This window comes from Lysinibacillus sp. ZYM-1 (assembly GCF_001308875.1).
GTDB lineage: Bacteria > Bacillota > Bacilli > Bacillales_A > Planococcaceae > Lysinibacillus.
The window spans coordinates 57,672-115,342 of sequence record NZ_KQ465112.1 but is presented as its reverse complement, the minus strand read 5'-3'; the positions used below and the strand labels follow the sequence as shown (position 1 = coordinate 115,342).

The window sequence follows — 57,671 nt, the reverse complement described above, 5'->3', positions numbered from 1 at the left end:
CTTTTTTAATAGTAATTTTTTATAGGCTATCTCCTCTAACACTTCTTGTTCTTTCTCTTCTAATAGAAGTTGGATTCCTTCAATACTTTTGCCTTTTCGTAATTCTTGAATCTTTTTAATTTCCAAATCCAATTCTCGATAAAAGTTGACAGTTGTTAGATCATATATATCAAATCGATTATAGGTTCTATAGCCATTCTCACTATTTTGCTGTGGCTTGACCAATGCCTTTTCCTCATAATATTTTATGGTATCTCTAGAAATGCCTAAAAATTTAGCCACTTGTCCAATTGTATACATTGTATCCCCCTTCTCTTTGCGATTATGAAAAAACTGTAGACATGCATAGAGCATGTTTACAGTTGGATGTTCGTTATTTCTTATGGAAGAATGATTTGCCTAAAAATTCAATGGTTGCAGGTGCCAATGCATACAGTTTGCTTGATAATCCCATGATTTTCGGTAAGTTGACCTCGCGAACTGGTCGTTCAATTGTTTTTACCGTTGCTTGCGCCACTTCTTCAGCTGATAATAAAAATCTACCTAAAGATGCGCGATAGCCACTTTCATCATTGGCCTTGTCTAAAAATGGGGTATCAATTGGACCTGGATGAATGGCAGTCACTTTCACATGATATGGTGCAAGCTCCATGCGTAGTCCATTTGTAAAGCCCACAATCGCATGTTTCGTAGCTGCATAAACACTCGCTTTTGGAGTGGCTACCTTTCCTGCCTGTGAACCAATAAAAATCAAATGCCCTTGATTTCGCTCAATCATCGTGGAAGCTAATCGTTTGGCAAGGTAAATAGGTACACTAATGTTTAATTCAATCATTTGTGCAATATCCTCATCCATTAACTTAGGCGCCACAGCAAACTTTCCTACACCAGCTGAAAGGATAGCGACATCAATGGGTGGAAGCTGTGTACAAACAGCGTCGAGTGTATGTAAATTAGTTAAATCAGCTTGGATGACATTGGCTCCCAAACGTTCTAATACTTTTAAAGCTACGGCATTGCGGCCTGTGGCATAAACTGTATGACCTTGTGCTACTAGTAATTCTGTTATTTTTAAGCCTACACCACTTGTTGCACCTGTCACGAAGATCGTCTTGCTTTTCATATATAGTCCTACTTTCTTTTAAATAAATAGATACCTTCTTCCGTCTTCGTTGATATAATATACTCATTTGCCTCTAAATAATCTAAATGCCCCAACGTTTTGGACAAGGTTAAACCAAGCATATGCTGGAAAATAGCTGGATACAAGCGTTTCGTCATTTGCACAGCCGTTAATTGGTCGTCCCCCAATAATTCATAAACTTTCATGGATTGCTGATGCTGTCTTTCTAGTCGTTTATCGATTAAAAATGGGATGTCTTCTAGTTCAGCCCCATGTCCTGTATACATCATTTTGACAGGCAATTGGCGTAAAATTTCTAGGGATTCATTATATTGTAGTAACGATTTCGTACGTTCCAATGAACGATCTAATGGTGGTTCTATTAAAGGGTTTGGCGTTATTTTTTCAAGTAATAAATCTCCACCAATAACATGATGTGTTTTTTCATCCCAAAAAATAAAATGGCTTTGTGCGTGACCTAATGTTTCAATTGTCTTTAATCCTGGATGTCCAGGTACTTCATCTCCATCCGCCAAAATTTGTGTCAATGGACGTTCACCTACAAGTTCTAATTCACGACGCACGTGCACACTTTTTGGAATATATTCTTGTGGCACTCCATGTTCAAATAAACGTTCACTGTAGAATTGCTCGTGATAACGTAAAAACTCTTCGTCGTGACGTAACCATTTATCATTATAGGCGTGGCCTAAAATTTCAGCATGTGGAAAAGCATCGACCCACCCTGCATGATCAGGGTGATGATGAGTTAGCACAACCTGTTCAATATCTCGCATGTCGTAGCCTGCAGCGCGAATCCCCCATTTCAGAGCATCATAGGCTTCTACTGTTTTTGGTCCAACATCAAAAATGCTAAGTGCTTCACCTTTGACAATAAATGCATTGACATCTCCTACTTCATAGGGTGTTGGTATTTCTATTTTGTATATAGACAAAGTTGTCTCCCCCTTTTTTCTCGCTAGTGAATAATGATTCATTCTATTTTACAAGTTTTTTCTGTTTTCGTCATCTTCCTGTTGACAGGTTGCCAATCCATCACTATAATTTTGAATAATCTAATTATTTTTGTGCGTTGAAGAAGCCGAGTAAGTAGTTGGTGAAGGTGTTAGAGAGTGTTACATTTGCTGAGAGTAACATCACCCACTCCCACTACCGAACCTATTTCTGAGCAGTTATGAAAACATAACCGTCTCCCTTGCGATAAAAGGGCTAAAAGTTGTGCCAACATTGGCAAACAAAGGTGGTACCGCGGAAACGAGAGCGTTTTCGTCCTTCTAGATAAGGACGAGAGCGCTTTTTTATTTTGAACTGGAGGTTTTGTTCATGAAAAAAATATTATTTATCGGTGCAGGCTCAATGGCAGAGGCATTGATTCAAGGGTGGATTAAGCAAAAGGTTTTTTCACCACAGGAAATTTACGTCACCAATCGCTCTGACAAAGAACGTTTACAATTCTTACATGAAACATATGGTATCCACTACATTTTTGATCACGCAATTTATCAGCAGGCAGATTTGATCATTTTGGCGATGAAGCCAAAAGATGCTGTTGCGGCAATGCGCGATTTAAAACCAAAAATCACAGCACAATCTGCCATCCTATCGATTCTAGCGGGTATTGCCATTGACACCATTACAGAGTTTTTAGGAGATCGCCCAGTAGCTCGCGTGATGCCTAATACTTCTGCCACAATTGGCATGTCAGCTAGTGGTATTGCATTCAATAATGAGGTGTCTGCTGCACAGCGTATCACTTTCCTCCAGTTATTAGAGGCTGTCGGCTCGGTTATTGAGGTCGAAGAGGATCAATTACACGCTGTAACAGCCCTTTCTGGTAGTGGTCCAGCTTACATTTATTATTTAATGGAAGCCTTCGAACGTGTAGGGACAAAGATAGGTCTATCGAAAGATACAGTACGATTATTGATGACGCAAACACTTGCAGGTACTGCCGAAATGCTCAAGCAATCGGTAGATGAACCTGATGTCTTACGTAAAAAGGTAACAAGTCCGGGCGGCACGACAGAGGCTGGCATTCAGGCTCTGGAGCAATATCAATTTTATGAAGCAATTGAGGCTTGTATTAAAGAAGCAGAAGCACGATCTCGTTCTCTTGCAAATGGTTAATATTAAGTGCAAAATAGAGTTTATCACTAGGAATTAGGGGGCTTTATTTTGAGTAAATTATTTGAACCTTATCAATTACAATCAATTTCCTTAAAAAATCGTGTTGTTATGGCACCAATGTGTATGTACTCTGCTGAAGATGATGGTATGGTCACACCTTTTCATAAAGTCCATTATGCAACACGGGCAGCCGGGCAAGTAGGATTAATCATTTTAGAAGCTACAGGCGTTGTACCGGAAGGACGGATTTCCAACAAAGACCTTGGTATTTGGGATGATGCGCATATCAAAGGCTTGCGGGAATTAGTGGAAGGTGTAAAAGCATATGGGGCGAAAGCGGGCATACAGCTTGGACATGCTGGACGTAAAGCAGCAGTAGATGGTGAAATTTTTGCTCCATCGGCCATTGCCTTTAATCAAGACTATCAAACACCAACAGAAATGACAGAAGATGACATTCATCATGTGATTGAAGCATTTAAACAAGCGGCAATTCGTGCTGCAAAAGCAGGCTTTGATGTACTAGAAATCCATGGGGCACATGGCTATTTGATCAGTGAGTTTTTATCACCTGCTACGAACAAGCGAGAAGATCAATACGGAGGCTCACAGGAAAATCGCTATCGTATACTTCGTCAAGTCATTGATGCGATTCGCAGTGTCTGGGATGGACCATTATTGGTACGTGTCTCTGCCGAAGATTACGCAGAAGATGGCACGACAATGGAAGACTTCATCGTCTTTAGTCGATGGATGAAATCACAAGGTGTAGATTTAGTAGATGTATCGACAGGTGGCGTTGTCACTGCTGCCATTAATGTTTTTCCAGGCTACCAGGTTTCTCACGCTGAAGCCATTAAACATGGAGCTGACATCCCTACTGGCGCAGTGGGCCTTATTACAACAGCAATTCAAGCCGAAGAAATCCTCCAAAATAACCGGGCAGATTTAATTTTCTTAGCTCGTGTCTTATTACGTGAGCCATACTGGCCACTACACGCGGCCAAAGAATTAGGGGAAGAAGTACAACCACCCGTACAATACGTTCGTGGTTGGTAATCTAATTTCTATCAAAAAACAGCTTGTTTGTTCACAAGCTGTTTTTTGCTTAGAAAAGTGGATTTTGTTTTAATTCTTCATCAATAGCCTGTACCAACGCCTCTGCAACGTCCGCAGTGACAATTTCCCCGTTAACAATTGCAAAAATACCTTGCTCACAGATTTCACAATGCGAGGTACAACCAGATTCCTCTATGTCAATATCATCACGTTCTAGTAGGATATCATATGCATCTGCTGCACCTAGTGATAAATTAGTGATGCAAAACTCGACTCTATTTTTTAATGGCTGTGGCTCTTTCTTTTTTTTAAAAAGAGAAAATACCATGTTTATTCCCCCTTACATACTGTTGTGGCGTAAATTGAATCATTTCCACAAATTAAACAGGATAGCTTCTATCTCTAATTATAAAGGCTTTTTTAGATTTCTTTCTATAAATATCCCCATCATAATTTTTTCATAACTGAATGAACATTTTAACTGGAGGAAATTTAATTTTACTATTGTATGTACCCTTTTTCGAAAAAAATATAGCATCATCAATCGCATACATGGGACAGCTTTCAGATAATTTACATTCATGAAATTTTATCATCTCAGCAGGAACCCTAAATGGCAAGCATAATGATGAATCATACATATAAAAGATTATATTCGACAAAAACATAAAAAGGAAGCCATAGTGAGCTTCCTTTTTATTATTTAGCCATGACATTCAAGACATCACCTATTTTTTTTGCTTTTTGACATCTTAAACACAGTTGGCTAGGTTTTTCCACATCGACCTATAATGCAATTCAAGCCTATAAATCCTCATTAGAGAAAAGCACTTTCTTATTTTAAAAAAGGGCGACACTCGCTATTGTTTCTTTTTATCAAAAAGTAGCCCTAATAGAATAACAACCGCTGCAAACATCAACATTAAGAATCCATATTTAGGCGTATGTGCTAACGATTGTTAGTGAATAGTAAAGCTTCCAGTATAGGATCCTATCTCCTTTGATTTTTTTCATTGTGTGTAGTAATATACATACATACCTAAAAGGTACGTAGGGTACTTTTAGTTACTTTTGAATGTTATAGGAGGTTTACAATGCAAAAAATTTATAATATTGGTGTAGAAGCTACACTTGAAGTCATTGGTGGTAAATGGAAACCAGTCATTCTTTGTCATTTAAACCACCATGGTATAATTCGTACAAATGAGTTTCGACGATTGATTCCAGGGATTTCACAAAAAATGCTCACAAGCCAATTACGCGAACTAGTACAGTCTGGATTAATTCATCGAAAGGTCTTCAATCAAGTACCGCCAAAAGTTGAATATTCCTTAACGGGCTATGGACAAGGGATGGAACCTATTCTGAACATGCTTTGCACTTGGGGCGAAAAACATGTTGAAGTATTACAAGATAAAGGCGAAGATGTATTGTTAAAACAACGTGATGATGATATAGCTATGCAGCAAACATCGTAATGAGGGAAGAAAGAGACTGTGAAACATAGGACAGTCTCTTTTCCTTTTTAATGCTTATAGAGCAAAGTCGTATTCATCTGGATTCGCCTTGCATTAAAGGTGCCCATGTTTCAAGTAAGAAGCTCCATTCAGAATGTCAACGGTGAAAAGAAGCTCTAAATTAAGAACTTATTATTTGTAAACGATGAACCTCTTGTTTTTCAAGTAGCGGCTCTGTTTGTTGGCCACAGTATTTATAATGTTCCGTATTAACATGAAATGTAAGCTCTTCTTCATCTTTCCATCTTTCGTAAAAAACAAATGTATCTCTATTTTCAACTGATTCATGAAGCGTATATTGTATACACCCCTCTTCCACTCGAGATGCTTCAACTTAATTTAATAACTCTTTTCTAAGCAGTTCACCTTTCCCCGCTTTAGCTTTTAAAACTACATTGAGTATAATTTCGTTCATTATTTTCCCTCTCCTTGTTAAGAACAAACTATCCTAATTATTCTTTTATTCATACATATAAGAACGCGTCATAGGAATTGTATCGTTGGTGCCTTTTGTAAATACAAATTGATGTAGATCAATATTCCCAGTAAAGAATGAAGCTGCACAGGCATTTAAATATAAGCGCCACATACGAATAAATCGTTCATCTTTTGTCTGGCGAATTTCCTCTAATGCCATTTCAAAGTTTTGAGCCCAATGTTGTAGGGTTTTACCGTAGTGTCTACGTAAGCTTTCAACATCAACAATAAAAAATTGTTGGTTTGTCATATTAGTGATTAATTCATTGATAGCTGGAACATATCCACCAGGGAATATATACTTTTCAATCCAACAATTGGTAGCACCGTTAGTTGGAGAAGTAATACAATGAAGCAGTGAAATCCCACCGTCATTTAGTAGTTGATTAACTGTCTCGAAATATTTCGTAATGTTGTCTTTTCCAACATGCTCAATCATACCTACACTAACAATTTTATCAAACTTACGATCTTGAATATCACGATAATCGAGTAATGATACTTCAACTAAATCTGTAAGTCCCTCTTGCTTAATGCGCTCAACAGTCTTTGCATATTGCTCCTCACTTAATGTTACGCCCATTGCTTTAACGCCATATTGCTTCGCGGCAGTGGTAATCAGTTCACCCCAACCAATGTCTAATAAAGTATCCCCTTTTTGAAGATTTAACTTTTTTAAAATATGATTGATTTTATTATGTTGGCTGTTGTTAGGGAATCATAATTGTTTTGAAAATACGCACAAGAATATGTCATTGTGTCATCGAGCCACAGTTTATAGAAATCGTTCCCGATATCATAATGGTGAGCTATATCTTCTTTATTTTTTTGTTTTGAGAAATTCCATTTACTTTTGAAATATTGCAATGTACGATCACCTAAAAAGCTTTCCTGCTTTTTATAAATAGATTGCATTGCTTTTTCAAGGTCTCCTTGTATTTCTAGATCTCCATTCATATAGGCTTCCCCGAATGCGATGGAAGGGTCCTTAGCAATCTCTTTTTTTGATAGAGGCTTATGGAATGTTACATGAAACAGAGGTTGTCCTTCACCATATTTTATGGTCTCACCATTCCAAAGCGTAAATTGAACAGGGTCTGAAAAGAGATTTTTGAGTATTTTTTTATAAAGAAGTTCTTCAACCATATAAACATCTCCTACTATTAGAAAACTACCTTGATATTCATTCATTAAAAATTTAACGAATCTGTTTGAAAACGTTTTAAACGATACTATTCTTACAGCCGAATTTAAACCATATTATCCCGCTAAAAAATCACATCTAAAAAACCCTCTTTAGATTTCTTTTAAATTTTAAAGAACGATTAGTCAGTATGACCATATCATTTTCTTCATCTGACAAAATTGATTATGCAGTACTCAAAAACAAAAAAAAAGTACGCACTTTAAAGTAATACGGCCACTAAATAGTAACCTACTAAAAAGTATGCACAAAAAGAGTGTGCACATATTTCAACTTTTATACGATTATTGTTTTTTGGTGCTACCAATTTAAATCTCCAACAAAGAAATCATCTTATCCCTTAAAATGCTCATTCTCTTTATAAACAACCTAAAAAATAAAGCATAAACTTTCCAAACGGAAAATTAATGCTTTACGTCACAGCTATTCTTTCATTTTTGAATCATGTGAATTATAAATAATTTCTAGTTAGCAATAACGCTAATAAGCCATTTGGAACTTTTGTCGAATCTTTATAATATAAATAGACGGGTACATTTGGCAAAGTAAAGCCTTCAAAAGGAACAATATTAAAACGCCCCTCCATACGTTCTTTTCTGACAATCATACGAGGTAAAAAAGACATCCCTAACCCATCTTTTATTAATCTTTTTACCACATATGATTGAGAAATAGATACGTGCTTTGTCAATACATAGTTTTCTCTTAATTTATGTAAAAGCTCATCCCAAATAGTTGGATGATGATGCGTAAACAATGTATATGTTTGAAATAGCTCCTCATTATCGATGTAAGTCCCTGTTTCATCGTCATAAGCATCTAGTGGAATCACTAATTCTAGTGGACTTTCAATAAGCAACTCTTGATGCCAATGTCGAAAGCGTGTTGGTAATAAGGAAATACCTATATGTGCTTGATGCTGATTAACTAAATCTTCAATTTTAGCAGAATCCTCAACTAAAATCGATATCTCCAAGGCAGGGTTGTCATTCATAAATTGATACATAACATGTGGTAAAATGGTTTCCACCATTAATGGTGTCATTGCAATAATAACCTTTTCTTGCACGCCTTTACTTGCTAAACGAATACGTTCAATACTTTGCTCCCACTGGTGGATCATTTGCTGTGCCTCTAGTTGAAAAAGCTTCCCAGCATCTGTTAATTGCACGCGATTTCTTTCACGCTTAAATAATTGTACGTGTAAAAATTCTTCTAACTGTTGAATATGAACCGTAATACTAGGCTGTGATAAATGAAGTTGTTGCGCTGCTGTTCGAAAATTACAAGTTTGAGCTGCTACTATAAAGGATTGTATCCATTTATACTCCATGTTTTCTCCTCCTTGATTAATATTCTTGATCAAGTTCATTAAATATATTTAATTTACTAAATTATACAATAATAATAGACTGAAAATTAAATAGATGATGGTAAAAAAGGAGTGACATACATGTCTTATACTACATTAAGTCGTCAGTTTCGAATGTTTGCCAAACAGGAGTGCGAAGGCTCTAGCCCACTATATGAACATTTAGCCAATAAAATTGCTGCTGATGAGGAGCTATTAGAGATTGCCTCTTTGATTCCACAAAATCAACCTGCACCAAATTTATTGTTAGCAGCGGTTCACTATTTACTAGCATCATTGAAAGATCCTTTAGCTAATTATTATGCGTCTTTTACTACAACTCCACACCCCATTCAGGAGGTTTACCCTGTTTTTAAAACATTTGTAATGGAGCATGCAGCAGAATTAAAGACATTGTTACAAGAAAAACTTGTCCAAACGAATGAGATTCGGCGTTGTACCTATCTTTATCCTATGATGACTGAAATTTATCACAAGCATCAACAACCATTGGCTTTCATAGAGATAGGGGCAAGTGCTGGACTTCAGCTTGGTATGGATCACTACAATTATTGCTACAATCATCAATTATCCATAATCAATACTGACTATGACTGCATATTATTCTCAGAAAACCGAGGGGAAACACTTCCTGATTCTGTGTCAAAGCCACTTGTTGTTAGTCAAAGGATCGGCATTGATTTAAATCCTATTGATCTCAGGCGAATTGAAGAAAGTCAATGGCTACAAGCTTTAATTTGGCCAGAACACCACGAGCGAAGAATGTTGTTAAATGAAGTACTTCCAATTTTCCATAGGTTGGATATTCAGCTAATAAAAGGTGATGCCATTCAACTAGTCAAAGAACTTAGTCAAACAATTGAACAAGAGGCCATGTTAGTGGTCTATCATACACATGTCGCCAATCAAATGCCATTAGAATTACGTCATGTGCTAATGGAGCAATTAAAAGAAATAAGCATGGTGCGACCTCTTTATCATTGCTATAATAATCTATTTGACTTACAACTACATCAAGACTTTATAAATCATGGCACCATTTCGTCTATTCGTACAATGGAACGGGCAGATGGACATGCTCGATGGTTTAAATGGTCAAACAGCTAGCTTTTTAGCAAAAAGAAACGCTGTGTCCTAATACTACACAGCGTTTCTACTAATCTTTAAAAATCGTACTCAGCATCTTTTTTCGCACGAATTTCTGCAAAGGCATCTGTTACCATTACTGTATCCTCTGCTAACCGTTCAAGACGGAAAAGGACATCGTCATTAACAATTTCTTTGCGTAAAAAATCTTTTTCTTCTATAAATACATAGGTTGGAACGATATGCGCCTTCATGTACGCAAGAATTGGCTTTAATTGCTGTTCCACCATTAAGTAGTGCTTTGATGTACCTGCTGTGACAATGACACTGACCACTTTATCGCGAAAGGCATTGACTGGTAAGAGGTCAAAAATATTTTTTAATGTTGCTGGAATAGATGCCTGAAATGTTGGCGTACCAATAACAATGGCATCTGCAGCCATGATAGTTTCTGTCACATATTTTGTATCACCTTCATAGTCAAAGTAATTACGTCCATCACTAAATACTAGCTGATAGTCAGCGAGGTCCAGGAGCGTCACTTCATGCTCTGGATATTTTTTTTGTAATAGCTCGACAAATTTATGCATAGCTGTTCTTGTTTTGGAGCCGACAATAGAACCAGCAAGTGCCAAAATTTTCATGACTGTTCACTCCTTATTTTGCTGTATATTTTTTCATTGCAGGAATAATATCATTACCGATGATTTCGATGTTTTTCATGATTTTATCAAATGGCACGCCACCGAAATCAATTTGAGCCATAAATCGTTGCATACCATAAAGCTCATATTGATAAAGTAATTTCTCAATAATTTGCTCCTTGCTTCCGACCATTAAAGCATCACGTGTATCGGTTGCTTGTGCAAATTGTTGCTTTGGATAACCTCCGCCACGAATCGCTTGGAAACCACCGTTTAGATGTGGATACATACCTTGCAACGCCTCTTTTGTTGTGTCTGCCACATAAAACAAGCTTGTTGTGGCAACTGGCAATTCATTCGGATCAAAGCCTTGTCGCTCTGCCGCTTCTCGATAAGCATCTACGGATGGCTTAAAGTTTACAGCAGGCCCTCCTAATGTCGTTAACATCATCGGAATTCCCATATATCCTGCTTTGATGGCACTTGCAGGTGGACCTCCGACAGCCCGCCAAATTGGTAAAGAACCATTTTTCGGCTGTGGTAAAATTTGAGCGTGATGGAGTGGGGCACGGAATTGACCTTCCCACGTCACAAGCTCCTCTGCATTAATTTTCATGAGTAACTCTAATTTCTCCTCAAAAAGTTCTTCATAGTCATGTAAATCAACACCAAGTAAATGATAGGCCCCTACTCGGGAACCACGTCCTGCAACAATTTCTGCTCGCCCATCTGATAATAAATCAATTGTGGCAAAATCCTCATATACACGCACAGGATCGGAGACACTCAGCACAGTAGCAGAGCTTGACAGCTTAATGTTCGATGTTGCTTGTGCGATGGCACCTAACACTACTGTATGTGCCTGTGTTGTGAAGTACGATTGGTGACTTTCTCCCACACCAAATACATCAATACCTGCTTGTTCTGCTAATTGACTTGCTTCTACTAGTTCTTTTAGTCGTTGCTGAGCAGAAATACGCTCTCCTGTTAATGGGTTTGGAATATGATCCCCTAAAGAATACAGTCCAAATTCAAGTCCTTGTGATTGATCAATACGGTATTTTTCCATTATGGGTTATCTCTCCTTATTCGAGTGGCTCTAAAATCGCTTCAATATCTGCACGTTTTTCTTCTAAAAATGGCGGAAGATCTAGTTCTTTCCCAAGTTCTTCAACGGTAGCATCAACCGTAAACCCAGGACCATCTGTCGCCATTTCAAATAAAATACCGTTACGATCTCTAAAATATAGACTTTGGAAATAATAACGATCGACGATACCTGAACTATTCAAACCTTGCTCTTTAATTTTTAGATCCCATGCCTGCAGCTCCTCGACTGTTGCGACACGTAAAGCAAGATGGTGAATACTTCCTTTTCCTGGTTTCTCACTCGGTCCTTCCAATTCTTTGACGACGATCTCTCCAAATACTTCTCCTGTTTTCGATTGAAGAACTGTTTCATTATCATTTTCTTCCATCTTTGTATAGTGTAATAAATCTTGCAGTAAATTCACTGTTCGCTGTAAATAACGTACAGTAAGTTCAATAGTACCCATTCCTAAAATGCGATGTTCTTCTGGTATGTCTGTGCCATCCCATGTTTGCCATTGAGGGGGCGTATCCTGACCATGATGATTGATTAAAACCATACGCAAACCTTCATGATCTTCAAAAAATAAGGCATCTTTCCTCGCATATGTTGTTATGTCACTATGTTCAACCGATAGCTGTTGAAAGCGTTCTTGCCAATAAAGTAAACTTTCATAGCTTGGTACGAGTAAGCCAATGCGTGTAATAGCATTTGTCCCTCGCACTGTACGTCCCGCAACAGGCATCTCAAAAAATGTTAATTCTGTACCTGCTGCTCCTGTTAGGTCCCCATAAAATAAATGATACATGGATGGTGAGTCTTGGTTCACTGTTTTCTTTACACGTCGTAACCCTAGAATTTTAGTGTAAAAATGATTATTTTGTTTACCATTTTTCGTTAGCATGGAAATATGATGGTGTCCACTTAAATTGTTCATCCTGTATGATCCTCCTTGTCACATTCACTTGACTAAGCAAGTGATAGCGCAAAAAAAATTACGCAAGTGGCAATTTTTTTTCTCGACTATGCTTTTCAAGCTTTGTCATGACTGTATATAAAGTTTTCATTTCTTCATCTGTTAATACTTCTTCAAAAAACGAGGACTGGAAGTGAAGTTGACTTGGTGTCGCTGCATCAATCATTTGCTCCCCTTTTGCCGTCAACGAGATGGTTTTCGTTTTCCACTTTTGTTTACGCTCAATCAATCCCTCTTTTTCAAGTCTTGCCAGCATGCGTGACATTCCACCTTGCGTGACCGTTACTTTCTCTGCTAATTGAGATTGTGTTATAGGTGCATAGGTTCTAATTTGAATAAGAACATCAAATTGTGCTGTCGTGAGATCAAAGCGTTTTAAAAATTCATTCGATAATTGATTACTTTGTGTGGTAAAGCGCATCATGCGAATCCAGGTTAAAGTACCTAATGTATGATTTTTCACGACTTCATCCTCCCTTCTATTATCACTTTACCACGCAAGTGATAAAGAAGCAAGCATAATATCTCGAATTTGAGATATTTATTACATAGGGAATATCCCTATATAATGCCATGTGTGGTAATGGGGTATAAGTTGCCTTTAAAAGCAAACGATATCCTACCTGTTTCTTCTGATACGACCATAACGAGCGCATCACTTACCTCACTTAATCCCAACGCTGCACGATGCCTTGTTCCTAATTTCCTTTCACCTGTATAACGCTCAGACAGTGGTAGTACATTTGCCGCCGATTCAATCTGATTATGATTGACTAATACAGCGCCATCATGTAACGGATTGCCCGGGAAAAAAATTGATTCTAATAACGAATGTGTTAAGTCAGCACCGATATGAATGCCAGGCTGGACGAGCTTCTCTATAGCATCTTCTCGCTGGATAACAATTAAACCACCGTGTCTTCTCAGTGACATATTTTGTACACTATGCGACAATTCGGGATACTTTTCTGTAAATGGGGAAAGATAACAATTTAAATAAAACGTTGCCGCTTTCATTTCAATCGTCACAAATTTCTCTTTAATTTTTTCGAAATTGCCAAGAAGGCAATGTGTATCTGTATCCATTTGTTGCACACTTTGCTGTAATGACATAATCACTTGGAGAAGCTCATCTTTTAATGTTTCTTTCATTGGAGAAAAATCACAATTTATTGGATTCACAAAAAGCACCTCTCTTTTTTATAAAAGCTTTCCTCTCTTAGTTTCTCTAGAAAAGCTATTTTTATGCGTCATAGAGAGTTTGGGGTTATGCATCATTTTTTTCTCTAAAAAGAAAGACAATACTAATCCAATGGCACTTAAAATGGTTGTCGCGAAGAAAGCTGAACGAATCCCAGTTAACATGGCATCAGCTGCGCCTATTTGGAGTTGGAAAGTAGTTACAGTACTCATAATCGTAACTAATAATGCTGTTACTAACGCTCCTCCAACCATACGCAATGTGCTATTCATCGCTGTTGCATCTGCCATCAATGCTGTAGGTAATGCGTTCATGCCAGCTGTTGTAAGAGGCATCATAATCATTGAAATGCCAAATGAAATCGTTGTAAACAACAATGCAAGTATCCAAAGATTCGTGTTCATGGACAACCCTATTAATACACTGGAACCAAGCAAAATACATGTAAATCCTACTAGTGCCAAGCCTTTCCCTCCAACTTTATCAAAAATTTTACCGGTTACTGGAGACATAAAGCCCATCACTAATGCACCTATTAATAACACCAACCCTGTTTCAAGTGCAGACAAGTGACGTACATTTTGAATATAAAAAGTTAGCAGTATTTGTGTACCGATCATGAGCGCATAGACCAAACTTGATAAAAAAGTTGTAATGGTAAAGATTGGTGATTGAAACACACGAAATTCAAGCATTGGTTTTGGTAATAAAAGCTGACGTCTAATAAATAGGACAAGCATAATGCTTCCAACTGCTAATGGTATCCATACCTGCATTGTTTGAAATCCAACGGCTCCCGCTATACTAAAACCATATAACAAGCCTCCCCAACCAAATGAAGAATACACTATGGAAAGACTATCTAGCTGACCCTCTTTTTTAGTCGTTACATTTTTCATAAAAATAGTAGCTACCGTCAGGACAATAACAGAGACTGGTAGTACAGTAAAAAATAAATGTCGCCATGTAAGGTGTTCCAAAATCCAACCTGCTAATGTTGGGCCAACTGCTGGTGCCAAGCCAGTTACTAGCCCAGCAAACCCCATAATTGAACCTCGTTTTTCTTTTGGATACATCGTTAATAAAACCGTTTGCATTAAAGGCATAATGATCCCCGCTCCAGATGCTTGAATAACTCTAGCAATCAGTAAAACTGTAAAGGATGGTGCAAACGCGCCTAAAAATGTGCCGACACTAAATAACGTTAAAGCCACGATTAACAATAATCGATTCGAAAAACGGCCGATTAAAAAAGCTGTTATAGGTATGAGAATACCATTTGTTAATAAGTAAACAGTCGTGAGCCATTGAGCTAAATTGGCATCAATCTTGAAATCATCCATAATTGGTGGCATTGCTATTAGTAACAATGTTTGAGAATAGAAACAAATGATGCGGATAGTAGAATCCCTACTATTAAATTTCTTTTTTCGTTCATATGAATTTCCCCTTTTTTGTTAGTTAGTGATAACTAACATTTTATTTTAAAAAATAGTTAGCAGCAAAGTGAGGGAAAAGCTATATGCTTACTCCACTCACAAAAGTAGCTACTAATTGATGAATAAAAGGTTCTTTTTGATCCTTTAAAAAATGATTGTCCCATAATGCATTGGTGACAAAAAAACCGAAGAGACTTGTTAAAAAAACTATAGCTTGCCCATATGTATCCATATCCTTCAAAGTTCCTTGATTGATTTGGGACTGAAGATAAGTGGCCAGTAGTTTTTGTAACTGTTGGGTTTGAGTATTGGAAATAGCCTCCATTAGTTCAGGTAATCTATTGCGATCTTGTGTCGCAATGAGAAAAATCGGTTTATTTTTTTCCATATAAGCTAAATATGTGTGAGCAATTTGCTGTAAATCATGGGTTAAGTTACCTGATAACTCTTGAGCAAAAAAACGTTCAAAGTAAGGGATATATGAATGGGCTTGAAGTACCGCATGAAGAATCCCCATTTTTGTTTCAAAATGACGAAAAACTGTCATTTCACTAACACCAGCAGTATTGGCAATATCTTTCACAGAAACATTTGAGTAGCCTTTTTCTGTCATTAAGCTTGTAGCTGCCGTAAGAATCTTCTCTTTTGTATCTTTTTTCATGCTAAACCCCTCCGAAATGTTAGTTATGACTAACAAAAATATAAACGACTTTTCCTCCCTTGTCAAAAAAACGTGTTACCACTAGAACAATTTTTCTACTGGTAACACGTATATGTTTGCTTACATATGTCCCGCCCTCATCTTCTTCACAATACTAAAAGTCGTGTATGTAGCAGCCGGTGCTAAGACGACAATAAAAATGATCCATACTGTTAGATTATTCGTCGCTTTCAAAGTTTCATAGTTTGTTATGACAAAAATGATTAGACCAAATAGTAATAAATAGCTCAGCACGTTGGGAAAGATAACGATAAGTCGTAGTAGTGCTGGTGGCATCTTTTGTTGATTCATTTTAACCACACCCCTTTTTTCAATTATAAGGGAACTAAGCGATTTATCGCACTATATTTTTCCTTTTATACTTGAAAATCTTTGGAACTATAAACAAAAAACATCTATTAATTGGCATTCCCATTAATAGATGTTTTCCATTATTAAAATAAATTATTGTTTTGCCAAGTATACGTAGCTTGATCGGAAGTCAGAAATGTTTGTGGGAAAGTTTCTTGCGCCTCTGCCAAAAATTGAGGTAAATCCTGTGGAAGAAAGCGAGCGCTTAAATGATTTAATAGTAAATATTGTGCCCCTGCTTGCTGTGCGACCTTTGCTGCCTCTACATTGGTTGCATGACCATAACTGGCTGCTAAATCCGTTGTTGTGCCGTCAAAGGTTGCTTCATGCACAATGATATCAGCGCCCATTGATAAATGAACGGCTTCTTCACAATATTTAGTGTCACCTAAAATCGTCAGTGTGAAGCCTTTTTTGGCCGGTGCAACAACTTCTTTCGCTTGTATTACGTCGCCATTTTCAAGCACGATATCATGTCCTTTTTTTAATTGTCCTAAAAGTGGCCCCATGGGAACACCTAAAGTCTTGGCTTTTTCGATTAATAATTCGCCAGGTAAATCCTTTTGTTCAATACGATAGCCGTAGCATGGGACTACATGGCGCAATTCCTTGGCATGTATCGTAAAATAGGTATCCTCAAAAATGACCCCTTCTTGAACTTCTACAAAGTGCAAGGGATATGTTAAATGAGTCTTGGATAATGCAAAAGTTTGTTCAATCCATTGCTGTAACCCTGGTGGGCCGAATAATGTTAGAGGTTCGTCCCCTCCTTGAAACGAACGGGAGCTTAAAAAACCTGGCAATCCGAAAATATGATCGCCATGAAGATGGGTAATAAAAATTTTCGTCACCTTACGCGGCTTTAACGAGGTGTGTAAAATTTGATGTTGAGTCGCTTCTCCACAATCAAAAAGCCACATTTCACTTATTTCGTCTAACAGCTTTACCATCAGGGCACTCGTATTTCGTTCTTTCGAAGGCATGCCTGCGCCTGTTCCTAAAAAATGTAGTTGCACATATGCCACCTCACTTCATGTTCTATCGTTTTATTGTACCCTATCGTACCCCATAAGAAAAACCTTTGGTGAAAGCTTTCTCCAAAGGTTTGCCGTTTATTTTGGTTGCCAAGAAACCAGGGCTGCTTGAAAATCATGACGATAGTAATAACGTCCATCTTTTTCTTCAATAAAAGGTTGCAGCGATTCCTCGAGGTGTGCTAGCTGAAAATCTGTATTTAATATTTTTTTACTTTGAGTAATCACAAGTTGCTCATAGCTTTCATATTCATAAATACGCTCCAAAGGGATGATTTGGCAATCAGCGTAAATATCCATTTCATACAATAGATTTAAAAATTCAATATAATCTCTACGGGGGAATTTGATATCATAGCCATACTTTTCATATAATCGTTCATAGTGTGGCTGAATAGGGCCTGTCGTCATCCCAATAATGGCACGTTTGGTCGCCAGTCGATTCATATGAGATAAGGCTGCTTTGATTTCATACATACGGTAAAAACAATTTACACCTAAGACGATATCATGTGGCTCAATCTCATCTCTTTCCAAACTTTCCCATTTTGCATGTACATATGAAACGTGCTCCTGATGCGGCATGCACTGTTGTAAGTAATGCAAAATACTTTCAGAGCTATCCACACATGTTAGCTTGTCCACTCTATCTGCTAAAGGGAACGTGTAATTGCCCCAGCCAGGTCCAATTTCTAATACAGAATGCTGAGGCTCAATACTTTTTTGAAGCTCCTGAAAAATGCGTGCGGCATATGGATCGGTTTGTCCCATGTTTTTTCGTGCAACGGATTGTGCCCAAAATTGCTCTTCTAGCTGATCGTTCACCATACGGTCAGGCATATGCCCATGCCAGTCTTTCATACCTTCTTGCCATAATGCTTCAAAGTTAATGGCTAATGGTCCTTTTCTTGTCATACAGATACCTCTAAAGATAATAATTCATATATTTTATTCATATCAAGATTTGCTCGTACGTGGCTGGCTAACATATTGTAAGCATCTTCTCTTCGTTCAGCATCACTTTTTACCTCACTTGGTAAAGCAGCTAAGCCTTTCCTTACTCGTATGTCATTGATAAGCTGACGGGTATAGGTGCGATTATGGAATATTCCGTGAAAATACGTGCCAATCACCTGTTCATCCTGACTAACTGCGCCATCTTCACGGCCATCTTCAAGCTGTAAAAACGGTGTGACTTCATCACGTAAAATTTTCGTTCGCCCCAGATGAATTTCATAGCCCATCAGTGTATCCTGCCCTCTTGTTCCAGTCATTTGTACCGTTTTTTTATTCCCTACAAAGATTGTTTCGATTGGCAATAACCCAAGACCATGAGCAGATTCACCATTACCTTCCACTGCATCTGGATCTAGCAGTGTCTCACCAAGCATTTGGAAACCGCCACAAATTCCAATAATTTTAGTGCCATGGTCACGTAAACGTGCGATGGCTTGGTCGAATCCTTGTGCCTTTAACCAAGCTAAATCATCCATGGTGCTTTTTGTTCCTGGTAGTATGAGCAAATCTGGCGTACCTAGTTCATGAACTTTTCCAATTAACCGAACCCCTACTTCTGGCTCATCGAAAAACGGATCGACATCTGTGAAGTTTGAAATACGGGGTAAACGAATCATCGCCACATCTATGGCAAATTCCCCCGGCTTTGGCTTTTTAAAGCGCAATGATGATAAAGCGAGTGAATCCTCGGCTTCAATATTGACTTCTAAATAGGGCACAACACCAAGCACTGGGATGCCTGTTTCTTGCTCCACCCATGTCAAACCATCATCCAATAATTCACGCATGCCTCTAAATTTATTGATGATCAGCCCTTTAACCCGTGCTCGCTCCGCCTCATCTAGCAGTGCCAGTGTACCAACAATCGAGGCAAAGACTCCACCACGATCAATATCGGCAACTAGCACAACAGCTGCATCTGCTAAATGTGCCATTCGCATATTAGCAATATCGCGATCCTTTAAGTTAATCTCTGCTGGACTACCTGCCCCTTCTAGGACAATAACATCATATGTATCTTGTAGCGTACGTACTGATTTTTCTACGATTGGCATCGCTTCCTGTACAAAATTATTGCGATAAGTTTTGGCATCCATATTTAAAAAATGCTTCCCATGGACGATGACCTCAGACATCATATCTTGCTTGGGTTTCAGCAAAATGGGATTCATATCAGTAGTCGCAACCACACGGGCAGCTTCAGCCTGTACCCCTTGTGCACGCCCAATTTCTCCACCGTCTTTTGTCACAAATGAATTAAGCGCCATATTTTGCGATTTAAAAGGGACAACTTTAAAGCCATCATCTGAAAATATACGACACAACGCCGTACAGATCATACTTTTTCCAACATCGGAAGCTGTCCCTTGAATCATGATTGATTTTGCTGGCATAGTCATTTATCCTCCGTCATTATTGGTGTCACGCGGATACTATCTCTGCACTGTGAGTATTTCTTGCGTAACACGGATATTTGCCCTTCGTTTTATGAGTATTCTCTCGCACCCATCATCTAACTCAGAATAAATGCCTTACTCAGGCGGTGAAGGGAGCTTTAAAATTCAAGCCCTTTCACCGCTGGAATACCTTCATCATAGTAATGCTTTGTGGCATCAATCGTAGAAACCAAATCAGCCATTGCCAGCAATGCGGGATTGGCACTCCGTCCTGTCACTACTAGATGCATTGTCGAAGGGCGTTGCTGAATAGCCTCTATGACTTCCACCAGTGGCAGAACGTCATCGATTGGAAATTTGCTAATAGCCAATGCATTGTTTAACTCATCTAGCACTAATAAATCAATGCTATCATCTTGTAGAGCTGCCTTCGTTTTTTTCCACGCCTTTGCTAAGGCTGCACGATGCTCCTCAGGTGTCTTGGTCCAAGTAAAGCCAATGCCCATTTGCTCCATTTCCACGCCTAGCTTACGCAGGGCAATTTGCTCACCGTAAGTGCGCTCTGGAGATTTTATGAATTGCATATAGCGCACATTTAAGCCACGTCCAACTGCACGTAATGTGACGCCTAGGGATGCTGTCGTTTTACCTTTTCCTTCGCCTGTATACACTAAAAACAAGCCTTTTCTTGCCATGCTGTTAGCCTCCTTACAGCCAAGTTGTCTTTTCTTCAAATGGCGTACGCTTCTTGTCGTTGAGTTCCAGTTCTTGTGGGTAGCCAATAAAAATCGTACCGACTACTTTTTGCGCTTCACTTGCACCAATAAACGAATGCATACGCGGATCATGAACAAGTCCAACACCACGTGTGCGCCAGACGAAGCCAAGACCTAGCTCCTCTGCTGTTAGCCACATAGACATAATGGCACTACATACAGCAAAAACATTATCTGCTGTCGCATCAGGATCCCCTTCCACAATATCTGCTGTCACAACAATAGCGACGGGCGTTGTTTGTACAACCTTTAAAGAGCTTTCCACTAAATTCGGTTTTGTTGGAAAGCGTTCTTGTAAATAGGCACTCGCCATATCCTCATAACGCTCCATAGCTTCACCTTGAATGACATAAAAATGCCAAGGCTCACGCATTCTGTCATTAGGGGCGAATGTAGCTGATTGTAAAATTTGCTCAATTTTCTCTTTTTCTACGGGTTGTGTTGTGTAATTTCGAATAGCTCGACGCTTTTTTAATGCCTCTATGACTGTCATGTTTGCTTCCTCCCTTTGCTCTTCTTATACGATCATTCTGAAAAAGCAAGACCCTGTTCTTCAAACCATTGGATTTTTTCACGTACATTGACGACATCGCCAACTACAATCATGGAAGGATTATGGTATCCTTCACGTTCAATAATGTTCGCTATTTCATCTAATTGCCCTGTAATAGTTCTTTGTTGAGCAGTTGTTCCCCACTCAATGACCGCTACAGGTGTTGTTGCTCTACGTCCATTTTCGATCAATTTTCGAGCTATGTAGGCAATATTGCCAACACTCATGTAAAAAGCCACGGTATCAATACCAGTTGCTAATGCTGGCCAATTCAAAAAATCTTGTCCTTTTTCTTCTCGGCCATGTCCTGTCACGAGGGCAAAACTTGTGGCAAAGTCTCTATGTGTAACAGGAATTCCCGCATAAGCAGGTGCCGCAATACCTGCAGTTATACCTGGAACAATTTCATAAGCAATTCCATGATTTTTTAAAATTTCGGCCTCTTCTGCACCACGACCAAAAACGAATGGATCCCCACCTTTAAGGCGAGTGACAACTTTGCCTTGCTGCGCCTTTTCCACAAGTAATGCATTAATTTCATCTTGAATCAGGTGGTGCCTTCCTGGTAATTTACCGCAATAAATGAGCTCCGCATCCTTTTTTGCAAAATCGAGCAATTTTGGATTTACAAGACGGTCATAGGCGATAATATCAGCTTTTTGAATACATTCTAGACCATAGACCGTAATAAGCTTTGGATCCCCAGGTCCTGCGCCAACAATATAAACTATTCCATCCTTCATTGCTTTTCTCCCATCAATAGTTGTTGTAAATAAGCTTCACGTCTATCCATCTCACCATGACGTGTCCATTCAAGGATGTTCGGTTCTAGCAAGGCCTGTAATGCCGCGCGTCTTTGTGGACCTTTATCATACTTTGCAGCAATCATTAACCGAGCTTGCTGTAAAAAGCAGACGTAATCTTCATAGGCATCATCGAATTGATCTTCTAAATCTGCTTTAATTTTGCGCGCTAGCCCTGGACTTGCTCCCGATGTCGAAACAGTTAATACTAAAGGTCCACGGCGAACTGTCGCAGGCGTAATAAAATCACTTTCACTTTGCATGTCTGTTCGATTGATTAATTGCCAATGCTGTGCCGCTTCTTGTACTGCTTCGTTAACAGCCGTCACATTCGTGGCAGCAATAATGAGGATTGCATCATCCAAATCGCGTGGTTCAAATTCTTTTTGTTTCCAAGTAATTTGCCCCATTTCAGTTAATGGCTGTAAATCTTCATGTAGTGTTGGACTGACAATAACGATCTTCGCCTGTGCCGGTAATAGGGATGCCACCTTTTGTGTGGCTACGTGACCACCGCCTATAATTACAACCGTTTTATATTCGAGATTGATATGAATGGGAAAATAATTAGTCATCTTTCTTCACCTTCTTACAAGCTGTTAACCAATTGTTAATTAGCTTTGGGTTTGATACAAAATGAAAATGCGTATAACCAGCCACCAAATTTCCTATTTGATAGCCCTCTTGCTTTTTGCCAAAACGTCCAATCGTTTCGTAGGCAGGTGCGCTATGAGAGCCGCTATATTTGGAATAGTGGAATTCATGCCCCTTCGCCTGATCCTCTGGACCGATTAAGAAATTATCTACTGTACCAAAAATTTCACGATAGCCAAGTGCTGCTAGCTTTGTTTGCATGGCTACTTCCCCTGGTATTACACCTACCATGTCGTAACGCTCCCCATGGCTATCTGTAATAGCCTCTGTTAAATACATAAAGCCACCACATTCAGCCAATGTTGGCAGACCTTTGGCAATGGCTTCACGTATGGATTGTTTAACAACTGTATTTGCTGCAAGTGTCTGCGCAAATTCTTCGGGGAAGCCACCCCCAATATATAAGCCATCCGCTTCTGCTGGTACAGGCTCATTGGCCAGTGGTGAAAAGAATTGTAATGTCGCACCTTTCGCCCGTAATAAAGCCAAATTTTCTTCATAATAAAAATTAAATGCCGCATCTTTTGCCACAGCGAGACAAATATTTTGTGCAGGCTCCTCTGCAAATAAATTGCCTGATTCATGAAGAATTGGGGCCTTTGTTAGATTGAGTAATTGATCTAAGTCAATGGTCTCAGCCATCAAGTCACCTAGTTTGTCAAAGAATGAATGAAGCTCTCCTCTTTCAATGGCAGGTACTAATCCTAAATGACGACTTGGGATATCAATCCCTTCCTCACGTTTTAAGTAGCCAATAACAGGGATTCCACATTCTTGTTCAATAGCAGCCTTGGCAATTTCATAATGGCCAACACTACCAACTTGATTAGCAATCACACCAACGATATTCGGTTTATCTGATAGTAGTTGGAAGCCCTTTACAACTGCAGCAACACTTCTAGCCATGCTTGCACAATTGACGATTAAAATAACAGGACTCTCTGTCACCACACTAATATCTGCGGCAGAGCCAGCATCTGATAATGGACTTTTGCCATCATAAAAGCCCATCACACCTTCAATAATAGACACATCTGCATCGATACTTGCGCGTGCTACAATATCACGTACAGCTTCATGCGAGAACATCCAGCTATCAATATTGCGCGATACTCGACCTGTTACTGCCGTATGATAGGTTGGATCGATGTAATCAGGTCCACATTTAAAGCCCTGCACGACTTGCCCTTTATTTTGTAGAGCTTTCATCAGTCCAATGGTAAAAGTAGTTTTGCCTACACCACTGCCGGTCCCAGCTAGTACAAAGCGATTTGTTTGCATGGACTTCCTCCTTAAAATAGGTATCTAGCAACTGAAATCGTAGCATTACCCGATTTTTTCTTTTCTAAGATGAGTGATTCCACTTGTGCATAGTGCATAGCCGCAGGTTCACTGACACCATACGCCCCTGTATATTTAAAGACCGTTTCTGAGGGTGATGGGAACTCGATTTCATTTAATTCTGTCGGTGAATAGGTGACAAACTCCCAATCATATTTTTGGGTAATAGCCAGGAAACATTGCTCATCTTTCTTGAGATCAATTGTACAAAGTGCCTTCACACTTTTTTTGGAAAGTTTAAGCTCTGCCAAGGTTTCATCAATGACTTGTTCAATTTCTTCCAAAGATGTACCACGATTACAACCCATCCCTAACACAACTGATTTTGGTCGGTAAATGACACCATTTTCTAGCAGAATCTCTTCTTCTGATTCGATAATACGGTCCGTTATTAATAATGTAGCATGAGGTTTAGCCTCAATGGCCGCCAATGTAGATGGATAAATTTTAATTTGCTCAGGCATTGGTGTATCACGCATCCACCAATCACGTTCACCTGTTTCCTGAACAATGGCTACATGTTCCTCATTGACGACAGAAGCACTTACTGGCGTCAATTTATCGGCACTATCCCATACCCAGCCAAAACGTGCGCCAAATAAGTCGACAGGAATGGTCTTTTGCACATCGGAAGCTGTTGTAATAATAGGGTTTGCACCAAGTGCTGCTGCTACCTCATGCGTTAGTTCATTGGCACCACCAAGATGTCCTGATAAGACACTTATCACGTTTTCGCCTCGATCATCAATCACAACAACACCAGGATCCGTCTTTTTATCTTTTAAAATCGGCGCAATCATTCGTACAACTGCACCTAAAGAGATAATTAAAATCAAACCTTTATATTGTTTAAATAGAGTCGGCAATAACAAGCGCACTGTTCCAGTAAACATTTGAATATGCTTTTCTGCTTCATCGCCTTGTTCAAACTTACTCATATAATATAAATCACTCGCCGCAAAAGTTTGCTGAAGGCGACGACCTATTTGAACACCATGCTTCGTAATCGCAACAACAGCATACGGATTGCGTTGATCAACTTCTGGTAATACGCCCTCTTGTAACTCAATCACTTGTCTTCACACCTTTTCTAAAGCCATGTGTAAAGGAAGCATCGTATAACTTCGAGCGATATTGATCCTTATCATGAATATCAGGATCTAATGCCCAGCCTGCTAGAATCATCGCATGCTTACGAATCCCATTCACACGCATAGCTTCATCTAATTCTATTAAAGTCGTACGGACAATTTTTTGATCTGGCCATGAAGCTCGTTGAATAACTGCTACTGGCGTATCGTCAGCCCAACCAGCACTTTGTAGTTCTTTCACAATTTTCTTTGTGAGCGTTGCACTTAAGAATAAAGCGATTGTACAATGATGGCTCGCTAAATCACGTAATTTTTCAAATTCTGGGACAGGAGTACGCCCTTCAGCACGTGTTAAAATTAAAGTTTGAGTTAAATCAGGGATCGTTAACTCAGCCCCGATAGCGGCTGCCGATGCAAAAACAGAGCTAACCCCTGGAATAACTTCATAGCCAATGTCTTGTTTTTTTAATAGCGCTACTTGCTCCATAATCGCACCATACATTGCTGGATCACCTGTATGCATACGAGCCACTATTTTCCCAGCATGAACTCGATCAGCCATGACAGCCACCATTTCCTCTAAATGCATGCCAGCTGTCCGAATAACCTCCGCATCTGGTCTAGCTTTCGCAATGAGATCTTCACTGACTAAAGAATCTGTATACATGACAACGTCAGCTGTCTGTAACATATGTAAACCTTTAACTGTAATTAAATCTGGATCGCCAGGACCAGCGCCGACTATATAGATCTTCTTCATTATTTACGCACCACCATTAATGTTAAATATTCTAAATCGACACCATCCAACTCACGTACATCCCAAATGACTTCTTCGTCAGAAGTTACTTTTGTGACCACAGATGCTTTATCTAGTAAATCTAAATCACGTAGTACTTTGAGCATTAAATCAATTACTTTTGCTACTTTAATAAAGACAACAGCATCATGACTTTCAATAGCTTCACGCATTGCCGCATAATCGTCATGAGCAGGAATGATTGCAACACGATCATCGCCATCAGCTAACGCAATTCCAAGTCGAGAAGCGGAACCATTAAACGAAGAAATCCCTGGAACCGTACGAATTTCTACATCTGGATGCATGTCTTGCATTAACTTCATCATATGGATAAACGTACTATATAATAATGGATCGCCTTCTGTAACAAAGGCCACATCCTTGCCCTCTTGTAATTTTCCATAGACAAGTTCGACTGATTTTGTCCATTCACGCTCAAGGACAGCTTCATCTTTCGTCATAGGAAATACAAGTCCAAGCATATCTTTTTCTTCTGGATTAATATAAACATCTACAATACGATGGGCATAACTTTTACTGCCTTTTAGCTTTTTAGGATAGGCAATAACAGGTGATTCCTGAATCACACGAAATGCCTTTACTGTAATTAATTCTGGATCGCCGGGACCGACGCCCAAGCCGTATAAAACACCTAGATTAGTCATGATTTTCTTCCTTTCGATAAGCCGAAATAATATATATTGGATTTAATGGCACAAAGCGTGTCATATCTAAAATCGGTTTGCTGCGTGCAAGCTGTGCTTGTAAAATATCAACCGCAAAATTACAAGCTTTAAACGCTTCCACGGCTTTATATAAATTTTCAATTGTCGCAGCATTTAAGACAATGCGACCATTTGTGTTCAAACGGTTACAGCACAATTGCAGTAATTCAACCATTTCGCCACCGGTACCGCCGATGAAAATGGCATCAGGGTCTGGGAAATTATCTAGTCCCTCTGGGGCTTTACTATGAATAGCTGTTATATCAACACGGAACTTTTGCTGATTGTGGAGACAGTTTTCTAAATCAGGTGCATTTTTTTCGACGGCAAATACTTGTCCCTCAGGTGCAAGTTTACCTGCTTCGATGGCCATAGATCCTGTACATGTGCCAATATCCCAAATAACGCTATCTTTTTGTAGCTGCATCGCTTGTAAGCTTAAGACCCGAATTTCTTTTTTTGTAATGAGTCCTTTATCCGGCTTCCGTTGCGAAAACTCTTCATCATCAATACCGAGTGTGTAGCGCTTTGGTTCAATTGTCTGCTTTAAAATAACGACATTTAAAGGAGAAAATTGAGTGGTCTCCATGTCATCTAGCGAGTACCAATCATATTTTTCATCTTCACCCTGTAGATTTTCGGCTACAAATGCACGATACTCGGTCATACCAAAATGCTTTAAATATCGGGCGAGCGCATTTGGGCTATTTTCAGCGTCTGTTAACAGGGCTATTTTCTTTTTCCCATCGATGCGTTGTGCCAAGCCTTTCATTGGTCGACCATGAATACTCGTTACATAAGCATCCTGCCAGCTTTCTCCCATCTTCGCAAAGGCAAGCTGGACGGAGCTCATATATGGATAAACCTCAATATCTAGCTTTTTAGCTAGATAGCCCCCAATACCATAAAATAATGGATCTCCTGACGCAAGAATGACCGTAGTTCTTGTTTCCTCAGACAATCTCCCAACAAGCGCTGAAAGACCTCCTTTGATGATAATTTTTTCACCCGTAAAGTCTGGGAAAAAACCAAGCACACGCTCACCACCAACAAGTACCTCACAGTCTTCAATCCACTGGCGGTATTGAGGTAATAAGCTTGCTATTCCGTTATCCCCGATCCCAATCAATTTCATCGATCGATGCAATGTCATCAGCCCTTCCTAATAATTGTCCCTGCATCGAATAGATCGATGTGGAAAGCGTTAAACCGCCCTTAATATGATGAATAGAGGAATAGCAGCAAGCCTCACACAAATGATGGAAGAACGCATCATATTTTTTTTCCATCATGATTTCACCAACTTGTGATGCAGTGTTTGCCTCTCGTACTTCTGCTATGGTTCCTCCATCTGCCCCTACATCTTTTGCAAGTTGTGCTAAAAAGTTAAAGTCAATTGATGCACTTTTGGAATGCACCATCATGACACCTTGCGCCACTTTTGAAAATTTACCCATCATACCAACAAGGGACACTTGTTTGATACCCAGTCGCTTACAATGCTTTAAGGTAAAACCAACAAAATCACCCATTTCCACGAATGCTTCTTCTGGTAAATGCGGATATTGTTTCATCGCAAATTTTTCACTGCGACCACCTGTAGTCACCACTAAATGATCACAGCCAGCCTCTTTGGCCACGCTAATGGCTTGTACTATACTCGCCATATACGCTGAACTCGAAAAAGGCACGACGGTTCCCCTTGTGCCTAAAATTGAGATGCCTCCAAGTATACCGAGTCGGCCATTTAACGTTTTTTTGGCAATCTCCTCTCCCATAGGTACGGAAATCACTACGTTGACGCCTCGTGTAATTTGAAATTCGTCCAGTACTCCTTGGACAGTGCTGTGAATCATTTTGCGTGGCACAGGGTTAATGGCTGCCTCTCCAACAGGCACTGGTAAGCCGGGTTTTGTGACACGCCCGACCCCAATGCCTCCATCTAAATGAATACCAGGTGTCTCTGCCCAGCTCACAGTACCAACGATGAGTGCCTTATGTGTTGCATCCGGATCATCACCAGCATCTTTAATCGTTTCACAGCTGACAGATTTGTCTTCAAATATGCATTTTTCAATGGTAAAGGTAGCATCCCTGCCTATTGGCAAATGAATCGTACTTGTTTCTTGCTCTTCGTTTGTAATAAGGGCTAGTAATGCAGCCTTTGTTACCGCAGTTGCGCAGGCTCCCGTTGTATAACCGTGACGCATGTCCTTAGGATCCTTTTTTGGCTTCCGCTCCATTATTTTTTCGCCTGTTCATCCGCTAAAAGTGAAATGGCATTTAACGCGGCAACCGTCACTGTACTACCGCCTTTACGACCAACATTTGTAATGTACGGAATACCTTCAAGTTTAAGCAGCTCTTCTTTTGACTCAGCTGCCGACACGAAACCTACAGGCATACCAATAATTAAATCTGGTTTTGCTAAACCTTCCTTAATTAAACGAATCAATTCAAGTAATGCTGTTGGTGCATTACCAATGGCATATATACCGCCTTCGTGCAATTTTGAAGCCTTTTGCATTGAAATGATGGCACGAGTTGTATTTTGTTTTTTTGCTTCTACTGAAACATCCTCATCTGCAATATAACAATGCAAATCGCCACCATGTTTTTGGAAACGTTTTTTACCAGAACCACTTTCAATCATTTGCACATCTGCAATAACATGATGTCCTGCCAGAATAGACTTAATGCCTGCTTCAATAGCTCCTGGTGTAATAATAACGCTACGTCCTAGCTCAAAGTCAGCAGATGCATGGATAACACGGCGCACAACTTTCCACTCGTCTTCTGAAAAGTCATGCTCCCCCATTTCCTCCGCGATAATCGAAAAACTGTAATCGTAAATTTTATCTGGGTCTACTGTTAATGGTTTAAAATCTGTTTTAAAATCCATTGCTGTTGCCTCCTAAAGTGTATGTTGTACAGCCTGTACCACTTCTTCAAAAGTAGAATATTGTTGGCCATATTTAATATTTGGTCTTGCAATAAGAATTGTTTCAATTTGACAGGCAAGAGCTGCCTCTAGCTTCTCATCAACTGAGCCAACCTTGCCGCTTTCTTTGGTAATCATCAAAGTCACTCCGTATTGACGAAATAATGCTTCATTTAATTCCTTTGAAAATGGACCTTGGATGGCTACAATATCTCGCTGTGCCACACCAAGTGCCTCACATTTTTCCATATTGTCAAGTCGTGGCAGCATACGAGCAATTACTCTTGTGTTTTCTAAGCCTTGTAAAACCTTCGTAAAAGTAGCAAGTGTTTTACTGCCTGTTGTCAGCATAATGACACCACGTTTTTCTGCTGCTAACTGGGCCGCCTCTTCATAATTCTTCACTACTGTGATAAGTGGATCGGCATAATGTTCATGGGCACGTTCGTAGCGAATATAAGGCACTTGTGCCAGTTCAGCTGCAGCCATAGCATTTTTCGAGGCTTCCTCTGCAAATGGATGAGAGCCATCCACTACCAATTGAAAACCCTGTTCCGTAATAATCGTCGCCATTTCTTCAGCTGTCAGTCGTCCTATTAAATGAGGTAAGCCAACGGCCGCCAGACTAGAGGCTGCTGACTCAGTTACGACCGTGGCAGTTACAACATGACCTGCGCTTTGTAATGTAAGGGCTAGATCCCTTGCATCACTCGTCCCTGCTAACATGAAAATCATTTTACCGGCTCCTCTTCATGATGATGGTCATGATGATCGTGTTCGTGATCATGGTGGTGGTCATGTCCATGGTCGTGATCATGATGGTGATGATGATGGGCATGTCCATGGACAGCAGCGTAAGCGCGATAATTTTCTAAATCTTGCATCCCTGTTGATGTACCATTAACCGCTTGCTCAATACGATCTAATAAAACATTTTGTAAACGTTCATGGTAGCCAAAGTAGTTGGCAATTTGAATATCACACGCTGGAAATTGTTCATTGAATTTCTCACACATAACATTCATACGCTCCATTAAAATGCCTGTGAATAAAAAGTAAGGAAGCATGATAATTTTTTTAGCACCCAGTTTGACACAACGTTCAATACCTTCTTCTACACGTGGATCCGTTACGCCCATAAAGGCACTTTCAACGTATTTAACAGGGAGCTTTTCCCATAATAATCGTGTGATTTTATAAAAATCCCCATTTGCATATGGATCACTGCCACCTCGTGCAATCAATAAAATAGCAGTATCTTGCTGCTCTTGTTCCGTATCAAAGCCAATTTCAACTAAACGATCTTGTAAAATCTCAAATATTTCTTCATGAATGCCAATTGTTTGACCATATGTGAATGTAATATTTGGATAATGTTCACGCGCATGCTCGATCTCTGCTGGAATATGTAGCTTTGAATGACCCGCATGAAGCAAAATAATTGGGATCACATGAACCTCTGTAGCCCCCTTCTTCACACAGTTCGTAATACCTTCTTCAATGTTAGGGGAAGCAAATTCAAGGAAACATGTTTCCACTAAAAACTGTTCATCAATGCGAGGTTTCATTTGTTCGATAAATGTGCGTACCTCATCATTTCCTGCTGCTAAACGGCTCCCATGGCCAACAAATAAAATAGCTTTCATCTCTTTTCTCCTTACTAGTCGCCGCACGGAGCTGGCTCTACTTTTATTTTGGATGACATATCTTGATAGGTAAAATGCAATATCCTTTTCACGCGCTTGAAGTATTTAAACAACCGTTCGTTTGGATGAGCATTTGCTTTATATTCTTCAATAATATCTGTAATGAGCGGTATTAATTGTTCAGGCTCCAAACCTTCTACAACAGGCTGTGCGGCATGAGCCGTACGACCGACTGGTTTTGCTCCAATAAAGACATCAAATTTACTTTTGCGATAGACAATCCCAATATCATCAAATACTGCTCGATAACAAGCCATACCACAGCCATTAAAGCCAATATTTAACGTTTTCGGTAATGACATACCGCCAAGCTTTTCTTGGATTTCTTCCGCATACGGAATGGAATCTGCCTTTTCACCGTAACAAAAATCACAAGCTTTCAATGACAACACATCACCAATTGGTGCTAATAGGAAGCCTACTTCCTGTAATTTTTCGGTGATACGTTCAGGAGCTGACGTAGGAACTTTCAAATGAATTTGATGATCTGGTGTATATTCCATCGAACCATCTTCCCCTACGACCTCTGCTAACGTCATCATTTGCTGTGGTGTAAAAAACTTATTGGCCACTCCAGGGCTCACTGCTAATTCAAAAATTGATTCTATTTTTTGCTGCACAAGCTTCGGAGTAACTTTGATGGCACTTGTTCCTTTTACCATTGCGAGTGCCGCTAAAGCCATTTCAAGCGCTGTTTTTTTCGGCTTTGGCGTAGCGGCTATACTGGGTTTATTCATTCGTCCAGCATTGGGATCTGCAGCAAAGTCATTTCGCGCCGTCCCTGTCTCTTGATTCATCGCCCACGGCTCATTTTCTTCCCGTAAACGTTGATGTGGACGCAATGGCTGTTTTTCTTCACCAAGTGTATATTTACGTTGGTAGCCACGTGGAGTAATCATTTTATTATCATAGAAAAATGTAGAGGAATTGCCGATAATCACGGTTGTCAGCATACCGATATCATGTTCCAACATTTCTGCTAATGTTGTCATAGTAACTTCCTGACGTTCTCTATAGGCACTTTTCACCAGCCCTACTGGTGTGTCAGGCGAACGATATTCTAAGAGAATTCGTTGCGCTTCGACGATTTGTCTTGTGCGGCGACCACTTTTAGGATTGTATAAAGCAATGACAAAATCGGCCATAGCTGCCGCTTCCACACGCTTCGCAATTAGATTCCAAGGAGTTAGGTGGTCACTTAAACTTATGGTACAAGCATCATGCATGATCGGTGCACCAAGTAAACTAGCACATGAATTAATGGCTGAAATACCCGGGACAATTTCAACTTCAATACCAGTTGCTTCTGTCCAGCCTAGCTCAATTAACACTTCATACACTAATCCCGCCATGCCGTAGACGCCCGCATCTCCACTCGAAATTACTGAAACAATACTTCCTGCCTCTGCTTGACGAACAGCCTCCTGAGCACGAGACACTTCTTCTGTCATGCCTGTACTGACAATCGATTTTGCACTGACTAAATCTTGAATAAGCTCTACATAAGTTTTATAGCCTATGATCATATCACTTTGCTGTAAAGCTTCTACTGCACGTGTCGTAATATGCTTAAAATCTCCAGGTCCAAAGCCTACTACGAAAATTTTCCCTTTTTGCGCCATGTTTCTACCCCTCTTTCACCTTTTCGATCCCTTTAATGGCTGTTGTTTGCGCTGTTCGCTGTAATGTACCTTCTTGAAGTGTAAAAACATGATCGTTATATAAGGATTCATGATGCAAATCCTGCACAAGTGTTCTAGCATGTTCCGTTGATGGCACACGGTACCAATTCCCCTGAGGGTAGGCAATAACAACACAAGCATCTTTGCATCGTCCATTACAGCGCGTTCTTGTTGTATGTATTTCTTTATCTAGTGCTTGTTGCTGTATTTCATCCCGTATAGCTTGGGTAATTTCCTCCCCATCTTTTTTCATACAGCTACTGCCATTGCAAATAAAGAGATGTGTTTTCATCCCCTCTAAATTCCACGTTGTCATCTTTTATCTCCCCTCATTTGCTTTTGGAAAAAAGAAAAACCTTTACTCTTACGAAGAGTAAAGGTTTGTAGAAGCCAAATAAAAACGAATAGATTGAAATACAGGTACTCGTTTTTGCTTCAACTTCTCCCTCCGAAAAGTTTGCATGCACAATCAGATAAGCAGGTTTCCTGACTTAAGCTTCATTTTACTGTCGCACCTTCCCAAGTTTGCACAGGTGGCTTTGCGAGTTCATCAGCTATTACAGTAGCGGGGGCTGCATTGGAATTTCACCAATTTCCCTATTATCTCGAGTTATTCGAGCACTTATCGACGTTTTATATGAAATTTTTAATAGTATATTAAATTGAAAACTGTCTTTATCATATCTTATTATTTTAAAATTTCAATATTTCTTTAAAAATTTATGACATATTTATCAATTTTAAAAGCGAGTTGTAGGCTATATAAAATTTGTTTTGCCCTATTTTTTCCCACAAAATAGTAATCGGAATTTTCGACATCGAGGTTCTTTTTTGAATTTTTTTACAAAAAAGTATAGCATATTTATGGAAATTCGTGATACACTTTGTCGTGAAATCTCACAACTTACTGTTTTTTCGGTGTAAAATGCTCGGCATTTTGCTTAAAAGGGAAGCCGGTTCGAATCCGGCGCGGTCCCGCCACTGTAATAGGGAGCTTTATAGAACATGTCACTGTCCAATGGATGGGAAGACCTATAAAGCGTTGAACTAGAGCCAGGAGACCTGCCGAAAATATGTGATCGTTTCAGCCTACGAGGATAGGTGTGCGGCTTAGCAGATGAGAATGTTATTTGCTTTTTTAGCTATGCACTTTTCCAACAATGGAGAAGTGCTTTTTTTATTACGCACGCTACATTCTTAAATCTATTTACAGTTAGGAGGAAGAAAATTGAAACTGTCTTGGTGGAAACTTAGTTACTTTTTGTTGGCCTTTTTAATCGTGCCAAAACGTGCCTTCGCCATGCATATCATGGAGGGTTTTTTACCAATCGAATGGGCTATTTTTTGGTGGGTAATCTCCATCCCATTTATTATTCTAGGTTTACGCTCTATTCGTAAAACGATTGATGAAAACCCCGAAACAAAAATGATTCTTGGGCTGTCAGGGGCGTTTGCTTTTGTCTTATCTGCCTTAAAAATCCCTTCTGTTACAGGAAGCTGCTCACATCCAACAGGTGTAGGACTAGGGACAGTTTTATTTGGACCGTTAGCCATGAGTGTTATCGGGACAATTGTTTTATTATTTCAATCTTTACTTTTAGCTCATGGTGGAATCACAACGTTAGGGGCCAATGCTTTTTCTATGGCTATTGTAGGTCCATTTATTGCTTACTTTGTTTTTAAAGGAGCACAAAAAATAGGGTTATCGTTTTCACTAGCTGTTTTCTTTGCAGCTATGCTTGGGGATTTAGGAACGTATGTGGTGACTTCCATTCAATTAGCACTTGCCTTCCCTTCTGAGATTGGAGGCTTTATGGCTTCACTTACAAAGTTCACAAGTATTTTTGCTTTAACACAAGTCCCGTTAGCAGTGAGTGAAGGGATTTTAACAGTGATTGTGATGAACTTCCTGAAAAAATACAATATTAGCGAATTAAAATCTTTACGTGTTTTTTCTACAAAGGAGGCACACTAACTATGAAACGAAATTTATTACTTTTAGCAATTGTTGTGCTATTAGCCATTATCCCTCTTTTCATACAAAAAGGAGCAGAATTCGGTGGAGCAGATGGTGAAGCAGAAGCTGCTATTGGGGAAATCAATGCAGAATACGAGCCATGGTTTGACAGTTTATGGGAACCACCTAGTGGTGAAATTGAAAGCTTATTATTCGTGCTACAAGCAGCTATAGGAGCGGGTTTTATTGGCTACTTTATTGGCTATATGCGTGGCAAACATAAAGAAGGTTAAGGACTATGTTACTCATTGATAAGTATGCGTATCTCAATAAGCTAGCGTTCGTTCATCCGTTAGAAAAAATGATATTTTCACTAGGATTACTTCTATTCACGCTTATTATGAGAGATGAACGACTTTCACTCATTACATTTTTTGTAATGAGTGCTTTTATCATTTTTGGCGCGAAAATTCCACTAAAATACTATGCAAAGCTATTATTATTACCTGGTTTTTTCCTATTAACGAGTCTCGCATCCATCTTAATTTCGATAACGCCAGCAACTAATGTATTACCTGCCCATATTGGGGTTGTTACATATACGAATTGGACAATTTTTATCGGGAGAGCAAGTGTTGCATCAGCGCAGCAGCTGTTCTTTATCGTCCTTGGTAGTATTAGTTGTTTATATTTTTTAATTTTAACAACATCCGTACAAGGGATTTGTTATGTACTTCGACAATGGCATCTCCCTACTTTACTAGTAGAGTTAGTAGAACTCACCTATCGTTTTATTTTTATGTTTTTAGAAAGCATGCAAAAAATTCAATTAGCTCAGCAAGCCCGGCTTGGCTACCATTCACCGATGCAATGGTTACGCTCAATATCCATGCTCATTGCAGCGTTGTTTGTTGAAATGTTTCAGCGCAGTCGTGAGCTCAACAATGCCATGCAGGCGCGTGGTGGTGAAATCGTCTATTGGCAAGAAGTGGGCTCTTATAGCAAGAGAAATTGGCTAGGTATGGCGGCTATTTTTTTATTCCTCATTGTATATGGAGGGTGCTTCTCATGACAGCATTTTATTTTAAACTCAACAATCTGTGTTATGCCTATGCGGATGGCACGAAGGCTTTAACAAATATTATATTAGACATTCCAAAAGGGAAAAAAATCGCTATTCTCGGTCATAACGGGGCAGGAAAATCCACTTTATTTCAACATCTTAATGGCATTTTGAAACCAACTGCTGGAACCATTTCATTTGATGGAAACGAACTTCAATATAGTAGAAAAGCATTAAAGGCCCTTCGTCAACAGGTCGGTATCGTCTTTCAAGATGCCAATAATCAGCTTTTTTCAGGAACTGTCAAGCAAGATATAGCATTTGGGCCACTGAACCTTGGATGGTCTACGGAAAAAATCGAGGAAAAAATAGCATGGGCTGTTGCACAAACAGAAGTCACAGATTTACTAGATAAGCCCATTCATTTTTTGAGCGTAGGACAGAAAAAGCGCGTGGCAATGGCAGGTGTTTTAGCGATGGAACCAACTGTCCTCTTATTAGACGAACCAACAGCAGGCCTTGATAACTATTATGCTACACAACTTTTGCAATACCTAGCTAAATTAGAGGCCTGTGAAAGAACCATTATCCTTGCTACTCACGACATTCCCCTCGCCTATGAGTGGGCAGATCAAATCATTGTTATGGAGGCAGGAAAAATTATTTACAATGGTGATCCTATCGCCTTGTTTTATGAAGAGGAATTGCTAAAATGTGCTCATCTTGAACGTCCATGGGTTTTTGAAATGGCGATTGCACTACAAAAAAAGAAGTTATTGCAAGAAAATATTTCACTTCCCCGCTCCAAGCATGATTTACTACAATTAATTGAGCAGACAAATGTTGAAGTATAATGGGCATCACCAATAAAATGGAACGGACAGTTCACCACTTTACTGTTCATTTTTTAAAATCAAGGAGAAAAATTTTCCTCATTTACGAAACTTTTCTAATATTTATCCGTATTAGTATAGTTGAGACTTAATATAGAACACCAAGGAGAGATACAATTGAAAAGTTGGTTAAAAAAATCAGTCGCTGTCGTAGCATCTGCTGCACTTATGGTTCCTGCCGCTTCTGCCTTTGCGGAGGAGATACCACAACAAACGGCGAAGAACGTATTAGCAAGCAGTTCACAACATGCAGGAAAGCATCTTAAAAATGAAGAGAAATGGATGAGTAAGGATACGATTATTATCAAGCATTCAGGGCTTGATAAAAACGTACATAAAAAAATTGGCTCCAAGGTCATCCGCTCCATCCCTTCATTAGGTTATGATGTGATTCAGCTTAACAAAGGTGTATCCATAGAAAAGGCCGTCTCTTACTATTTAAAGCAGAACGGGATTACAAGTGTATCCCCTAGTTATGTCTATCATTCTTTCAACAAGGAACTCGATCCAAAGAAACAAGAGATGTATCATTTAAGCCTACTGCAAATGGATAAGGCATTAGCATTAGCTGGCGATCATGACGTAACAGTAGCTGTCATCGATTCTGGTGTTGATTTTAAACACCCCGACCTAAAATCTCAAGTACTTACACCATATAATGCAGCCGCACCCGCAAATACTTCTTATCCAGGTGATCACGGAACACATGTTGCAGGCATTATCGCCGCAGCAAAAGACAATGGAATAGGTGGACATGGGATTAATCCGAAAGCCAAGCTACTACCAATTGATGTCTTTAACGGCAAAGAAGGAGCAAATGATTTTATCATTGCACAAGGTATTCTGTACGCCATTGAGCAAGGTGCTGACGTCATTAATATGAGTCTAGGAGGCTATGGTGAATCTCCACTTATGAAGGAAGCTGTTCAAAAAGCCATTGATAGCGGAATTACGATTGTAGCAGCGGCAGGAAATGAGTCGACTGATGAATATTCTTTCCCGGCTTCCTATCAAGGCGTTATTAGTGTTGGTTCAACGAATGATCGCAATAAACTATCAAGCTATTCCAATTTTGGTCCATCTGTCGATGTCGTGGCACCAGGTGAAGATATCTACAGTACCGTACATGATGAGAAAAAAGGATCTTCATTTGTCAAATTTAGTGGCACATCTATGGCATCTCCAGTAGTGGCAGGCATCGCCTCCCTACTTAAATCAAAATATCCGAATTTAAAGCCACATGAAATTGAAGCCATTCTTGAAATGACGGCTCAAGATTTGGGTGAGAAAGGCTATGATCTTACTTATGGTCATGGGCTTGTCGATCCTGTGAAAGCCTTACAGTTCGATTTAAATAATCTTCCTAAACATTATTCTGAATCCAAAGAAGAGCGTATCAAAAACGCCAAAGTTCTTGCTAAAAATACTTTAAATACTGAACAGGGTGTTTTTGAACAGCAAGACGAAAAAAAATGGTACAAGGTTGAGTTAGAGGCGAATGAATATACCCAGTTAACTTTAAAAGGCGCTGATAACTACGATTATGCCTTTGACTTATATTTCTACCCAAATAACCAGCAAGGTGAAGTAGAGCCGATCCATGTTAATGATGTTCGCGTAGGAAAAAAAGAAGGTTATCTCTTTAAAGCAGACCAAAAAGGAACGCTTCTAATTGGTGTGAAAGATCATAATGGTAGCTATAGCTTAAAAGGCAAATCTACTTATATCTTTACAGCACAAACTACGAAGGACTCGGACTTGCCAATCGATGCATTAGATAAATCTTCAATGGAGTCAATTAAAAAGTTCCCATATAATACAGCAGGCAAAAACTACACACTATTGTCCAAAGACCAACAAAAAGATCAAGATTATTTTACGTTTTCTGTAAAAAAACCGACGACATTAAAGTTTGATCTATCTGGCATTCCAGGTGTTACTGCCTCTATGGATCTTTATCTAAAAGATGACTTCAATCCAATTCCACCGGAGGAAGTGAATCAAGCTAAAAAAGAGGACAGTGAAGAAGAGGAAGCCTACTCAATTCAAAGTTCTTACGGTGCAGGTAAAGGTGAAGCTGTTAGTATGATCATCGATGCTGTTCCAGATCAAGAATATGTTTTAAGTGTATCCAATGAGAGTGATAGTGAATTTTCAATCGAGATGTTCTTTAGTGGTGGCATTGAAAAAGAGGAAACAATCAGTGAATCCATGATCCCTTATACATTAAAAGGAGAGGTTGTTACACTCCCACCAGATGAAGATGGACTACCTATAGAGGAAGTCATGTTCGAGGAAAGTGTCCCTGAAGAACAATTACCGATTACACCAAGTACAGCAAAAAAACGCAATGAAATTGATGGCATTATGAGTATGTTCATGAATTCCTTTACAACGGACAGTCTAGAAAATGTTGATCCGATTATCAAGCAAGCTATTCGCTTTACTATTGGAGAGGATCAAAAAGCTTATTTCCAAACAGAATATGATGAGGACTACTTCTTATTTAAATCTAAGGAAGATGCCCTTTATAGTTTTAGCTTTATCAAAGGTGCAAACCAAATGCCTTCTGGTACTGTGTTTGAATATAATGAAGAAGCAAAGGAACTAATTCCTGTATCGTCCTTAACAAATGACTTAGGTTTACTTTCATTACTCCTTGGTTCAGCTGGTAATGAAAACGATGCAAAAGTTATACCATTGAAAAAGGACAAAACATATGTGGTAGCCGTTGTGAATGCAGGTGAACGTTCTGCTGAACCTTATACTTTGAAAACAAGTAAAATAGGTGATATTCCAACAGATTATAATCCAGAGAATCATGAAGAAGCAAAAGCTATAAAAATTCAACCAGGTACAACTTATAAGGATCATCTAATTTACCAAGACGATGAGGATTATTATTATTATAAGCAAGAAGGCAATGATGAAGTTATGAGTCTGTTGCTTTCCTCTGTTCCATTTACCAATGAACAATTAAATCAACTGCCAAAAGAGCTACAAAAGGACTTGAAATTTGCAGGATCTATAATTGAAGATACGAATGGCAATATGAAAATTGATCCGAAAGAAATGGAAACTGCCATACCTTTTGGAATAAGCGATAATATTCTTGAAATGCTACTTGGTATGGTTGGAACGACAGACGTAAATACATCCTTTAAGGCTAAAAAAGATCGCGGGTATTTTATTCTAGTTAATAGCATGGGTCTTGGCCAAGTGTCCATTCAACCCTATACATTAACGATGTTTGACCATAAACGAGCAGACGAAGATGCAGATTCCCAATTAGTGAATGGTGTACCAACCAAACCATCTGCCCTAACGAAAAAAGACGACAAATGGGTAGCTACTCAATATTTAAATGCGGGTATTCCATTTGGTGATAAAGATTACTTTGAATTTAACAATGACCAAAAACGTGAAGTTTTCTTCTCACTTCAAACGGAAAAAGCGCTAGATGGCGTGATTCGTGTGTTAGATGCAAACGGGAAAACCGTCAAAACTTTAGATCTTTACGGAGCTGGAGATGCTGAAATGGGTACAGTTGAACTGGATGCAGGCAAATACTATATTGAAGTTAGTGAATATTATGGTCAAGCAAGTACACAACCTTATACGTTAGAAATTAAATAATGACAATAACGTCCCCTAGATTAAAAATATCTAGGGGATTTTAGGACCACAAAAAAGCATCTCATCATAAGATGAGATGCTAACACATTTTGCTTACATAAAATATTTAACATAATTACAGTATTCATCTTGCTTCATTTCAAGCTTTTCATAAAGCTTACGTGCATTCACATTATCAGCTGCCGTTTGCAATGTAACATAGCGAGCATACTGTTGCTCACAATAGTGAAATACTTTTTCCATCAATGATTTGCCCACCCCTAGGCCTCTAGCATCCTCTGTAACATAAATATCATTTAAAATATAGGCACGTTGTAAGGCGATGGAAGAAAATGTTGGATATAATTGTGTAAATCCAACAGTCTTGCCATCTACTAGTGCAATAAAAATAACCGACTCTTTTAAGGCCAATCGTAATTGTAAAAATGCCTTTGTGCTACTTATATCTGATTCAATCCCATAAAACTGACGATATTCATCAAATAGCATAGTTAACTCTTCTAGTTCGTTCATAGTTGCTTGTAGTATTTCCATTTTTGTCTCCCCTTGTGTCTTCCCGTGATTCCCGTGATTCACTAACATTATAAATCTAGTTTTTATTATATAGGAAATAATGGTATAAAGAAAAGAATACTCCTCTCAATCGAGAGAAGTTCTACTTTTATTCATTTAAATATGCAGCGACATTTTTCACGATATGCTGCCAGTTTAATTCCTTCCGAGCGTAGGCTTGTAGCTGTTGACAAGTATCTGCTAGCAATGTTTCCTGTTGTGAAATTTGCCTCAACGTCTTTCCAACACTTTCCCAATCATGTGTTGGATGTATAATGCCAAAACGTTGTTGTTGGGTAATATCTGCAGCCCCATCAACATCGGTTGTCACGATATAACAACCGTTTTTAGCAGCCTCTGCAAAAACATGTGCATAGCATTCGACCGTGGAGGTTAAGCAGAAAATTTTCGCCTTACGGTACTCCTCCTCCAACTGCACCTTGTCATAGATGGGCCCTACAATCGTCACTTGAGTAGCACAGGGATGACCGTCCAGTACCATTGTAAGCTCCTGCTGAAACGATTCAGACATTGGCCCTACTAAACGAAGCTCCCAGTCTGTCAGCTGTGCTGCTAGAAAGGCTTTTACCGTAAAGATGGTCTGCTTCTCTGGCGCATCTAAGCGTCCTACTGATAGAATTCTATTTTCTTTCTCATGAAACTGTACAGGCTCTGTGTGAAAATGCTCATAAAAGCCGTTTGGGATATGTTTGACATCTAATTGTGTAAACTCTCGAATAGCCGTTTGAATAGAGGCACATTCAGAGGTCAGAAGATCACAAAGCTGTAGCAATTCTAAAAAGTATGGATAGGTTTTTAATCGATTTAGCCAAAATCGATTAACATCTAACTTCATATAGATTTTGCCATTAGGATTATATTGCTTATAGGTTTGAAGAATGGAAAGATAGGATGGATACGGCCCTATAGCAAATACAAGGTCGATGTCCTTGGCATGCTTAACTAAATAGGCATTCATATTTGCTACATAATCAATTCCAAATGGTACATGCTCAAATTTTACAGCTGGAAAAGATTGTTGCAGAAGGGTTTCATTCATCTCTGTCGTAACTATACTAACTTCATACCCTAAATACTCCCCTAGTAAAATAGGTACAAGACACAGATCTTTGAAAATGTGTGCATCGGAAAGTTTAGAAGATTCCACGCTACAAATAAATGCGATCCTTTTTTTCATCGAATCCCTCTTTCTTAAAAAAGCGCTCTTGCCTAGTTTATGCCCACGCCTGCCAAACGTGTATAACTTAGTAAATTGTCACTTGCATCCCCATATTTCTCTACCAAAAAATAATACTATTCATAAAACTACTCTCTTAAAAAACTTCTGATAACAAGCAATTGCCTACAATAGCCCTCTATCCACGCATATTGTAATAAAGAATCTACTCAGTAAACCTGAATAACTAAACTAACTAATAAGGATGGAGGGATAAAATGAAATTAAGCTTTTTATCACCTGCGTTTAATAGCGAAGAATGGATCTTAACAATGCTTGACAGTATTCCTAAAGAATATGCCTATGAAATTATCGTTGTAGATGACGGCTCCACAGACAATACTTTAGCCATTTTACAGAACTATCAAAAAAACTGCGCAGCTTTAAAAATCATCGTTCATCCAACGAATCTCGGTGCAAGTGTTGCCTATAATCGATGCATAGCTGAGGCAACAGGTGATTATATTGCCATCATCGATAGTGATGACCACTATTTACCTGCCATCCGCAATGTATTAGCACAAGTGGATGGTGAATTTGATATTTATTATTACAACATGATCATCAAAAATGGCTATGGGTTTATTAAAGATGAATCAAATCGCTACTCATTGCCCGGACAATTTAAAATCATTCGAAGAAGCTTTATCGGGGATGCAAAGTTTACCATTCGTAAGGATATCGCGGGCGATTGGGATTTTAATTGTGCACTTATGGACAAAAACCCAACGAGTAAATATACCCATGAATTCGCTTATTGGTACAACTACCCAAGAGAAAACTCGGAATGCGATTTACATGAAAGAGGATTGAAATAACAACTGTGAATGGTATTAAGCATGCGGGAGGTGTAACAAACCATACTATGTTTAAAAATAAAATTTTACTGATTACTGGAGGAACAGGATCTTTTGGTAATGCGGTATTAAGGCGATTTTTAAATACGGACATTAAGGAAATCCGTATTTTTTCAAGGGATGAGAAAAAGCAAGATGATATGCGAAGGCTTTATCAGCATTCTAAAATTAAATTTTACATTGGGGATGTACGCGATATACAGAGCCTCCACCATGCTATGTATAACGTAGATTATGTGTTTCATGCTGCGGCACTTAAGCAAGTCCCCTCTTGCGAATTTTTCCCTTTAGAAGCTGTTAAAACAAATATTTTAGGAACAGACAATGTCTTAACTGCTGCTATTCAATTTGGCGTTAAAAAGATTATTTGTCTTTCGACCGATAAGGCGGCCTACCCTGTTAATGCAATGGGAATATCCAAGGCCATGATGGAGAAAACATTTATCGCCAAATCACGGATGGTCGATCCAAAACAAACGTTGATTTGTGGCACAAGATATGGCAATGTGATGGCTTCACGAGGCTCCGTCATCCCACTTTTCGTCGAACAAATAAAAGCTGGAAAACCTTTAAGCATTACAGATCCTAACATGACACGATTTATGATGAGCCTTGAGGAAGCAGTCGAATTGGTGCTATATGCCTTCTCACATGCACAAAATGGCGATATTATGGTGCAAAAATCACCCGCTGCTACAATAGAAAATTTAGCACAAGCTCTACTCGAAATTTTCCAAGTGAACAATGCCATTCAAATTATCGGCACACGGCATGGTGAAAAAATGTATGAGGTATTATGTACAAAGGAAGAAGCAGCAAAAGCCATAGATTTAGGTGATTTTTATCGGATTCCAGCAGATAATCGGGATTTAAATTATGGAAAATACCTGGATGAGGGCTCTCCTAAAATTACCTTAACGGATGAATATAATTCTAATAATACACAAATGTTAAGTGTGGTTGCTATCAAAGAAAAATTACAAACCTTACCTTTTATTCAAGAAGAGCTTCTCCATTGGACTGGAGGAAAACCATGAAATTTTTAGTACTCGGTGCTACTGGCATGGCTGGTCATACCATTTCCATCTACTTATTGGAGCAAGGATATGAGGTGACAGCCTATACGAGAACTGCTTTCCCCTATGGAAAAAATATAACTGGTGATGTTACGGACGTAAATTTTTTACGCTCACTTCTACATGACAATTATTTTGATGTCGTTATTAATTGTATAGGTGTGTTAAATGAGGACTGTGAGGCTACTCCTGAAAAAAGTATTTTTTTGAATAGTTATTTACCACATGCCATAGTATCTCTTCTTGAAAACCGCCAGACGAAATTTATTCATATGAGTACGGATTGTGTATTTTCAGGAAAAAATGCACCCTATTATGAAAAAAGTTTACGAGACGGTACAACTTTCTATGATCGTACAAAGGGTTTAGGTGAAATTGATCACAACAAGCATTTAACATTCCGTAACTCGATTATTGGCCCTGATTTGAAAATAGATGGAATTGGGCTTTTCAATTGGTTCATGCAACAAAAAGGTCCTATTCAAGGCTATACTGGCGCTATTTGGACGGGAGTCACAACCCTCACCTTGGCAAAAGCCATGGAACATGCAGCCCAAGAAGATATAACAGGACTCTATCACCTAGTCAATTCGTCTCCTATATCCAAATACGACCTACTTCAGTTATTGAATAAACACTTCTTTAATCATAGAACAAAGATTCTTCCTCATGAGCTTGTCAATGTCAATAAAACATTAATTAATACTAGAAAAGATTTTTCCTTTATGGTACCTAGCTATGAAGAAATGATCATAGAAATGAAGGAGTGGATGTTGCAACATAGAGATTTATATCCTCACTATTTTCCTTAAAGCCCTCGACTCCATTATGAGTATGGTTAGTCATAATGGAGTTTTTTATTGAATCACCGTGCCCTCTGGTAATTGACCTTCCTTCATCCAATTCTCTACAAAACGATTAAAAAATACAGGTTGGGCTAATGATATTCCATGACCGATGTTGTTCAATATCACCCCTTGGGCATTTGGGTGGCTATGTACAAGTGCTTGTGCAGATTTTTTCATCATCCGTTTCTCTTGATCTCCAACAGTAATTAAAATGTTCCCCTGTGCATTGTGGAAATGATGCGGGATAGAAAAGGTCATATTTTCTCGTAAAACGTGCATCAATGTATCTATTGTCATCGTAGAACTGTCATGAAAATAGCGTTCAAAATAACGCTCATCGATATATAAGGTTTTTGCTTGAAGTTTTGCGAATGCTTTATTTTTGATGAGCGGGAATGATAATCGTATGAAGGGCCGAATCATCCATGCTGCAGTAGGAGATGGGATAACAAGAGCGCTATTAATGATCGTAAAATCGATTAAACTAGGTTTGACACTCAACATTTCGATAGCAATTTGGGCACCTAATGAAAAACCAATAAGAATCACCTGCTTGCCATTGGCCTTTTCTTCAATGAGTTGTATAAGGTTTCTTGCACATTGCTCAATAGAAAATGGAGAGCAGGACATCAGTTCTGGGACAACACAGTGATAATTGGAAAAGTGCTGAATTTGTTGCTCCCACATCCATCCTCCAACACCACCCCCATGAAGGAACATCATCAATGGACCGTTGATAGGGCCATACTCTTCATATTGCATAACGGTGCATACACCTGCCTTCGTTGATTTTCAATCATGATTGTCAAATAAATCTTTACTAAAGTTTGTTTGTGATTGATAGGATGATCGTTTCCCAAGATTCACACCGCGTTTAATAATCCCCTTCCCAAAACAAGCTGAGTAAAAATGCATACTTATATTTCCTGGGCAATTGTTATAGCATGTCTTTCCTTGCTAAGCTCTGTCATTCCCATATAGCTCTCATCAATCGTTGGGGTATACCCCTTCCAGTCAACATTTACCATCATTTAAATATGATCATCCCAAAAGTCCTTACTAAAACTTGTGTTTGCTTGATGTTTCCCTACTGGCTTTACAATATCTGACCCTCTTAAAATTACACCTTTTCCAAATTTCTGCTCAATTTGATCTACAAGTTTAATAATCGGTTCATCTTTAACATGTTCTTCAAAATCAAAAAAGGTTAACTGCTGTGTCGTTTCTTTAATGTCACTTACATTTGAAATAGTCACACCCAGTAATCGGACAGGTTCCTCATTCCAATTTTTATTAAATAAACTCCACGCATGTTCAACTATATCCTCTTTTGAAAAAATCGCGTTATTTATCGATTTACTGCGCGTATAAGTTTCCCAATCAGCTGTCCGAATTAAAATACTCACAGTCACTCCCGCAAGCTTTTTAGCCTTTAATCTTTCTGCTACCTTTTCGGAAAGTGTTGTAATTATTTTATATAATTCATCTCTATCAGTGGTATCACGCGATAATGTTGTCGAATTTCCTACACTCTTGGTATCAAATATTGCTTCTGGATCAACAGGTCTGTCATCCTCGCCATTGGCCTTCTGTTTCAATCGAAGTCCATTGATTCCAAATTTTTGTTTTAATGTGTATTCATCAGCCACAGCTAATTCTCCAATTGTCTGTATACCTAACTTTTTCAACTTCTCTGCGGTGCTTTTCCCAATTCCATGCATTTCTATAACATTCATTGGCCACAAAACTGATGGCACATCACGCTTACGTAATATTGTAATACCCATAGGTTTTCTCATATCACTTGCCATTTTTGCTAAAAATTTATTTGGCGCAATGCCTATTGAACAAGGTAATTGCAGTTCGTTCCAAATTCTATCTTGTATACCATGTACATGTTCCAATACATTTTGGCCTTCTACTATAGGCAATTGAATATAACCCTCATCGATAGAAACTGGTTGAAGTATTTCACTATACTCTTTCAATAAGCCAAAAAAAGATTTTGAAGCAGCTCTATATCGTTCAAAATTTGGAGGAAGTACAATTAACTCTGGGCATTTTCTTCTTGCCTCACCGACATTCATGGTTGTGTAAACACCACTATTTCTAGCTTCGTAGCTACACGTAATAACGATACCCCTACGTTCTTTTGGATTACCTGCAATTGCTATGGGTTTTCCTTTTAATGAGGGATCGTAAATTTGTTCCACTGAGGCATAAAAGCAATTAAGGTCAATATGTAAAATGATTCTTCCTTTATGCAATTTCTTTCACCTCATTTATTAAACTATATTTCTTTTGTTCAATTGCAAAACATCACCTTAAATAAATGTAGTGTAATCTATATTTTATCACATATTAGTGCTTTTACACTTGATCTACTGACTAAGCAAAGCATGCTTTTGTGTATATTATTTTTATAATTTTGTACTCCTTTTTTTCATAACCATCTAACATATTGTTAGATGAACATACTTAATCCATAACATTCATTAAAATGAAAAGGTTCTTTTGATTTATATTCTCGGAATACCGAGTGACATCAAAAAAACCTTTTATCTTTATTACCTATATTATCGAATACTTTCTCTTCACCAAAATAGCATTTTTTGAATCTAGATCTGATGAATGTTAATTTCCAGTTCAAGATTATTGATAATCTTAAGTCCCTATTTCCCCTATCTAATTACTGTTTTGTAAATGGAGAGAAATCATCACTTGTTTGGTCGTAATCCTCCATCCGCTTTTGAACCTTTAATTCATCTGAAGCTGCTATACCTGTAATCAGTAAGTTAAGTAATGCAAAAGTTGGTGTAATACCTTTTAGAGAAATTGGAGGAGGAGCAACAACCTTAAACAAAATGTCTGAAAGAAGCCCTAATGGAGACAATTCATCGTCTGTTATTCCTAACACCTTTGCCCCTTTTTTCTTTGCTGCTTTTACAAATGAATTGGTTTCTTTTGTATATCTAGGAAAAGAGATAGCTACCAATAGTGTTCTCTCATCGACTAGTGATAACAAATAATTAGAATCCTCTATTTCTCCACGATATAAAAACGTATTTCCAACTACAATATTAAGGCTGAATGATAGCCAGTTAGCAGGACCATATGATGAACGGAAGCCAATGACTATTCGTTTTTCAGAACTAATTAAAAGATCTATAGCTTTTTTATACTGGTTATAATCTAATTGTTCTAAAGTTGCACGAATATAGGAGCTATCTTTCTCAATTACATGTTGAATTAAATTTGTATCTTTTAGAGACTTGGAGGAAGATCGAAAGCCCTCAATTGGATCTACAATTGGTGAAGAATCTTCTAATAAAGTAGATTGAATTTCTTTTTGCAATTCACTAAATCCAGAATAACCAAGAGCATATGATAACCTAATCACAGTTGTATCGCTTGTTTTACTTGCTATACCTAGCTGCTTCGATGTTTGAAATGCAACCTCTTTTGGAAAGTCAACAATATATTTTGCAACTAATTTCTGTCCTTTTGTTAGTTCATTAAATTGTTTTCTAATTCTTTCATTATAATTATCCATACAGCCAGCCCTTCCAATGAGTTAATCTAGGTATGCTACTTAATAAAATACAGGTTCTTTCAAAAGGTTGATGGCTAATCCCCCCTTTTTACCATTCAGTATGCATCACTTTTATATTTTAAAAACCACTACTATTAATCGCTTAGAGATAATGAACTCCAAGTTTTATACAAATTTTGTTCAATTATAAACCTCCTGGCGTAATTTATCCAACCAACAATTACTATAGTACCTATACTTGATCTATTACGTAGGTAATTTGGTAATTACACGAACCTTTATGGTATAAGTTTTACAAAAAAGACTTTGGTTGTGGATAATCTTGAAATTTTATGTATAAATTTAGTTCCATATTTTTTACATGTCCTAACCTTTAATCAGGTCCTGGGGTATTCACTTTAAACATTTGTGTGAACACCCCACCATTCTTATAAAAAGCGTAAAACCTTTAATTAATTTTTAACAAGAAAATAACTTACTAGTTGTAACCCTTCTTACCATTCAGCTATGAGATATGTTATAGTTGTATACTTTTTTATCATAACACGTTAGATATTAATTTATATTCTGTTATGCTAAACAGTTACTTTATTAAGAAAATGATGATAAGTAACTCTCGATAATTTAGATATGATACTAGCACCCTCAGCTTCTGTTTTGTTCCCAATTGAAAATACTGAAATGATGAAATTACCTTTATTATCAGGTAGCTGTACTATCCCTGAGTCATTTACAACACTTGCAATTGTGCCAGTTTTATGGGCTACAACTGTATTTTGAGGCAATAAATAAGGTATTCTATGACGAAACTGCTGCTTTGCAAGTATTTCAAACATATCTTCACAAGCTTTATCAGAAATTAATTGCTTATTTGCAATTTTTTCTAACAATGCTGCCATATCAGCTGCAGTTGTTACATTATTTTCATGGCTTTCTTGAAATACAATTGAATTATAATCAATTTCACCATTTTTAAATCGACGGTTTACCTCATAATAAGTGTCAAGTGAGAAGCTTTGTGGCGGTAGTCCAACACATGCGCAAAGTAGCTCCCAGCAGCTGAAATGAATATAAGTATTGCATAATCCAATTTCTTTCATAAATAAATTTACATTTTCTTTCCCTAAAATATTCAATAATTTATCTGTTCCAACATTATCACTAACAATTATCATCATAGTTGCTAAATTTTTTATCGTAACGTCGACTCCAGGAATTAACTCCTTAAATATACCTGATCCATTTACGAAGTCCTCTTCTTTCAATCTAATACGTTCTTTTAGTTCGACACGCCCTACTTCAACATCACGGTATAAGGTTGCCAAGATTGGAATCTTAAAAACACTTGCTGCTTGAAATAAACGATTTTCATTAATTGCAGCAGTCTCTCCAGATTCCAGGTGTTTAACATAAACCCCGAACGTCCCCGTAGCTTCTTGTATTATTTCTTCCAAACGTTCCTGTAATCCCATAACTAACATCCTCTCAAATTTTCTATATACGGAGTTCAACTATAAAAACTTGAAGATAAACTAGTTTAGTGGCACGTTTATTGCAACTTTAGGGAATTGTCTAAAGTGATATGATATACCATATGGTTCGCTGTTATCATCGACTAGTATCTCAGCTATTTCTGTAAAGTCGTTAAAATATGCTATAAAAAGGTTTTCGCTCACAAAAGTTATAGGTATCTCAACATTTTGTGAGAGTAAAACTGGTTTTCCATCTTTGAGTTTAATTGACACTTTCGTCCCTTCATTTGATTGATATTCACCTTGATACTGATTAAGTCGTTCTTCTGAAATATCGTATTCGTCAAAGGAAAGATGATTTGCGTCTACCGCTCTTCCTCCCAAAACATTAAATGCAAGTTGCATCACTCGGGCAGCAGGTACACTTACCAAGTTAGTTAATACAACACCTGAAACCCCTTTTTTAGGCAAAATACTTAATTGAGCTGAAATTGCCTTTAGACCTCCACCATGTTCAATAAGAGTAGTTCCAAAATAATCGGGCGTAATCATAAAACCGTATCCATAGAATCTTCCTGGCTGTATTTGAATATGAGGTTTAATCATTTCTTTTACACTTTCTTCAGATAATATTCGCTTACCGTTTACTACTCCAGTATTACGGAAAATTTCTGCATACAATAGCATGTCTCTCGCTGTAGATTTCAGAAAGCCTGCTGCTCGCATTGAAGTTGAATCCCACCAAATCGGTGCAGCAAAAACACGTTTTGTTCCATCGCTTCTATCCTCTGTATAGCAAGTGGTGATATTTTCATAATCACCGTACTCCTCAATCGTGAAATAGCTGTTTTCCATACCACAAGGCGTAAGGATATGATCATAAACATATTGTTCATAACTTTTTCCACTAACTCGTTCGATAATTGTTCCTAATAAAGCATACGCATCATTGGAATAACTAAAATGTGTCCCAGGTGCTCCCAGTAACTCAATATCTTGTTCGTCAATAAACTGCATAAGTTGTTCATAAGTGTCGATTGGTTCGTGATCTTCAAAAGTAATATTTAAGCCTGGGTAATTTTTTACAGAAGGGTCAATATCCAGTGACCTTTTCATTGCGTAAAATAAAGAAGGCATTGGAGGTAATCCTGCAGTGTGTGTCATGAAGTGGTGAATAGTGATATGTTTTAATGCCTCTTTATTTTTAACTTTAAATTCAGGCAAGTACTTAATTACAGGATCAAGCACATTCAATTTACCGACTTCCTGCAGTTGCATAATAGCCACACAGGAAAATGATTTTGTAATCGATCCAATACCGAAAACAGTATCTTCAGTTATAGGAAGTGAGTCCTCCACATTGCGGAATCCAAAACCTTTATGATAAAGGATCTCCCCTTCTTTGGCAATTGCAACAGAGGCACCAGGAATCTTATGTTTTTCCACTATCTTTTGGCCAGCCTCTTCAAATGCTTGAAAATTTACATCTACTTTCATATCTTTTCCTCCTTCAGCGTTGTTGTATAAAATAATTTAGATCGGATAGATCTAACTATTACCCTCTCATTATTGTTTCTTAGTAATTACTAGGTTCGAGAAATCTTCTACAGGCAAATGTGCGTTTATATAATCAAGCATCGAATTCAATCTAGCTATTCTTAATTTAGGTTTACCGTATTGGAGGAGCCCATGACTTGATTGCGGGATACGAATTAGTTCTACTTCTCCACCTCGACGCTTAATATGAGAATAAAATTGCTCAGCCTGCTCCATTGGACATCTCAAATCATCTTCACAATGTAGAAGTAAAAGTGGTGTTTTTACATTATCTACATAAGCAAGAGGTGAAAATTTCCAAAGATTCTCCACTTCTGTTTTTCCAAGAAACTCCTGTTCAATAAAATATGGTGCTATATCGCTTGTACCATACATTGAAATCCAGTTCGAAATACAACCTTCTGAAACAGCTGCAAAAAATCTATCGGTGTGAGATATGAGCCAATTTACCATAAATCCACCGTAACTAATTCCATTAACAGCCAACCTATTTTCATCAAGATATTGATTTTTTTGTAAGGCATACTCTAGCCCATTCAAAATATCATTCATATCCTTTCCACCATAATCACCATGTACTGCATTAGTAAATTCAACACCAAATCCTGAGCTGCCTCGTGGATTAGTATAGATAACTGCGTAACCTCGGGCAGCAAATAATTGTAATTGATGGAAATAGGTGAAACCATATGCAGAATGCGGTCCTCCATGTATATCTAACAAAACGGGATATTTTTTCTCAGGATCAAAGTTTGCTGGTTTTAAAATAAAACCCTGCATATACCAGTTATCAACAGATCTATACGAAAAAACCTCAGGTTCAACTACGATTAGTTCGGATAATAACTTATCGTTGCAGTCATCCAGCCGAACCTCATTCTCAGGAAAGATCGGCACATTTAATTGAGAAAAAGCTTCTGTTGGATACCGATACTTACAATCAACTGTTTTCGTTTCATCAATTCTAATTGCAGATACCTTACCTGGGTGATTAACTGTCGAATAGGCAATACTAATCATCTCTTCTCTATCAAATGAAAATTGAAAAATAGCTCGGTCTCCACCAACAATTATTACTGGACGATCGTCATTTTTATCATTTGAGAATCTAACAATTTCATTTCGTCCTTCACGAGTACTAAGAGCATAAATATATCTACTATTATTAGACCATTGAGGGCGAAGTGCATATCTGAGGTTACGCATATCTGTAAAAGTCATATCCATGAGTGTATCTTGATATTTTTCACTTAAACACCTTACATTTCCATTATCTGAAGGTATGACAAGCAATTCCCTCTGATCTGCATGGTTTCCAAAAAATGCTATCCACTTTCCATCAGGTGAATAAGAAGGTGAGCTTGCTTCCGAATCACTGTATAGCAACTCCACTTCTCCTCCGGAAGCTGGCACGCGATAGATCTGTCCTCCAAAAAGAGAATTTTGATTTTCTGTGCTTGAACTGAACACGATATATTTACCATCTGGAGAAACATCAGGCTGATTGACTTCAAATGGTCCTTTTGTTATTAAAACGAAGGATCTAGTATCTATATTAATAGCAACAATTTGGCGTTTGTACGGTTTATGAAAACCAATTCCATCGTTTTTGTAATATAGATGATGAAAGCGTTTAGTTCCTTCTCTCCATAACTTCTCTTCTTGTTCCTGCTCACTATTTGCTTCATTAATTGTTCCATTTTCATGAAAAGTTTCTAGTTTTGAATTTCCAACTACAGGCACCAGCCCATAAATCGTCTTACCGTTAGGAGACCATACAATCGAGCTAATTCCTTGTCGGAACTTTGTCAGACACTGAGCCTCTCCACCTTCGAGAGATAACAGCCATGCCTGCATTCCGTAAGCACGGTTTGAGATAAATGCTATGGTTTTTCCATCGGGTGACCAGACAGGATTGAAGTTCTTGGTGCCGGAGGATGTCAAGACTCTTCTCGTTTTTCCCTCTACATCGCTTAAATATAAATGTGTTTCGTAACTATTTTCTTTAACAGCTATCGTTCTTTCATATACTACCTGTTGTCCATCAGGAGAAATGACAGGATTACTTGGCCACTCAAACTTATAAATATCTTCTGGCTCTGTAGTTCTTAACATTTTTTATCACTCCTTTTTCATTTATCCGGAAATATATAATAAACTATTTTTATTATTCAGAAAATTATTTGTATACCTCCAAATAGTGGGTATAATTTTAAATAGTCTCATTAATCTTCACCTTTGCTTTTAATAACTTAAGGGCAGTAATAGAAAGTATTATCACACCATTTTGTAAAGCATCTAAGTTAAAATTCATATTAGGATGGTGGAGTCCTGGTTGTAAATCCGTACCAAGTCCAATCATTGTTGCTTTAATATTAGGAAAATACTTTTTATAATAATGGAAATCTTCTCCACCAGGTGTAATGACTGGAGCAGTGAGTGCATCATTCCCAAGAGCTTCAATAATGGCTTCTCCCACTAGTTCTTCAATTTGTGGACTAGGTTCCGCAGCAATCATTGAGGCTAGCTTTTCCATTTCGACCTTTGCTCCGTTTGCTGAGCCCGAAGAGAGAATGGCATATTCTACCTTCTTAAGTAAATCGTCCATCACGTAGTTCTGTTGTGCACGGACATCAATGCCAAATTCAGCATAGTCGGGAATGATATTAATATTGTTTCCACCTGCCTGAACCATAGTTATTTTAGCAGATGCAGATAATGTCGGATCCGTTTTGACTGAGTTAACAGCTTGAATGATGGCTCCAAGTGAATCAACAACATTTATTCCTAGATTAGGTCGTGAACCATGAGCCTGCATTCCTTGAATCTTTCCTTTAAGTAGGGTTGTCGCACCATGATAAATTGCAGGAGATGCTTGCCCAAATTTTAATTCCTGAATTGGACGCACATGTATCCCTAGCATATAATCGACATCGTCGATTATACCTTTATCTATTAGAGCTTTCGCACCTAAACCGGATTCCTCGGCTGGCTGAAAAATAATTTTAATAAGACCCTGTGGTTGAAAACCTAATTCTTTTAGACAAGTAATAGTATGAAGAACTATAGTCATATGAGCATCATGACCACAGGAATGATTGGCTTTCCATTCCCCGTCGACCAATTGCCATAACGCATCAATATCTGCTCTAATCCCAATGGTAGGACCAAGTTCTTTATTTCCCCAATATCCAACAACACCGGTATGATCCTCAAACCTCTCAAAAGAAATCCCTAAATTTTCTAATTTCTTACATAAATACTCTGTTGTCTCTTTTTCCTTCCAGCTAATTTCAGCATTGGAATGAAAATGATGGTACGTAGATTTTATTAACGCTTTATTCTCATCAACCCAATTTTTGATTTTTTCAATCATATAAAGACTCCATCGTTTTATTTTCAATTACATAAAAATGGATGTTGGCTAAATTCTTTTTTAACATTCCAGTTACTACAAAGCCTCTTGAGAAAGCATCGCTTACTGCGTCTCTCAACTTATACCTCCATGCCTTCGCAGCTTCAAAATCCTCTTGTTTCAAAATTTGAAAGTTTGCTGGGACAGGAATTAAATATCCTTCTTCTGCCTTTATCGATTCTACCTCTTGGGGATATGGAATATTTCTACTATCGCTATAAGACAGAAGAGGCTTATATTGATTAACTAAAGCATCATTTTTGAGTACTCCTGTAAGTGCCTTCGTTACCCGGTTCGAACAAATATCCCATTCTACTAACAAACGATCAGAAGGTAGACCTTTATTAAGTTTATCGCTCATTTCACCATAGTAAGAAGGAAAGTACGTTTTCGAGTATGCCCCTAGCTTATTAAGATTAAAATATGCATTTTTGGCTTCTAAAGGATCAAATGTCCATACAATTTTTTGATAGCCGTAATCAACTGCCCACTCTCTTTGCTTAAGTTTTAGCTGTAAGCCAATCCCATAATTATGATACTTACTATGGACGCCAGTCATATGAGAAATTAAATACTTCTTCCCATTCTTAAAGCCTGAAAAACCATATGAAAACCCAATTAATTCACCTTCAATAAACGCTCCAACTATGGTTCCACCATTTTGAGTAGCAGCAATAAGCTGCGGAAGAGGTGTTACAGCATCTTTGTTCCAGATTTCTTCTTGAAAACAAACTACATCTTGTATTTCCTTTAAACCTATGACATTTTTATAGACGATTGGTTGTGTTAAAACCATTTGTATATCCCCCACCCATCATAAATTCAACTTGAAATCCTTTAGTAGTACTTTATTTTATCTCTTATAAACTCCTTTTGATTAACTGTGAACTGATTAATAGCTTCCTGGTTAACCTCAAAACCAATGCCGGGTTGTTCTGGAACCGTGATAATGCCAGGTTTCGAAAGCGTCACTTCTGGTAAAATGATATCTTCATCAAAATAACGGCTGGAAGCAGAAGTATCACCTGGAATACTAAAGTTACTTAATGAAGCCACAGCGATGTTATGAGCCCTACCTATTCCAGCTTCAAGCATTCCACCACACCACACAGGAATGTTATTTTCCTCACAAAGATTGTGCATTTTAATTGCTTCAAATAGCCCGCCAACCCGACCAACCTTAATATTAATAATTTTGCAAGCATTAATTTCGATTGCCTTTCTTGCGTCTTCCACTGAATGAATACTTTCATCTAAACAGATTGGCGTTGTTAATGTTTCTTGTAATTTTGCGTGATCTATTATGTCGTCATGAGCTAACGGCTGTTCAATCATCATTAAATTAAACTGATCTAATTCTTTTAATAGCTGTAAATCATTCAGGTTGTAACACGAATTTGCATCTGCCATTAGTGGAATTTGTTCTCCGAACTTTTTCCGAATAGCCTCTAGGGGTTTAATGTCCCATCCAGGTTTAATTTTCACTTTAATCTTTTTGTATCCATCCTCTAAAAAACCTTCCACCTTGTTTAATAGAGTTTCTATGTTATTTTCAATTCCGATGCTCACGCCCACTTCAATCTCTGATCGCTTTCCGCCCAGTATAGTAGAAAGCGTTTGCCCTTTTTGCTTGCTATATAAATCCCAAATTGCCATTTCAAGAGCTGCTTTTGCCATGTTATTTCTACGTATATATGAAAACAATTCTGAGAAATCCTTGGGCTCTTTAATTTCTTTATCTAATAGCTGTGGGATCAAGTAAGTTTCGAGCATGTGCCATACTGTACCTGTAGTCTCTTCGTTGTAGATAGGAAAAGGCATCGCGACACTTTCAGCAAAGCCAACTTTATCTCCGCTATGCACCTTAACGATGATAATATCCTTTTCAATCACTTTACCGAAGCTAGTTTCAAATGAAGCTTTTAAGGGTAATTTAATTCTTTGCAATGAAATTTTATTTATATCCATAGAGTAATACCTTCCTTTTTATATAAAATTACTTTTAGTCTCTTACGCCCATTATTTCAGGTTCAAACAAGTGACAAGCTACAAAATGTCCTGGTTTAACCTCTATGTTTCGAGGATTTTTTGTCTTACATACTTCCATACATGCGAAACACCGAGGATGGAAAGTACAACCAAGAGGGGGATTTGCTGGATTCGGAACATCACCAGTTAAAATTATCCGGTCTTTTTTTTTATTTTCAGGATTAGGGACTGGAACAGAAGACATAAGGGATTTTGTATAAGGATGAAGCGGTTCTGAAAACATTTGGTTTTTATCTGCAAACTCTACCATTCTTCCTAGATACATTACGCCAACTCTGTCACTAATGTGTTTAACAACACTTAAATCATGAGCAATAAAAATGTATGTTAGCCCTAATTCTTTCTGAAGACTCTGAAACAGATTAAGTATTTGTGCTTGAACAGATACATCCAAAGCAGAAACTGGCTCATCAGCTATTATGAGCGATGGACCTACCGCAATTGCTCGGGCGATTCCTATTCTTTGTCTTTGACCCCCACTAAATTCATGAGGATAGCGATCTGCATGAAAAGCATTTAATCCTACCATTTGCAGTATTTCTAATACTTTCTGCCTTCTTTCTTTCTTACTCTTTC

Annotated in this window: 54 protein-coding genes, 3 pseudogenes and 2 riboswitches (2 of these 59 cut by a window edge); of the genes and pseudogenes, 12 read left to right on the top strand and 45 right to left on the bottom strand. The window is 38.3% G+C overall.

The features are described from left to right. The 3 genes from AO843_RS07805 to AO843_RS07795 form a co-directional block, all read right to left on the bottom strand. Nucleotides 1-300, bottom strand: partial view of a MerR family transcriptional regulator gene (locus AO843_RS07805; RefSeq protein ID WP_054610558.1) — the beginning only. It extends 495 nt beyond the left edge of the window; only the first 300 of its 795 coding nucleotides appear in the window; its start codon is at nt 298-300; the stop codon falls past the left edge of the window. Nucleotides 301-373: 73 nt separating this feature from the next. Next, nucleotides 374-1,123: an SDR family NAD(P)-dependent oxidoreductase gene (locus AO843_RS07800; RefSeq protein ID WP_054610557.1), complete on the bottom strand. Its 750-nt coding sequence runs from the start codon at nt 1,121-1,123 to the stop codon at nt 374-376. 8 nt (nt 1,124-1,131) lie between these two features. Continuing rightward, on the bottom strand, nt 1,132-2,121 hold the full coding sequence (locus AO843_RS07795; protein WP_054610556.1) for an MBL fold metallo-hydrolase: 990 nt from the start codon (nt 2,119-2,121) through the stop codon (nt 1,132-1,134). Nucleotides 2,122-2,467: 346 nt separating this feature from the next. Here AO843_RS07795 and proC point away from each other — a divergent pair, with 346 nt between their 5' ends. Together proC and namA are read left to right on the top strand one after the other, a co-directional pair. After that, a complete protein-coding gene (proC, locus tag AO843_RS07790; protein WP_054610555.1) occupies nt 2,468-3,271 on the top strand; it encodes a pyrroline-5-carboxylate reductase in 804 nt (267 codons plus the stop codon). Between the two features lie 48 nt (nt 3,272-3,319). After that, nucleotides 3,320-4,330, top strand: coding sequence for an NADPH dehydrogenase NamA (gene namA, locus AO843_RS07785; protein ID WP_054610554.1), 1,011 nt, complete (start codon nt 3,320-3,322; stop codon nt 4,328-4,330). 49 nt (nt 4,331-4,379) lie between these two features. On the opposite strand, the gene AO843_RS07780 is transcribed toward namA, so the two are convergent. Beyond that, entirely contained in the window at nt 4,380-4,658 is a 279-nt protein-coding gene (locus tag AO843_RS07780; RefSeq protein ID WP_082389413.1) for a DUF1450 domain-containing protein, read from the bottom strand. Nucleotides 4,659-5,424: 766 nt separating this feature from the next. Here AO843_RS07780 and AO843_RS07770 point away from each other — a divergent pair. Then, nucleotides 5,425-5,808 (top strand): winged helix-turn-helix transcriptional regulator, encoded by a 384-nt coding sequence (locus tag AO843_RS07770; RefSeq protein WP_054610552.1) that lies wholly within the window; start codon nt 5,425-5,427, stop codon nt 5,806-5,808. Between the two features lie 160 nt (nt 5,809-5,968). Here the strand turns inward: AO843_RS07770 and AO843_RS07765 are convergent. The 3 genes and pseudogenes from AO843_RS07765 to AO843_RS07755 all read right to left on the bottom strand — a co-directional run. Continuing rightward, a pseudogene (locus tag AO843_RS07765) lies at nt 5,969-6,169 on the bottom strand (putative quinol monooxygenase); the annotation flags it as partial. Nucleotides 6,170-6,307: 138 nt separating this feature from the next. Beyond that, a pseudogene (locus AO843_RS07760) lies at nt 6,308-7,470 on the bottom strand (class I SAM-dependent methyltransferase). A gap of 509 nt (nt 7,471-7,979) precedes the next feature. Continuing rightward, complete coding sequence (locus tag AO843_RS07755) at nt 7,980-8,861, bottom strand: LysR family transcriptional regulator (RefSeq protein ID WP_054610551.1); 882 nt, start codon at nt 8,859-8,861, stop codon at nt 7,980-7,982. A 120-nt stretch (nt 8,862-8,981) separates the two neighbouring features. On the opposite strand from AO843_RS07755, the gene AO843_RS07750 reads away from it, so the two are divergent. Continuing rightward, on the top strand, nt 8,982-10,007 hold the full coding sequence (locus AO843_RS07750; RefSeq protein ID WP_054610550.1) for a DUF2332 domain-containing protein: 1,026 nt from the start codon (nt 8,982-8,984) through the stop codon (nt 10,005-10,007). A gap of 56 nt (nt 10,008-10,063) precedes the next feature. Here the strand turns inward: AO843_RS07750 and AO843_RS07745 are convergent, their stop codons facing one another. From AO843_RS07745 to AO843_RS07620, 26 genes and pseudogenes are all read right to left on the bottom strand, one after another. Then, entirely contained in the window at nt 10,064-10,630 is a 567-nt protein-coding gene (locus AO843_RS07745; RefSeq protein ID WP_054610549.1) for an NADPH-dependent FMN reductase, read from the bottom strand. 13 nt (nt 10,631-10,643) lie between these two features. Then, entirely contained in the window at nt 10,644-11,699 is a 1,056-nt protein-coding gene (locus tag AO843_RS07740) for an LLM class flavin-dependent oxidoreductase (protein WP_054610548.1), read from the bottom strand. 16 nt (nt 11,700-11,715) lie between these two features. Beyond that, the gene (locus AO843_RS07735; protein WP_054610547.1) at nt 11,716-12,657 is read right to left on the bottom strand and encodes a ring-cleaving dioxygenase; all 942 of its coding nucleotides are present in this window, start codon (nt 12,655-12,657) and stop codon (nt 11,716-11,718) included. A gap of 58 nt (nt 12,658-12,715) precedes the next feature. Next, nucleotides 12,716-13,120: a MarR family winged helix-turn-helix transcriptional regulator gene (locus tag AO843_RS07730; RefSeq protein WP_369814415.1), complete on the bottom strand. Its 405-nt coding sequence runs from the start codon at nt 13,118-13,120 to the stop codon at nt 12,716-12,718. 137 nt (nt 13,121-13,257) lie between these two features. Then, nucleotides 13,258-13,878, bottom strand: a complete 621-nt coding sequence (gene cdaS, locus AO843_RS07725; RefSeq protein ID WP_082389411.1) for a sporulation-specific diadenylate cyclase CdaS — start codon at nt 13,876-13,878, stop codon at nt 13,258-13,260. A gap of 18 nt (nt 13,879-13,896) precedes the next feature. Continuing rightward, nucleotides 13,897-15,335: pseudogene (locus tag AO843_RS07720) on the bottom strand (MDR family MFS transporter). Between the two features lie 80 nt (nt 15,336-15,415). Continuing rightward, a complete protein-coding gene (locus AO843_RS07715; RefSeq protein ID WP_054610545.1) occupies nt 15,416-15,997 on the bottom strand; it encodes a TetR/AcrR family transcriptional regulator in 582 nt (193 codons plus the stop codon). Between the two features lie 120 nt (nt 15,998-16,117). After that, nucleotides 16,118-16,348, bottom strand: coding sequence for a hypothetical protein (locus AO843_RS07710; protein WP_054610544.1), 231 nt, complete (start codon nt 16,346-16,348; stop codon nt 16,118-16,120). 143 nt (nt 16,349-16,491) lie between these two features. Continuing rightward, entirely contained in the window at nt 16,492-17,424 is a 933-nt protein-coding gene (gene rnz / locus AO843_RS07705; protein ID WP_054610543.1) for a ribonuclease Z, read from the bottom strand. A 96-nt stretch (nt 17,425-17,520) separates the two neighbouring features. Next, entirely contained in the window at nt 17,521-18,357 is an 837-nt protein-coding gene (locus AO843_RS07700; RefSeq protein ID WP_054610542.1) for a class I SAM-dependent methyltransferase, read from the bottom strand. After that, a complete protein-coding gene (locus AO843_RS07695) occupies nt 18,354-19,853 on the bottom strand; it encodes a cobyric acid synthase (RefSeq protein WP_054610541.1) in 1,500 nt (499 codons plus the stop codon). The genes AO843_RS07700 and AO843_RS07695 overlap by 4 nt, the downstream gene beginning before the upstream one ends. 161 nt (nt 19,854-20,014) lie before the next feature. After that, a complete protein-coding gene (locus AO843_RS07690) occupies nt 20,015-20,551 on the bottom strand; it encodes a cob(I)yrinic acid a,c-diamide adenosyltransferase (RefSeq protein ID WP_054610540.1) in 537 nt (178 codons plus the stop codon). Nucleotides 20,552-20,564: 13 nt separating this feature from the next. After that, entirely contained in the window at nt 20,565-21,125 is a 561-nt protein-coding gene (locus AO843_RS07685; RefSeq protein WP_054610539.1) for a nitroreductase family protein, read from the bottom strand. 32 nt (nt 21,126-21,157) lie between these two features. Then, nucleotides 21,158-21,928 (bottom strand): uroporphyrinogen-III C-methyltransferase, encoded by a 771-nt coding sequence (cobA, locus tag AO843_RS07680; protein ID WP_054610538.1) that lies wholly within the window; start codon nt 21,926-21,928, stop codon nt 21,158-21,160. Continuing rightward, nucleotides 21,925-22,563, bottom strand: coding sequence for a precorrin-2 dehydrogenase/sirohydrochlorin ferrochelatase family protein (locus AO843_RS07675; protein WP_054610537.1), 639 nt, complete (start codon nt 22,561-22,563; stop codon nt 21,925-21,927). Before AO843_RS07675 ends, cobA begins: the two co-directional genes overlap by 4 nt. Then, nucleotides 22,556-23,923, bottom strand: coding sequence for a cobyrinate a,c-diamide synthase (locus AO843_RS07670; RefSeq protein WP_054610536.1), 1,368 nt, complete (start codon nt 23,921-23,923; stop codon nt 22,556-22,558). The genes AO843_RS07675 and AO843_RS07670 overlap by 8 nt, the downstream gene beginning before the upstream one ends. Nucleotides 23,924-23,934: 11 nt before the next feature. Then, complete coding sequence (locus AO843_RS07665; protein ID WP_054610535.1) at nt 23,935-25,056, bottom strand: cobalt-precorrin 5A hydrolase; 1,122 nt, start codon at nt 25,054-25,056, stop codon at nt 23,935-23,937. Next, entirely contained in the window at nt 25,049-25,834 is a 786-nt protein-coding gene (gene cobM / locus AO843_RS07660; protein ID WP_054610534.1) for a precorrin-4 C(11)-methyltransferase, read from the bottom strand. The genes AO843_RS07665 and cobM overlap by 8 nt, the downstream gene beginning before the upstream one ends. Then, on the bottom strand, nt 25,834-26,541 hold the full coding sequence (gene cobI / locus AO843_RS07655; protein WP_054610533.1) for a precorrin-2 C(20)-methyltransferase: 708 nt from the start codon (nt 26,539-26,541) through the stop codon (nt 25,834-25,836). The genes cobM and cobI overlap by 1 nt, the downstream gene beginning before the upstream one ends. Next, nucleotides 26,534-27,754, bottom strand: a complete 1,221-nt coding sequence (locus AO843_RS07650) for a bifunctional cobalt-precorrin-7 (C(5))-methyltransferase/cobalt-precorrin-6B (C(15))-methyltransferase (protein WP_054610532.1) — start codon at nt 27,752-27,754, stop codon at nt 26,534-26,536. Before AO843_RS07650 ends, cobI begins: the two co-directional genes overlap by 8 nt. Further along, nucleotides 27,711-28,844: a cobalt-precorrin-5B (C(1))-methyltransferase gene (locus AO843_RS07645; protein ID WP_054610531.1), complete on the bottom strand. Its 1,134-nt coding sequence runs from the start codon at nt 28,842-28,844 to the stop codon at nt 27,711-27,713. The genes AO843_RS07650 and AO843_RS07645 overlap by 44 nt, the downstream gene beginning before the upstream one ends. After that, nucleotides 28,844-29,503: a precorrin-8X methylmutase gene (locus AO843_RS07640; RefSeq protein WP_054610530.1), complete on the bottom strand. Its 660-nt coding sequence runs from the start codon at nt 29,501-29,503 to the stop codon at nt 28,844-28,846. Before AO843_RS07640 ends, AO843_RS07645 begins: the two co-directional genes overlap by 1 nt. A 12-nt stretch (nt 29,504-29,515) precedes the next feature. Then, nucleotides 29,516-30,277, bottom strand: coding sequence for a precorrin-6A reductase (cobK, locus tag AO843_RS07635; RefSeq protein WP_054610529.1), 762 nt, complete (start codon nt 30,275-30,277; stop codon nt 29,516-29,518). Beyond that, the gene (locus AO843_RS07630; RefSeq protein WP_054610528.1) at nt 30,274-31,188 is read right to left on the bottom strand and encodes a sirohydrochlorin chelatase; all 915 of its coding nucleotides are present in this window, start codon (nt 31,186-31,188) and stop codon (nt 30,274-30,276) included. Before AO843_RS07630 ends, cobK begins: the two co-directional genes overlap by 4 nt. Before the next feature lie 14 nt (nt 31,189-31,202). Continuing rightward, nucleotides 31,203-32,870, bottom strand: a complete 1,668-nt coding sequence (cobJ, locus tag AO843_RS07625; RefSeq protein ID WP_054610527.1) for a precorrin-3B C(17)-methyltransferase — start codon at nt 32,868-32,870, stop codon at nt 31,203-31,205. 4 nt (nt 32,871-32,874) lie between these two features. Next, nucleotides 32,875-33,246, bottom strand: a complete 372-nt coding sequence (locus AO843_RS07620) for a (2Fe-2S) ferredoxin domain-containing protein (RefSeq protein ID WP_054610526.1) — start codon at nt 33,244-33,246, stop codon at nt 32,875-32,877. Between the two features lie 142 nt (nt 33,247-33,388). Next, nucleotides 33,389-33,571, bottom strand: a riboswitch (cobalamin riboswitch). 258 nt (nt 33,572-33,829) lie between these two features. Further along, nucleotides 33,830-34,015: riboswitch (cobalamin riboswitch) on the top strand. Between the two features lie 143 nt (nt 34,016-34,158). Here AO843_RS07620 and AO843_RS07615 point away from each other — a divergent pair. The 5 genes from AO843_RS07615 (at nt 34,159) to AO843_RS07595 (ending at nt 40,479) form a co-directional block, all read left to right on the top strand. Further along, complete coding sequence (locus AO843_RS07615; protein WP_054610525.1) at nt 34,159-34,905, top strand: energy-coupling factor ABC transporter permease; 747 nt, start codon at nt 34,159-34,161, stop codon at nt 34,903-34,905. A 2-nt stretch (nt 34,906-34,907) separates the two neighbouring features. Continuing rightward, nucleotides 34,908-35,180: an energy-coupling factor ABC transporter substrate-binding protein gene (locus AO843_RS07610; protein ID WP_054610524.1), complete on the top strand. Its 273-nt coding sequence runs from the start codon at nt 34,908-34,910 to the stop codon at nt 35,178-35,180. A 5-nt stretch (nt 35,181-35,185) separates the two neighbouring features. Beyond that, the gene (gene cbiQ / locus AO843_RS07605; RefSeq protein ID WP_054610523.1) at nt 35,186-35,959 is read left to right on the top strand and encodes a cobalt ECF transporter T component CbiQ; all 774 of its coding nucleotides are present in this window, start codon (nt 35,186-35,188) and stop codon (nt 35,957-35,959) included. Then, complete coding sequence (locus AO843_RS07600) at nt 35,956-36,804, top strand: energy-coupling factor ABC transporter ATP-binding protein (protein ID WP_054610522.1); 849 nt, start codon at nt 35,956-35,958, stop codon at nt 36,802-36,804. The genes cbiQ and AO843_RS07600 overlap by 4 nt, the downstream gene beginning before the upstream one ends. 156 nt (nt 36,805-36,960) lie before the next feature. Next, complete coding sequence (locus AO843_RS07595; protein ID WP_054610521.1) at nt 36,961-40,479, top strand: S8 family serine peptidase; 3,519 nt, start codon at nt 36,961-36,963, stop codon at nt 40,477-40,479. 93 nt (nt 40,480-40,572) lie between these two features. Here AO843_RS07595 and AO843_RS07590 read toward each other — a convergent pair whose 3' ends face one another. Together AO843_RS07590 and AO843_RS07585 are read right to left on the bottom strand one after the other, a co-directional pair. Continuing rightward, on the bottom strand, nt 40,573-41,013 hold the full coding sequence (locus AO843_RS07590; protein WP_054610520.1) for a GNAT family N-acetyltransferase: 441 nt from the start codon (nt 41,011-41,013) through the stop codon (nt 40,573-40,575). Between the two features lie 127 nt (nt 41,014-41,140). Beyond that, the gene (locus AO843_RS07585) at nt 41,141-42,229 is read right to left on the bottom strand and encodes a glycosyltransferase family 4 protein (protein ID WP_054610519.1); all 1,089 of its coding nucleotides are present in this window, start codon (nt 42,227-42,229) and stop codon (nt 41,141-41,143) included. A gap of 257 nt (nt 42,230-42,486) precedes the next feature. Between AO843_RS07585 and AO843_RS07580 the strand changes: the two genes are divergently transcribed. From AO843_RS07580 to AO843_RS07570, 3 genes are read left to right on the top strand one after another with little or no spacing between them, the layout of a single operon-like run. Then, complete coding sequence (locus tag AO843_RS07580; RefSeq protein WP_054610518.1) at nt 42,487-43,086, top strand: glycosyltransferase family 2 protein; 600 nt, start codon at nt 42,487-42,489, stop codon at nt 43,084-43,086. 47 nt (nt 43,087-43,133) lie between these two features. Continuing rightward, a complete protein-coding gene (locus AO843_RS07575) occupies nt 43,134-44,162 on the top strand; it encodes a polysaccharide biosynthesis protein (RefSeq protein WP_054610616.1) in 1,029 nt (342 codons plus the stop codon). Beyond that, nucleotides 44,159-45,013 carry an SDR family oxidoreductase gene (locus AO843_RS07570; RefSeq protein ID WP_054610517.1) on the top strand — a complete coding sequence of 285 codons (855 nt, stop codon included), beginning with the start codon at nt 44,159-44,161 and terminating at the stop codon, nt 45,011-45,013. Before AO843_RS07575 ends, AO843_RS07570 begins: the two co-directional genes overlap by 4 nt. 45 nt (nt 45,014-45,058) lie before the next feature. Here the strand turns inward: AO843_RS07570 and AO843_RS07565 are convergent, their stop codons facing one another. From AO843_RS07565 to AO843_RS07520, 10 genes are all read right to left on the bottom strand, one after another. Then, a complete protein-coding gene (locus tag AO843_RS07565; protein WP_054610516.1) occupies nt 45,059-45,811 on the bottom strand; it encodes an alpha/beta fold hydrolase in 753 nt (250 codons plus the stop codon). Nucleotides 45,812-46,080: 269 nt separating this feature from the next. After that, nucleotides 46,081-47,316, bottom strand: coding sequence for a DNA polymerase IV (locus AO843_RS07560; RefSeq protein ID WP_054610515.1), 1,236 nt, complete (start codon nt 47,314-47,316; stop codon nt 46,081-46,083). Nucleotides 47,317-47,738: 422 nt separating this feature from the next. Further along, nucleotides 47,739-48,602: a MurR/RpiR family transcriptional regulator gene (locus AO843_RS07555; RefSeq protein WP_054610514.1), complete on the bottom strand. Its 864-nt coding sequence runs from the start codon at nt 48,600-48,602 to the stop codon at nt 47,739-47,741. 575 nt (nt 48,603-49,177) lie between these two features. After that, nucleotides 49,178-50,074 carry a serine hydrolase gene (locus tag AO843_RS07550; RefSeq protein WP_231630098.1) on the bottom strand — a complete coding sequence of 299 codons (897 nt, stop codon included), beginning with the start codon at nt 50,072-50,074 and terminating at the stop codon, nt 49,178-49,180. Nucleotides 50,075-50,134: 60 nt separating this feature from the next. Further along, nucleotides 50,135-51,571: a serine hydrolase domain-containing protein gene (locus AO843_RS07545; RefSeq protein ID WP_054610512.1), complete on the bottom strand. Its 1,437-nt coding sequence runs from the start codon at nt 51,569-51,571 to the stop codon at nt 50,135-50,137. A gap of 69 nt (nt 51,572-51,640) precedes the next feature. Further along, a complete protein-coding gene (locus tag AO843_RS07540; protein ID WP_054610511.1) occupies nt 51,641-53,746 on the bottom strand; it encodes a S9 family peptidase in 2,106 nt (701 codons plus the stop codon). 97 nt (nt 53,747-53,843) lie between these two features. Then, the gene (locus tag AO843_RS07535) at nt 53,844-55,007 is read right to left on the bottom strand and encodes a M20 peptidase aminoacylase family protein (RefSeq protein WP_054610510.1); all 1,164 of its coding nucleotides are present in this window, start codon (nt 55,005-55,007) and stop codon (nt 53,844-53,846) included. Then, entirely contained in the window at nt 55,000-55,842 is an 843-nt protein-coding gene (locus tag AO843_RS07530; RefSeq protein ID WP_054610509.1) for a GNAT family N-acetyltransferase, read from the bottom strand. Before AO843_RS07530 ends, AO843_RS07535 begins: the two co-directional genes overlap by 8 nt. Before the next feature lie 41 nt (nt 55,843-55,883). Beyond that, nucleotides 55,884-57,014: an o-succinylbenzoate synthase gene (gene menC / locus AO843_RS07525; protein ID WP_054610508.1), complete on the bottom strand. Its 1,131-nt coding sequence runs from the start codon at nt 57,012-57,014 to the stop codon at nt 55,884-55,886. Nucleotides 57,015-57,048: 34 nt separating this feature from the next. After that, nucleotides 57,049-57,671: the 3' portion of an ABC transporter ATP-binding protein gene (locus tag AO843_RS07520; protein ID WP_054610507.1), read on the bottom strand. The gene runs 376 nt beyond the window's last position; 623 of the gene's 999 nt are visible here — the last part of the coding sequence; its start codon lies off the right edge, out of view; its stop codon occupies nt 57,049-57,051.

Bases quoted from the DNA above. Each gene is read 5' to 3' on its own strand.
- AO843_RS07800 (WP_054610557.1), bottom strand. From the start codon at position 1,123: ATGAAAAGCAAGACGATCTTCGTGACAGGTGCAACAAGTGGTGTAGGC.
- AO843_RS07795 (WP_054610556.1), bottom strand. From the start codon at position 2,121: ATGAATCATTATTCACTAGCGAGAAAAAAGGGGGAGACAACTTTGTCT.
- proC (WP_054610555.1), top strand. From the start codon at position 2,468: ATGAAAAAAATATTATTTATCGGTGCAGGCTCAATGGCAGAGGCATTG.
- AO843_RS07780 (WP_082389413.1), bottom strand. From the start codon at position 4,658: ATGGTATTTTCTCTTTTTAAAAAAAAGAAAGAGCCACAGCCATTAAAA.
- AO843_RS07770 (WP_054610552.1), top strand. From the start codon at position 5,425: ATGCAAAAAATTTATAATATTGGTGTAGAAGCTACACTTGAAGTCATT.
- AO843_RS07755 (WP_054610551.1), bottom strand. From the start codon at position 8,861: ATGGAGTATAAATGGATACAATCCTTTATAGTAGCAGCTCAAACTTGT.
- AO843_RS07750 (WP_054610550.1), top strand. From the start codon at position 8,982: ATGTCTTATACTACATTAAGTCGTCAGTTTCGAATGTTTGCCAAACAG.
- AO843_RS07745 (WP_054610549.1), bottom strand. From the start codon at position 10,630: ATGAAAATTTTGGCACTTGCTGGTTCTATTGTCGGCTCCAAAACAAGA.
- AO843_RS07740 (WP_054610548.1), bottom strand. From the start codon at position 11,699: ATGGAAAAATACCGTATTGATCAATCACAAGGACTTGAATTTGGACTG.
- AO843_RS07735 (WP_054610547.1), bottom strand. From the start codon at position 12,657: ATGAACAATTTAAGTGGACACCATCATATTTCCATGCTAACGAAAAAT.
- AO843_RS07730 (WP_369814415.1), bottom strand. From the start codon at position 13,120: ATGATGCGCTTTACCACACAAAGTAATCAATTATCGAATGAATTTTTA.
- AO843_RS07715 (WP_054610545.1), bottom strand. From the start codon at position 15,997: ATGAAAAAAGATACAAAAGAGAAGATTCTTACGGCAGCTACAAGCTTA.
- AO843_RS07710 (WP_054610544.1), bottom strand. From the start codon at position 16,348: ATGAATCAACAAAAGATGCCACCAGCACTACTACGACTTATCGTTATC.
- AO843_RS07700 (WP_054610542.1), bottom strand. From the start codon at position 18,357: ATGACAAGAAAAGGACCATTAGCCATTAACTTTGAAGCATTATGGCAA.
- AO843_RS07695 (WP_054610541.1), bottom strand. From the start codon at position 19,853: ATGCCAGCAAAATCAATCATGATTCAAGGGACAGCTTCCGATGTTGGA.
- AO843_RS07690 (WP_054610540.1), bottom strand. From the start codon at position 20,551: ATGGCAAGAAAAGGCTTGTTTTTAGTGTATACAGGCGAAGGAAAAGGT.
- AO843_RS07685 (WP_054610539.1), bottom strand. From the start codon at position 21,125: ATGACAGTCATAGAGGCATTAAAAAAGCGTCGAGCTATTCGAAATTAC.
- cobA (WP_054610538.1), bottom strand. From the start codon at position 21,928: ATGAAGGATGGAATAGTTTATATTGTTGGCGCAGGACCTGGGGATCCA.
- AO843_RS07675 (WP_054610537.1), bottom strand. From the start codon at position 22,563: ATGACTAATTATTTTCCCATTCATATCAATCTCGAATATAAAACGGTT.
- AO843_RS07670 (WP_054610536.1), bottom strand. From the start codon at position 23,923: ATGCAAACAAATCGCTTTGTACTAGCTGGGACCGGCAGTGGTGTAGGC.
- cobM (WP_054610534.1), bottom strand. From the start codon at position 25,834: ATGAAGAAGATCTATATAGTCGGCGCTGGTCCTGGCGATCCAGATTTA.
- cobI (WP_054610533.1), bottom strand. From the start codon at position 26,541: ATGACTAATCTAGGTGTTTTATACGGCTTGGGCGTCGGTCCCGGCGAT.
- AO843_RS07650 (WP_054610532.1), bottom strand. From the start codon at position 27,754: ATGACATTGCATCGATCGATGAAATTGATTGGGATCGGGGATAACGGA.
- AO843_RS07645 (WP_054610531.1), bottom strand. From the start codon at position 28,844: ATGGAGCGGAAGCCAAAAAAGGATCCTAAGGACATGCGTCACGGTTAT.
- AO843_RS07640 (WP_054610530.1), bottom strand. From the start codon at position 29,503: ATGGATTTTAAAACAGATTTTAAACCATTAACAGTAGACCCAGATAAA.
- cobK (WP_054610529.1), bottom strand. From the start codon at position 30,277: ATGATTTTCATGTTAGCAGGGACGAGTGATGCAAGGGATCTAGCCCTT.
- AO843_RS07630 (WP_054610528.1), bottom strand. From the start codon at position 31,188: ATGAAAGCTATTTTATTTGTTGGCCATGGGAGCCGTTTAGCAGCAGGA.
- cobJ (WP_054610527.1), bottom strand. From the start codon at position 32,870: ATGGCGCAAAAAGGGAAAATTTTCGTAGTAGGCTTTGGACCTGGAGAT.
- AO843_RS07620 (WP_054610526.1), bottom strand. From the start codon at position 33,246: ATGACAACGTGGAATTTAGAGGGGATGAAAACACATCTCTTTATTTGC.
- AO843_RS07610 (WP_054610524.1), top strand. From the start codon at position 34,908: ATGAAACGAAATTTATTACTTTTAGCAATTGTTGTGCTATTAGCCATT.
- cbiQ (WP_054610523.1), top strand. From the start codon at position 35,186: ATGTTACTCATTGATAAGTATGCGTATCTCAATAAGCTAGCGTTCGTT.
- AO843_RS07600 (WP_054610522.1), top strand. From the start codon at position 35,956: ATGACAGCATTTTATTTTAAACTCAACAATCTGTGTTATGCCTATGCG.
- AO843_RS07590 (WP_054610520.1), bottom strand. From the start codon at position 41,013: ATGGAAATACTACAAGCAACTATGAACGAACTAGAAGAGTTAACTATG.
- AO843_RS07585 (WP_054610519.1), bottom strand. From the start codon at position 42,229: ATGAAAAAAAGGATCGCATTTATTTGTAGCGTGGAATCTTCTAAACTT.
- AO843_RS07580 (WP_054610518.1), top strand. From the start codon at position 42,487: ATGAAATTAAGCTTTTTATCACCTGCGTTTAATAGCGAAGAATGGATC.
- AO843_RS07575 (WP_054610616.1), top strand. From the start codon at position 43,134: ATGTTTAAAAATAAAATTTTACTGATTACTGGAGGAACAGGATCTTTT.
- AO843_RS07570 (WP_054610517.1), top strand. From the start codon at position 44,159: ATGAAATTTTTAGTACTCGGTGCTACTGGCATGGCTGGTCATACCATT.
- AO843_RS07565 (WP_054610516.1), bottom strand. From the start codon at position 45,811: ATGCAATATGAAGAGTATGGCCCTATCAACGGTCCATTGATGATGTTC.
- AO843_RS07555 (WP_054610514.1), bottom strand. From the start codon at position 48,602: ATGGATAATTATAATGAAAGAATTAGAAAACAATTTAATGAACTAACA.
- AO843_RS07550 (WP_231630098.1), bottom strand. From the start codon at position 50,074: ATGGGATTACAGGAACGTTTGGAAGAAATAATACAAGAAGCTACGGGG.
- AO843_RS07545 (WP_054610512.1), bottom strand. From the start codon at position 51,571: ATGAAAGTAGATGTAAATTTTCAAGCATTTGAAGAGGCTGGCCAAAAG.
- AO843_RS07540 (WP_054610511.1), bottom strand. From the start codon at position 53,746: ATGTTAAGAACTACAGAGCCAGAAGATATTTATAAGTTTGAGTGGCCA.
- AO843_RS07535 (WP_054610510.1), bottom strand. From the start codon at position 55,007: ATGATTGAAAAAATCAAAAATTGGGTTGATGAGAATAAAGCGTTAATA.
- AO843_RS07530 (WP_054610509.1), bottom strand. From the start codon at position 55,842: ATGGTTTTAACACAACCAATCGTCTATAAAAATGTCATAGGTTTAAAG.
- menC (WP_054610508.1), bottom strand. From the start codon at position 57,014: ATGGATATAAATAAAATTTCATTGCAAAGAATTAAATTACCCTTAAAA.